We start from the raw sequence: 57,671 nt of genomic DNA on the forward strand, positions 1-57,671 counted from the left end.
GAGACAAACTTCTGAGGAACTTGCACTCGTCAAGAGGCTGGTTGAGCTTCCGTATCTTTTAGGTGCTCTGGAGGTAGATAAGCATAAAATATACGCTTCAAACTTTAAGATGAAATCGGTGTATATTGATTACCTGGACGGTACTCAAAAGAAAATTGCTTTAGAGATGTACAAGTCAAAACAAAGTTTAAAGGAACATCATATAAAAATCATTGAAGAGGAGAGATCCGAGCTGAGTTTAACAGTAAATTATTCGGTAAGAGGTTACCTTCACAAAATGACTCTATTGTGGAGCAAAGTGAAAGTGGATGTGACCTTAATGCTTACTGAACATATGAGCGTTGATATTACTGATATGCCAAGATAAACATAGAGTTAGAGCAGAATACGGTATATAACGGCATAGGGTGGATATAATACAGCTATAACCATTGTTTTCTTCTCCCGATTTTGGGTAAACCGACCTTTGAAATTGAAGGGTCGGTATTTTTTGTCTTAAATTTTGTGATTGGCATATTAGCCATATAAAATGAGAGAACTCACGATTCAGTTACATACAGATAGACATATTTATCCATATTGTTCCGACCCGAAACAAGAATTTATCCTTCAGAGGAATGGTCTGGATAGCACGGCATGGTTCCGTTATCTTGACAGCCAGGAGTATTATAATACAACGTTGAATAAGAGTAGTACATTGGTGACTCACCGTTGAACAACGGAGGATTTTAATGGGTGGAGGGGAGGAAAGTTATGGACTACAATTCACGGAAGGTAGCAGTGTTTGAGACAGAAGGGTTCCGTAACTGTACTGTAGCGGCAGGTCGCCGTCATACCGTCGCTCTTAAATCTGACGGAACAGTCATAGCCGTGGGTGATAATAAATACGGTCAATGTGATGTAAGCGATTGGTCCCATATCGTCGCCGTTGATGCCGGTAATGTTCATATGGCTACGAACACAGGTAATGCTCATACCGTTGGTCTTAAATCTGATGGTACGGTAACAGCTATAGGTTGGAATAAGCATGATCAATGCAATGTAAGCGAATGGCGCGATATCGTAACCATTTCAGCAGGTTGGTGCCGTACTGTTGGGGTTAAATCAGATGGCACCGTGGTTGCGGTGGGGCGAAATAATGAAGGGGAATGCAACGTGAGCAGCTGGCATGATATTATATCGGTCACGACGGGGGACTGGCATACAGTTGGTCTAAAAATAGACGGTACGGTAACAGCAGTTGGTAACAATAAATATAACCAATGTAGCGTAAACGACTGGGGCGACATGTTGGCTGTTTCGGCAGGGTATCTTCATACGGTTGGGCTTAGATCGGATGGCAAGGTAGTGGCTACGGGTAGAAATCATGAAGGGGAATGCGACGTAAGCGGTTGGCTCGATATTGTCGCAGTTGCAGCGGGAAGTTATCATACCGTTGGTCTTAAGTCTGACGGTACAATGGTTGCTGTGGGTTCTAATAAACATCAACAATGCGACGTAAGGGGCTGGCATGACATTAGAGCTATTTCAGCGGGCTGTGCCCACACAATTGGATTGAAATCGGATGGTACGATGGTTGCTGTGGGTGATAATGATTATGCACAATGTGATGTAAGCGGATGGAGTAACATCCAACAATATCATTTCAACAAGGAAACGAATTGAACAACTCTCAGGACCCATGCTGTCTTTTAAGATAACATGGGTTTTCTATTTATACTGCAAAAGAGGATTGCCATCTTAGTAGGAGACAAACCAAAGTCCCGTTGAATCCAAAGCTGTATGCTCCTTAAGTAGAGGGGGAGGGTAGATTAAAGTCGAAGAGGGACTGCATTTTGCATTCCCTCTTCTTAGTGATTTTACAATTAGGAAGATATAATCTTCTAGTTTTTAGCCTAGTTTTCGCGAACCATTGAACCACACGGATTGGATTGACAATGTATCTGAAATATTAGTGATCGGATCACCGTTTATGAGAATAAGATCAGCACGTGCACCTTCGGTAATCCGGCCACGATCATGTAGACCAAAGCAACGGGCCGGTTTGGAAGTAGCAGACTGAAGAGCTTCGATCTGAGTGAACCCAGCCTTCACCAGCAGCTGCATTTCGTGGTGAACACTGGCCCCATGAGCAAGGCCACCAAGGTTCGGAACGGGAACCGGTGCGACATCCGTCCCTACAAGAATATCAACTCCGGCACGGTGAAGATCCATCACATTTTTAAAGCTGTTCTCCATATTGCCATGTGGGAACGTATTGAAGCTTGAGTTCAAGATATCGATCCAATCTGGACTTAATTTGGAATGAACTCGTGGATCATTAGCCAATTCCGATGCCGGATTACCTATAATCGATGAATTCAACACCAAGCACGGTGTAACAAAAGCTCCAGAATCAGCTATGGATTTGACCAATTCGGACGTGTACTCGGGTCTGTCGATAAACAAGTGCCCCAAACCGTCGACTCCAAAATCGATGGCTGCTTTCGATGAAAGAGCCGTCAAAACGTGGGCAATAACCAACTTATCGAATTTGTGGGCTTCAGTAACGGCTGTTTTTAGGATCTCATCACTTAGAACAGGCAGGCCAGGTGCACCCATAACCGTTCCCTCTTCAATCATGATCTTAATGTAGTCGGATCCATTCTCCACTTGGGTATGCACATGTTTGATCGCTTCTTCAACCGTCGTCACTTGAGGTATTTCGTCGTGATCGTGAGCGTAGGCGGCCAACATGGCTTCCCGGTCTTCCTCCGATAACTTCTCCAGTTCCTTTAATACGAATTCAGGTATTTCATCTCCATCAGGCAGTAATTCATCTGGGTGCCCACCAGGAGCGGTAATCGCCGTACCAGCAGATCGGACGTCTGCGATGTCATCGACATTTTTTAGCTGAATTTCGCGCCCTCTTTTAGTAAAGTCGCCGTTCATTTCGAGTTCTGTTGTAACGCCGAATTTTAAGGCATCCCGTAATCCGCCAATTGAGGTATGGACATGTGCATCAATCAGGCCGGGTATTAATGTCGCATTTTCTCCATCGATAATTGTTGCGTTGCTTGGAATGTCTCCGCCCACTGAAATAATGGACACCCCTTTAATGACAATATGTCTGGGAGCAATGATTTGATATCCATCAAAGATCCGTACATTCGTAATCGCAGTAATTTTTTCTAACCCAGCATTCTGATTTAATTTCTCCATCATAAATCCTCCTAATGTGTTTGTGACTGAACACTTCGCAGTATAACTGTTAGATAACTAACAGTCAACAGTCTAACAATCGTTTGACAAGCCTACTGGGATCACTGTATATTTTAGCTACTTACAATTAGATTCCTAACAATTAGAGAGGGGACGATGGACGGTCATGCATTCCCGAGAAGATACGCCTTATATGGAGTTGTTTCAAATTATCGGTCTTAAGTTAAAGAAAAGAGCGGATGAAAGTATAAAAGAGTTAGGATTAAGTTCTCAACAAGGAAAAGTAATCGATTATATTTATGAGAATCAAGATAATCATATTATTCAAAAGGATCTTGCAGATCGGTTTCATCTGCGTGGGGCAAGTGTTACAAGCATGCTTCAAGGTCTAGAGCAAAAAGGTTTCATCGAACGGAAAATCCCGGCCAATAATGAACGGCAAAAAAATATTTATGTATTACCAAAAGGGGTTGACTTGATTGAAGACTTTAATAACTCATTTCAAAAAGTAGAGGATGAAATCGTTCAAGCCCTAAATGACGAGGAGAAGCAAATCTTAAAGAAATTATTGATCAGAATTAATGAACGCATATAACAGATGAGCCTGCATAGGTAACTGAGGGCCATAGAACACTGATTTAATATAATCTTTAGAAAAAATTGGATAGGGACAAGAACATTAGTTCAGTAAAAGTCACTATCTATGATCATTACCCTGTCAAAGTAGACAAAAAGGGGAAATTTAAGCTACGACCGTTACTCGGTATTCCACCGGGGGATGGTCGTTTGGATTATGAGACATACAAAAACTGCAATATTTAAAACAAAAGTGAGAGGAGCATAATTCATGTTTAATGAAATTGCTTTCTCACCAGGAATTATTCTTACAATGGAATGGAAATCTTGGATCAAAAAGATATTTTTCAAATCAGGTATAATTATAGAATGAATATTATTGATGTTTAGACTCGAATAATTTACATAACTTAGTCCAAGAGTGCTATAAATATGTAAAGGAAATAATAGGATGAAGATAGCTCGCACTGAATAGAGTAAATACTTCATCATTTGAAAATCTTTCTATTTAAGGCGGTATATTGATGAAAAAACTTGAAATTAAAGTAACTAACTATAATCCCAAGTATGCTGAACATACCGTGAAAATGTGGAGAGATAGCAAGGAACGGGCAATTGGCCAGGATGAAACCCATAGCTTCGAAAACCATCTATATTTTTTAAATCATATCCTATCTAAACAGTATCAAGTAGATTTAGCGTTAATTGATGGAAAAGTTGTTGGAATGATTGCCTATAGTGAAACTGAGATAAGCCAACTTTATATTCATATTGATTATCAAGGGAATGGAATAGGGCGAACCTTGCTTAATAAAGCAAAAGCACAAGCAAATGGAAACTTAACTTTATATACATTTGAAATTAATAAAAATGCCCAAAGATTTTATGAGAATAATGGTTTTGAAATCACTGGTAGAGGACAAGAAAATGAAGAGAATTTACCTGATATACGATATGAATTGAAGTTGTAAAAATCGAATATCAATTTACAGTCCAAAAAGAAACAGTCTGCAGGTTAGCTGGATGCTTGACCACCCACCCATATTCACTGGAACTGTAATCCCATGTATTTATTATCTTGACAGTAATTGAGTCTGACTCGTAATATTTGAAGTGGAGATGTAGGAAAGGGGACTCGCTGGACAATGTGGACTTCCTTGTAATGATTATCTAAACTGGATCGCTCGACTTGGTGTTTTGGTTATAACCACACGCCTCGTTTGTGATGCCGATCTGCAATCATTCAAGGGACGCGAGGAACCGTTTGATCAAACCCGGGCGCGGATACTTGATGTATCCGTTTTTTGTTTTACCCAGGATAATTCCATCTCCAACGAAAAATGGATTTCTCCCTCCCCTATTAAACGGAGGAAATAAAATGAGCAAACTATATGGAAAAACGGCTATCGTGACAGGCACAAGCCGCCCTGGTGGGATCGGAACCGCCGTCTGCCGCACGTTGGCGCAAGAAGGCGCTAATGTGTTCTATACCCATCTGTACGATTACGATAAGACAGAGAATCCGGGAGATGCCGACAAGAACTGGCCGGATCTCTTCGCTGAAGAACTTCGCTCGTATGGCATTAAGGCAGCGCATATGGAGGTCGATCTTACCGATCCCGCTTCTCCGGCGCGAGTGCTTGATGCGTGCCGGTCGGCTGTCGGGCTGCCGACCATTCTCGTCAACAACGCTACGTACAGCGTATCAGCTGATTTCCGTCAATTGAATGCATCACTGATCGATGCGCACTGCGCTATGAACATTCGAGGCACGTTCATGCTATCGGCCGAATTTGCGCGTATGCTGGAGGCTGAACTGGCCGGCCGGCAGGTCCTTTGCGGTGGCCGGATCATCAACCTTACATCCGGTCAGGGTAAGGGGCCGATGCCTGGCAATCTCGCTTATGCCGCAACAAAAGGCGCTGTCTCCACCTTTACCGAATGTCTGTCTGCTGAGCTGGCTCCGTTTCACATTACTGTGAATGCGGTTGATCCCGGTCCTACTGATACGGGTTGGATGTCAGAAGAAGTGAAAAAAGCCTTGCTACCGGGATTTCCGATGGGCAGGATCGGTCTTCCTGAAGATGTATCCCGCCTGATTGCTTTTCTGGCAAGCGATGACTCCCAATGGATCACCGGACAAATCATCCATTCTCGAGGTGGGTTTAATTAGGCAGACGGTTCATTAACTCAAAGGAAACAATAGTTCCATAAAATCAAAGAAGGCCGCCGATCAACAGGATCAGCGGCTTTATTCAATTACTGAGCAGTAAAGTTTAGTTATAATCAATTTTTATCACCAGAAAATAAAGTCTGCTTGGTAGAATTGTGGAGTAAAAATCACATTAACTGGAGTGGATACTATGCTTTCTGAGGAAGATTATGCGAAGGTAGCGAAAGAAGCTTTACATCGATACCAATCATTTGGGAAAAACTTGTGTATCTCGGAAAGAATGATAATGTTACATTTCAAGTTCAGACCAACGATGATAATCAAAAGTATCTTATCAAAATCCATATCTCAACGATTTCCATTCATCCAAAAGGGAATGTGGCATCAGAGCTTATTTGGCTTGAAGCTTTGGTTAAAGATACAAATCTCGTCGTACCTGCCCCTGTCAGAAATTTTCAAGGTGATCTGGTAACAGAAATATCAACTGATCTTAGCGAAAATACAATCATGGTGACTATTCATCATTGGATTCATGGAAGCGTGCTTAGAAGAGAGCCAACAAGTAATGAAACTGAAAATTTGGCTCTCTTAATGGCGGCTCTCCATAAACATTCTATGCAGTGGAATCCACCTGAAGGCTTTAATAGACCAATATACAATTCTGATCATTTATATTCATCACTTAATCAATTAAAACAGTTAGTAAATTTGGAGCTTATCTCAAGTGAGGTATTTGTTTATGTGGAGGAGTCAGCCCATAAAATAGCAAATGTGATACAAAATCATAAACGTTTGCCAAGTAACTGGGGAATTATTCATTCTGACCTTCATGAGAGTAACTATGTTTTTTATGAGGATACTCCTCGACCCATAGATTTTTCCAATTGTGGCTATGGTTTTTATTTATTTGATATGGCTGAAACATTTATGCATCTTTCATCTGAGAATAGGAAAGTATTTATTTCAACGTATAGCAAAGTAAATCAACTACAAGAGAATTATTTCGAGTTATTAGAAGCATTTTTTATATGGTCAATAATTAGGACTTTTGCATTCCACTCTCTAAATTCAAATGAACAACCATCCTTAGCGGAAAATTTCCCATCAGTTATTCAGAACTATTTTAAGAAATATCTTAAAGGTGAAAATTTTTTATTGAACTGACGGCGAAATTATAGTTTAACAAAAAACTAAGAAGCAGCCGACCAAATTAATCGGCTGCCCTCACGACCAATTTACTCAAACCGATCCGGATGACTTCTTCATTAATACGCTAGCAAACGTGAGGGGGGCATAATTATGTTTGATGACATAGATTTTTCACCAGGAATTATTGCTTACAAACGGAATTCTTGGATCAAGAAGATATTTTTCAAGTCAGCTATAACGATGGAAGGATTATTATTGATGTTGGCCCGAATCGGTAATCATTCTAAGATTATCGGTTCGGACCTTTTTGATGAAAGTCGCTGATGTCGCAGCATCTCTGATCAGGATTATCCAATATACAACAGGTTTACGTCTCCGCCTGTTAACGTCTTCGGAACGCTCCACCACGGGCCAGAGCATAGAAAATCAAGAGAGCAATGATTGAGCCAACGATCGCGGGTATGATATGAAATCCACCCACCACCGGCCCCCTCGGTCCCAACAGTTCATACCCTAACCATGATCCAACAAAACCAGCAATGATATTCCCGAGTACGCCTCCCGGCACGTCCCGTCCAATCAGATTTCCACTTAACCAGCCAATTAGCCCACCGACAATAAGTATCCAGATTAGATACACGCATTGGTCTCCCTTCCATTGAATTATTACAAGTTATGTTTCATTAGGGGGAATGTTGCGGATGATCCGAGAATCGATCATGAAAGCATTTCCATTTTAATCCAATGATAGTAAAATCGGTTGTACCACCACTAGGTATGAATGCTGGTGCAGATAGGGATTGAAGATGACCAGTACAGAAAGGAGGCAGTTAGGTGTTCTTATTTCGAAGTCCTTTTATTATAGCCTTGTTGATGATGTGTCTGATGTCGGGCTTGGCTGCTTGTTCCAAGTCAGAGCATGCGGAAGATAGGGGTGTTACGACAAATGCTGACTTCACAGAGCAGAGCCAGCATTTTAATCTGAATGTGCAAGAACCGTCATGGAAGCTGGATACCACCCCCGTCAATCTAACGTGGTTCGTTGGAGCCGTATGGTACGGGCACACTTGGGGTGAGAGTCTGACTTCCAAATATGTCACCCAAAAAACAGGGGTCAATATCGAATTTGAAGTATTAACTGGTGAACCAAGCGAGAGGTTATCACGGATGTTGACGACCGATCGTCTGCCGGATTTGATAACCATCGGCTCCTGGGAGAGTGCGGTTATCAAACTTCGGGAGAGTCATCTCATCTATGCCCTGGATGAGCTGGCCAACCAGTATGATCCTTACTTTTTCAAGGTAGCAGATGATGGTGCTCTACAATGGTATCGGCAGGAGGACGGTCATACCTATGTCATTCCAAATGATGCGTACAGTCCCGAACAGATGCGTTCAACCGGCTTGACGGGAGCAAACCAAACCTTTCTCGTACGTAAAGATCTGTATGAGTCGATGGGCAAACCGGACCTTAGCACGCCGACAGGTTTTCTTAATGCATTGCGATTGTTGAAGAATCAATATTCGGTTTATAAAGGCCAACTAATCAGTCCGTTTTGGGCACAGGGAAATGCATCCTATGGAATGACCGAATACTTGCAAAATTTGCTTGCGATCCCCCATGAACAGAACGGAAAGGTATACGACCGAATGACAGATCCCGATTATATCGAGTGGCTGAAAACATTTCGTACTGCATACGAGCAGGGCTTGATTAATGTTGATTTTCTGGTCGACTCCAGTGCACAGGTGCAGGAAAAAACCAGCCATGCCCAATATTTTATGATGATTCGGGAATGGACAGACATATCGGACCTCAATTCGAAATTGGAAGTCCTTACGAATCAAAATTCAACCTATATTGCTGTAGATGGACCCCGGAACAGCAGGGGAGAATCCGCCAAACTGTTCCCTGGCAGCATGGATGGCTGGATGGTTACGATGATTAGCAAATCCACGAAAAACCCTGAACGAGCCATCCGTTTTTTGACCTATCTGGCCAGCGAAGAAGGCCAAAGAGATTTATTTTTGGGCAAAGAAGGTGAAACTTGGACGATGGAGAACGGCAAACCGCAGCTGACGGCGGCAATGGTCCAGTTGTATGACACGGATCGGGAGCGGCTGGAAAAGGAATATGGCATTATGGATACCTACTGGATGCTGCGAAACCCTGCTTTCGTCAACCCGTGGAGACCCGAGCATACTCCGTCCATTAAGCAAATGGAGGCGTTCGCTAACCAACACGCCGATCTGGACAGCGGCATCTATAAGGGACTCGATCCTGTAGGGGATTCCGATATAGCATTAGCCTGGTCACGTATTTCTCAGAATTGGGAAGAGGTGCTGCCAGAACTGATTACAGCGAAGGATGAAGCTGCCTTTGACAAAATTTTCGAAAATTTTCTGATACGTCGTGTGAACTACGGCTTTAACCAGGTAATGGAATATCGCCAAGCTGAACTGGAACTGCGAAAATCCAAGATAGCCAGATAACCATTCCCTAATACATTGTTACCGACATAATAACTAGTAATATACGGTATAACAAAGGTGGTGAATACATCCGAATGAAATACCTACTGACGAGATTGAGGAAGCTTTATCGCAATGCCCGTATATCCCAAAAGCTGTTTCTCGCATTTAGCCTGATGATTGCCATACCTGTTATTTTGATATCCTTTGTGTATATCCGCATGCAAGAAACCCAGCTATATAAGGACGCTATGGCGACAGGCAACAGCCACGTTACATGGCTGAATGAACAATTGCGCAGAAGAATGGACATGATTGAGAACGCTTCCAATACAGCCCTCACTCAAAAGTCCTTTGTGGATTTTATTCATTCCAATATGCTTGTGGATGGACTGCGCCTGGTGAAGTTTAAGCAAAACCAGTTTGAGCAAATGCTCAATATCATTCAAAGTAATGCGATGATCAGTGAACTTAGTTTTTACGTCGATAACCCAAACTTGTATGAAATCTGGCCTGAAATCTATCATTACAAGAAATTTTCACCGCAGGATTATTGGGTAAAGCTTCGGGATGAAGGCGGTGCGGCATACCGCTTATTTTCTTTTAGGGATGGTGAGCACACCTTATCCTACTATCGTCTGGTTCGCCTTCAAGGGCAGGAACAAAAACGCCCTAGCATTATGGAAGTGCGCGTTCCCCACAGCATGTTTTTCAGCGACCTGCTACAAGAGAACAAGGGGGACTTCTTTTCGGTGTTGATGAACGCAAGCGATTCTCCCCAGTATGTTTACAATCCCCAGCATGAGTTTTCGGAGAAGTACGGGCTGGGGCTGGAGGAAATCCTCGGCAGTATCCATCGTCAGCTCGATATATCGCCGCAGGAAAGCCCGCTTCAGGTCAGGGTGGGAGATCAGAGTTACTATGTATTGTATCGATACATCGCTCCGTTGAACACTTATGTGGTCGATATCGCTTCTCATCAGGCATTGATGAAGGGACCACGCAGTTGGTATGCATATGTGGTGACGATTACATTATGTGTATTACTGCTGATTATGCTACTTGTATCCCAAACGATGCGGCGTATTTTCCGGCGGTTGGACAGCGTACTCATTTCAATGCGTCAGGTACGGAAAGGGGAGCTGGATGCAATGATTGATACAGGCCTTGATGAGAACGAAAGAGGAGATGAAATCGATGAGGTGGCGGTGAATTATAATAAAATGTTACATGAAGTCAAACGCCTGATGACACAGGTCGTGGATAAGCAGTTAATTGCCAAAAACGCACAGTTACACTCTCTGCATTCGCAGATCAATTCCCATTTTTTATATAATGCGCTGGAATCCATTCGAATGGTGGCAGAGGTACAGCGGCAACCTGCTATAGCCAATTCATTGGTGTCGCTCGGCTCCCAGCTACGTTACAGCATGCAGTGGCGCAGCGATACTGTTGCTTTTCGTGACGAGCTTGCCAACATCCAAAGTTATATTGAATTTATCAACTTCATGGAAGGTGGCAATATCATTATGACGGCAGATCTTCCGCAGGAGATCCTTCGCTACGCCATTCCCAAGATGTGTATGCAGCCCATCGTTGAAAATGCGGTTCATCACGGAGCACCTTCAGGCGGTAGCATATCTATAGAAATTACGTTTTCTGTGGAGAATGACTGTCTGCTATTCATTAACATAAAAGATGACGGAGAAGGGTTAGAGCCTGCGATGTTACAACGTCTTCAGGCAGTACTGCGAAGCGAATCGGATACGCCGATGGTTACCCGCAGGAGCGGACTTGGTTTGGAAAACGTGAATAAGCGGTTGCAGCTTCATTATGGCAAGAATTGCGGTCTTTGGATTGATAGTGTGCAAGGCGAATATACCTGTGTAACGATACGCTTGCCTTGGGAAAATGAAAATCTTGGAGGGTGGTAGAGCATGATTAATATCCTGATTGTGGACGATCAAAAACACATTCGTGATGGCCTGCAGGCCATGCTGCATCAATTTCCTCTGAAGCTGAACAACATTTACTGTGCCGCGAGCGGGATGGAGGCGCTGTGCCTATTGCGGCAGCATTGCATTCACATCGTTATTACCGATATTAGGATGCCGGATATGGATGGGTTGGCACTCATGGCTCAAAGCAAAGGGGAATACATGGATGTGGAATACCTCATTATCAGCGGTTATAGTGAATTTACATATGCTCAAAAAGCGATCGGACTTGGGGCAAAGGGCTACTTGCTAAAACCTTTGAAACGAGAGGATCTGCACAATTCCCTTGAGCATATATGGCAAGAGATCCAGACACGGCAGGCACTTACGCATAATATGCAGCATGTATCCCGTCTCGCCCAAGAGACCGAGAGTAAAGAATTAAGAATGTTTATGCAAGGTGCGTTAAGTGATGATACATGGATTCTTCAGATTGAGGAACAAAATGATGTATTATGGCGTAATTATCGCCTAGCCCTGCTGAGGGAAGAAGTTGGCATTAAGCAGCCCGGAGCCAGCAGCGTCCATAGCATGGAAGCCATTGCTTATCGTGTGTTCGGCAGACAAGGTTGTATTTGCCTGCAACATCGCCCATACCTGATCCTTGCGGTGGATGCGTCCATAGATCCAAGTGTTTTTTCTGCAGCACTCAAGGAAGGAAAGATCGATGCCATAACAGCCATGACTAACCCGATTCAGGGGTTAAAAGAACTACCACACAGCTATACCCAAGTGCTTGAGCTCTATCGCCACAGTTACCTGTTTCCTGATCAGTATAGTATCTTCCCAGCACATATTAAGCATATGGAGCAGCAGTGGCAACTTCCCTATGAAGACTTATATGAACTCTTCCAGTCAATCGGAACAGATAACAGTGGAATAATGACTCAGGGTATTTCTGCACTATTTCACAAAAAGGTATTGCAACGCTATCCTATTCGCTATACCCAGCAGCTCTGCGCAGCCACCATTCAAATGATGGAGGAATACGAACGAGTTATCCGCCCTTATATGGGGGAAGAAGCGCTGGACCTTGAATCATTGCGTAATCTCTTTGATTATCCAGGGATGCGTGATTATATACAAGCACTACAACAGCAGCTGCTTCGGCTGAATCAGTTCTATTATGACTATAAATGCAGCTATCGCCATTCGAACGATCTTAATGAAGCCATTCGTTTTATACACGAGAGTTACCATAAACCGCTGGATCTTGCGATGGTATCCAATCATGTATCGCTTAATTATGCTTATTTTTCAAATCTGTTTAAGAAGAATATGGGTAAAGGTTTTGCTGAATACCTACGGGATGTACGTCTGGATAAAGCGCGGCGGCTTCTCGCCGAAACTGATCATAAAATTGTTGAGGTGGCTGCTATGGTTGGATATGAAAGCTATAAAAGCTTTACACGTGCGTTCCGACATGTGATGCAGATCCAACCCACTGAGTACCGACAGATGATGCGGCAGAAGGCAGATTGAATCAAAAGCCAAAAAAATGGGATACCACAAAAACAATTGTACCTTTTCAGCAAATTAACCTATTCGATAGAATAAAGATATCCCTTATGTAAGCGATTACCTTAATACGTATGGATTGGGAGAAGCTATTATTCTATTAAAGGAGGGCAATTATGAATCCATCTCACTTTAGGGAGAAACGGTTTATGAAAAAGGTACTCGGTATGTTGCTTGTGGTTGTGATGCTGGCTAGTATTGGCATACTTCCAGCTTCAAAGGTTCAGGCAGCGGGAACTACCGTAACCTCAATGGAGTACTTCTCACCCGCAGACGGACCTGTCATTTCAAAATCAGGGGTTGGCAAGGCCAGCTACGGATTTGTTATGCCTAAGTTCAATGGAGGCTCCGCGACATGGAATGATGTTTACAGTGATGTAGGCGTTAATGTGAAAGTGGGCAACAACTGGGTTGATATCGACCAGGCAGGCGGATATATCTATAACCAAAACTGGGGGCACTGGAGCGATGGCGGATTCAATGGCTATTGGTTCACCCTCTCCGCAACAACCGAGATTCAACTGTACTCCAAAGCAAATGGTGTGAAGCTGGAGTATCAACTTGTATTTCAAAACATCAACAAAACAACCATCACAGCGATGAATGCAACACAAGGTCCACAGATCACAGCAGGCTTCACCGGCGGTGCAGGTTTTACATATCCAACGTTCAACAATAATCCTGCGGTCACTTATGAAGCTATTGCGGATGATTTGAAGGTATATGTCAAACCTGTAAACAGCAGCACGTGGATTGATATTGACAATAACGCAGCCAGCGGCTGGATCTACGATCAAAATTTTGGCCAATTCACGGATGGCGGCGGTGGGTACTGGTTTAACGTAACGGAGTCGATCAATGTCAAATTGGAATCAAAGACTTCTTCGGCTAACCTTGTTTATACCATTACGTTTAATGAACCTACAAGAAATTCATATGTCATTACGCCATACGAAAAAACAACCTTCACAGCAGATGCGAATGGTTCCATTGGGGTTCCGCTTCCGAAAATTGATGGGGGGGCGCCAATCGCCAAGGAACTGGGCAATTTTGTATACCAAATTAACATCAATGGACAATGGGTTGATTTGAGTAACGCCAGCCAGAGCAAATTTGCATACTCCGGTAATGGGTACAACAATATGTCCGATGCCAACCAGTGGGGATACTGGGCCGATTACGTTTATGGCCTGTGGTTCCAGCCGATCCAGGAAAATATGCAGATTCGTATCGGCTATCCACTGAACGGTCAGGCGGGCGGAAGTATTGGCAACAACTTCGTCAACTATACCTTTATCGGCAATCCCAATGCTCCGCGTCCGGATATATCTGACCAAGAGGATATCTCTATCGGAACGCCAACCAATCCGGCTATCGCGGGCATGAACCTCATCTGGCAGGATGAGTTTAACGGAACTACGCTGGATACAAGTAAATGGAACTATGAAACAGGATATTATCTCAACAACGATCCCGGGACATGGGGGTGGGGTAATGCAGAGCTGCAGCACTACACGAACAGCACCCAAAATGTATATGTACAGGACGGAAAGCTGAATATCAAAGCTATGAACGACAGTAAATCTTTCCCGCAGGACCCTAATCGGTATGCACAGTATTCTTCTGGAAAGATTAACACCAAGGATAAACTGTCCTTGAAGTACGGCAGAGTCGATTTTCGTGCCAAACTTCCTACCGGTGATGGCATATGGCCAGCACTGTGGATGCTTCCACAAGACTCGGTATACGGCACTTGGGCTGCATCAGGTGAAATTGATGTGATGGAAGCGAGAGGCCGTCTGCCTGGATCCGTAAGCGGTACCATTCACTTTGGTGGACAATGGCCTGGAAACCAGTATTCGGGCGGCGATTATCACTTCCCGGCAGGGCAAACTTTTGCCAATGATTATCATGTATACTCGGTAGTCTGGGAAGAGGACAACATTAAATGGTATGTAGACGGCAAGTTTTACTATAAAGTCACTAACGAGCAGTGGTATTCCGCAGCTGCACCGAACAATCCGAATGCACCTTTCGATGAGCCGTTCTACCTCATTATGAACCTTGCAATCGGCGGAAACTTTGACGGTGGCCGCACTCCGAACGCATCTGATATCCCGGCGACGATGCAAGTGGATTATGTACGCGTGTATAAAGAACAGTAATAAAACAGCAATTTCCATAATTAATAAGCCGTTGATCTAATTCAGATGATCAACGGTTTTTTGTTTCATTTGAATTTTCTATATCAACTATGGTTGAACAATTTTGGGGTTAGTTGATCTTGTATCTGAATAGGGAAATGACGAGTTTGTATAAAGCCGATCTTGTAGAATGTATATTGAGCATGCAATCCGATATGGGGTAAAATCTACTCAAGCAAAATGATAATGATTATCATTATGAATGCATTATTTTTGCTACAATACATAAAACTTACGGGAGTGAAGGCAGACATGGCAAGATCAGTATTTATGAAAATTAGGTGGATTTCGCTTATAACAGCAGCCATAATTTCAGTGACAGGTTGCGCATCGGCAAGCAAACAGGGTGCGGCTACGGTGTCTACCGATCAGGCCGGACAGGCAACCGCAGCCACCAGCGAAGCTCCATCTCAGACGGAAACACGCGTTGTAACCGATGGCTTCGGAGAGGTAGAGATTCCGACCAATCCGAAGCGAGTCTCGGCTCTTTACCGTGAAGATTATTTGGTTGCGCTTGGGGTAACGCCTATTGTGCAATACTATAACCCGATGTGGGGCAAGCAGGATTATTTGAAGCTGGACGTGCCGTTGTTCGATGTGACCGGAAATATCGAGGCTTTGCTCGTGGCCGAGCCAGACTTAATCATTGGCGCCGGAGAGGTCGATGCAGAACAATACGAGCTTTATTCCAAGGTTGCACCGACGTTTCGCTTGCCGGACGACGTACTTTCGGATTCGCGCAAAACATTGACCTTAATTGCTGATTTGCTTGGTCTCAGCGAGAAGGCAGAACAGGTTATTGCCGATTATGATGCTCACATTGCCGATGTAAAAGCAAAGTTGAACTCAGCGATCGGCGATGAGAAGATTGTTGTTCTGCGGATGAACGTCGCGGACAAATCGATCAATATTTTCGGCATCCATAACACGTTTGTCGGAGAAATCTTGTATAAGGAACTTGGGCTGAAGGCTCCCGCATTTGCCGAGGCAATGACGGAGGGCAACATCGTCTTGTCGAATGAGGTTATTCCGGAACTTGACGCGGACCATATTATTTTGCTGCCGTCCAACGGAACATGGGAGGAAGAGAGTAACGCAAAAGCGCTTGAAGAAATGAAGGCCAATTCGTTATGGCAGACGGTTCCTGCATTTAAGAACGGCCATGTATATCCCGTTGAGAGATCGTATTGGCAGACGGGAGCCATTACAGCCAACGGGCTGAAGATGGATGATTTGCTTCGATTGCTTGCCCCATAACGGAGCAGGGAAGAGCCACTTTTCAACGAAGGTTGAAGGGTGACTCTTTTTAATTTACACTATATACATTGAGAATGAATATCAATTGAAAGGCGATGGATAGTAAGAATGGATATTGAAGAGGGCAAACAAGCGTGGACGGCTCCTTCAGTTCAATATGTGCTACGATCGATCCGCTTTTTTGTAGTGGGCGAACAAGTAGAGACGAGTGACTGGGACGGCGAAGACGAGGATCGAAACCGAAACGACAAAGAAGGTTTTGAACTCTTCTTTCTCATGAATGGAACCGGTCAGGGAAAATGCTATTTACAGGATGCTGACACAGCTTTCTCTATTGATCAACAGGTCATAAACTGCAGCTATTACCGAGTGTGCTTCACAATGATCGGCAATGATGAAGCTTCAAGTTTGCTGCCGGACAAGCAAGAGCTTGCCTGCACACCCTTCGCGAAAGCGATGGAGCTGCTTGATGAGTTATATGGACTTAGCGGAGCGACAGGCGAGCTGGAGCTGTTCCAACGATATGTTAAATTCCAAGAGCTGTTGCTCTTTCTATTCCGCCAAAATGCACCTGCAACTGAAGATAAAGGAACGGATATCGAGCGTCACGGGGTAGAGCGCAGTATACGGCACATCCATGAATATTACAGTGAGCTTCTGACCGTCGAGGAGCTGGCTTCCATTGCAGGCATTGATCGCTGGAAGTATACTCGCCTGTTCAAAGAGGTTACGGGTCAAGTACCGCTTCAGTACTTGAATGAAGTACGGATTAGTCAAGCCAAAAAGTGGCTGGCATGCGCCGATGACAGACTGCTCGATATTGCGCTCAATGCAGGATTCAACAATGAATATTATTTCAGTCGTCGTTTCAAGCAGACGGTAGGCATCTCGCCCGGACAATACCGCCGAAGCCGCAAGGGAGAGCTTAGAGTAGTGGCACCGTATCTGGAGGATTTTCTCGTTGCGCTGGGTATGCAACCGATCGTCCAATATCGACATGAGAAATGGGGAAAACAAGAGTATCTAGGTTTAAACCACATTCCGACGTTCGACGAGAATAGCGGCAACTTTGACGAGCTTACCTATTATAAGCCGGATCTGATAATGCTTGCGGATCGTTACGAGCAACAACAATATTCTCAGTACCGACGTATATCCAACACGTGCATCCTGCGAGAGCAGACCACGAATTGGCGTACGCTGCTGCGTACCGTCGCCGATTATTTTGGCCGGATGGAGTTGGCCGACGATGCGATTGCAAATTATGCTTTCAAAGCACGGAACGCGAGCCATATGCTGAATCAGCTTATGAAAGGTGAAACAGTCGCTTTTTTGCGTATCTCGGCGGACCAGATCATCCAATATACAGAAGAAGGACAAGGTTTTGTTTCAACGGTGCTCTATGGTGATGTTGGCTTACGCGCCCATTCCGCAGTAGGTATAGCCTCAAAATCGAATAAGCCGGGTATGTTCACTCTCTCTGTAGAGGAACTGAGTACGTTAACCGCGGACCATCTGTTCATTACTTTTGATAAGTGGCATAGCCAAGAAGAAGGGATGGAAAGGGTCCTGCTGGAACAGCCAGAGTGGCGCGATCTTCCCGCTGTAAGAAACAACTGCGTATATGAGGTAGATTTTCTAACTTGGATGAATAACGGTATTATTTCTAACGGCAAAAAAATAGATGATATCCTGCGATCGTTAGCATAAGTTTGTTTTCCTCGCGGCCAAAGGCTCAGCACTCTTTGTTTTGTATAAAGCAACCGTCGGTTTTGTCCATTGTTATTGTCACACTGTCGAAGCTAAAATAGTATTGATAATGATTATCATATGTGCGGACATGTACATACGCCCTCAGGAGGAGGACTTCAATTGAACGAGCAGCTTGAATTATACGATGTGACAATTATCGGCGGTGGTCCTGCGGGAATGTATACTGCTTTTTACAGTGGAATGCGTGATTTGAAGACGAAGTTAATAGAAGCGAAAGACGAGCTGGGAGGGCGGATGCTCATTTATCCCGAGAAAATGATCTGGGATGTTGGAGGATTTACCCCAATCCTATGCGAGAAGTTAATCACCCAATTATCGGAGCAGGCAAAAACGTTCGACCCAACGATTGTATTCGGCCAGCACATTGTCGGATTGGAGAAACAAGCGGATTCGACTTACATTCTGGAGGCGGCAACAGGGGAGAAACACTGGACACGCACAGTCATTCTGGCGATTGGTCGCGGCATTCTGCGAATGGCTAAGCTGGAACTGGAAGGGGCTGAGCGCTACGAGGTGTCCAATCTGCATTATACGGTGCAGGAACTGGAGCCTTTTAGAGGAAAACGAGTACTTATTTCGGGAGGGGGAAATTCCGCTGTCGATTGGGCGAACGAGCTGGTGTCCATCGCTGCTCAGGTGACGGTCGTACATCGACGGGACCACTTTGGCGGACACGAAAAAAACGTTGTTCGAATGAAGGAGTCCTCCGCCGATGTGCTTACGCCATATGAAGTTACGCAATTATATAGCGGCAATGGAAAGGCAATTGAACGGGTGACGATTGCCCACATCGAATCAGGGGACTCGCACGAGCTAGAAGTTGACGAGGTCATTGTCAACCACGGACTGAAATCCGATTTTACAGGGATTAAGGATTGGGGACTGGATATGGATGACTGGAACATATTTGTTAGCCCAAAACTTGAGACCAACTTGCCGGGCATTTTCGGGGCAGGCGACTTTGCCAATTACGACAGCAAGCTCAACCTGATTGCAGGGGCATTCACCGATGCAGCTCTAGCCCTTAACAGCGCCAAACAATATTTAGATCCCGAAGCGCCGAGAATGGCTTATGTATCGTCACATAACGAGAGGTTTAAAGAGCGGAACAAAGCGCTTGGGGTAGCCACTGAATAGAATAGCGGGGCCTGCAAACCATATACGAATAAAAAATGGGTAGAATCGCAACTGGCTCACATACACTCGTGTTCGAGCTAGACTAAAATCCTTAATATGTACGTAAGACTAAACAAAGTCGCTATTTTAGCGGCTTTGTTTATTTTATTTTATTGTTACAAGTTCTTGTCCCAAGATGGCTAAATGCGTTCTTCTCATTGCTGATACATTTCCTTCTTTTTACCTTGAAGTCCACGCTCATATAACACATACTTAAATTTATTTACTCAATCATCACGGATTAACAGAAAAACTTCTCGGTATTACAGGGGGTGGGAGGTTGTGAGTTCAAAAATTACCAGATGGACCCTGCGATCCAAATTTATCTTGATCTTGCTGCTCTTTGGTGTGCTTCCCATGATTGTTATCGGCTGGGCTGGTTATAATGCCTCCAAACGTACAATCATTCACCAGGCTATGGAAATCCAGTCTCGTTTACTCGAACAGACAGTTGCCTCTCTAAACAGTGAGCTGTCCATGTACCAGATGCTTGCTGGATCGTTCGGGCAGGAGGAAAGCGTCCGCCAGATGCTTGATCCAGAATCTTCACCAGACGATCTAAAGCGGTACATCAAGGAATGGGATATGTTCAATCAATTGATGAGCAAACTAGTCTTTTCCAAATTCGAAAAAACGCCCTCCATCCTAATTTACGGCTATAACCGTAAAGTGTTCACAAGTTGGGGGGCGGACGGCAGCAGGCTAGTCGACTATCTCGACAGCAAGGCGGAGTTCAAAAAAGTTTTGCAAGCCGGAAGCAGCGAACGGTTCGTGTGGGTAACTCCGCATCTGGCGTTCGATCCGTCAAGCGCGACTGAGCCTATGCTCACTTATGAGGCCGGATATACGGATATAGAGACCGGCACAGAGTGGGGGAAGATAATGATTTCGAGTTCTGTGGCGGCCTTGGTAGACGATCTTGCTTCAAATAACCAGTTTATCATCGCGAAAACGGATGGGTCGCTGGTATATTCTCCCCCAAAAGCAACCGCGCCTGTTGCAATCCTCCAAGAAGCGGTCTCAGCGGATTACGGTAAAGTCACCACCGTACTGAATCAGGGTAAGAACATGGATAATTCTCTCTATATATCCGCCAAGCTTCTGAATGATTGGGTCGTCGTCAAGGAGATTCCCTATCAGAATTTCCTGTCCGAACTTGGACAAATCCGCAACATTCTGTTAGTGGTCATCGGACTCTGCGCATTACTTTCCATCCTACTCGGACACTTGTTCACCGGCCGAATTCTGCGGCCGATTAAGCAGATGGTCCGTGTCATGAGAAGGATCGGGTCAGGAGAATGGACGCATGTTCCGCTGATTCGCACCGATCCTGAGCTTGATATGCTCCAGCGTTCATTCCTAAGCATGACCTCCGATTTGAAGGAATTGCATGAGCGTATGGAGATGGAGCAGCGACAGAAGCTAGAGCTAGAGTTGCAAACACTGCAATCGCAAATTCAGCCCCATATGATTAAGAATACACTGGCGGTGATCAGTGGGCTGGCGTTACACGGACAGATGGAGCAGATCCGTGAGGTCGTCCATGCTCTGGGATACTTTCTATCATCAAAAATATATCCGGAGAACCCGCTCGTGACTGTTGAAGAGGAACTGGATGCACTGCAGCATTACCTGACCATTATGCGGATTCGCTACCCGGACCGCATTCATGTCCTGATTGATGTACCAGACGCACTGCTTGGGCAGCACATTCCCCGCTTTACTTTGCAGCCGCTGGTGGAGAACAGTATCTATCACGGTATGTACGGCGAGGCGGCCATTCATATCTGGATACAGGCTTATGATATATCCGACACCTTCACCATCACCGTATCCGACAACGGAGCCGGTACAGCCAGTCGTCCACTCGAAGCGACCGTAGAAGTGAAGAACATAGAGAAGATGCAAACATATTCCGGTATTGGGTTGTCCAATATTCAGCAACGCATTGCCCTGTATTTCGGTGGAGCAGGAACCTTGCAATTCGAAAGCTCTCCAGGATCCGGCGCTCAGGTGGAGATATCGCTGCCGAAGCGACAATAATCTAGAAAAAGTTGTGTTCATAAGGAGGCGAAAACATTTCCATTCGAACGATGCTGGTAGAAGATGAGTGGCTAATTAGAGAGGCGCTGCTAAGAACAGTACCCTGGGAGCATTACGGATTTGAGATTGCGGGCCAGGCAAGTAATGGAAGAGACGCACTCGAAATGTTCATCCAGCTACAGCCGGATGTTGTGATTACGGATATTCGCATGCCGGGAATGGACGGGCTGGAACTGATCGGCTGTATCCGCGAGATATCACCGACAGTGCTGATTTGTATACTTAGCAGTCATACCGACTTTGGACTCGCTAGGCAAGGCATACGCTACGGTGTGTTTGAGTATTTGGACAAACTTAATCTATCATCTGGAGAGGTTGAACACTGCCTAGAGCGGCTATATGATACCTTTCACAAGAAGCTTTCCGAGCAACGCGGGGGGGCCAGTTTACTGGTAGCATCACGGCCTGAAGTCCGGATCCTTGAGCTTCAGTCTCCATCCGCCTGGCTGAAACAGTTCAGGTTAAGTGCGCGGGAGTGCGCAGGCTGGAGATGGATTATTATGCTGATAGATCGGGAAATATGGGGGCAGACGGATATTCACGCTTGGCTGGAGTGGTTTCCCTATCCGGCCGTCATTGCGGAGAGGCGATTGTTCGTTGACACCGAGCAGCGACTGCATCTGATTCTCGAGGACGAGATTGAAGCGCCGCACTTGCTGCTAGAGCGCTATGAAGATACGGGCATACTGATCAGTTCCAGAGTAGCCGGACCGAACGAGTGGGAGAAGGCATACCGTGAAGCTGAGGAATTGCAGGCGGACTTATTCTATACGGGCTGGAACCATATGGTCGAGTATGAGCACAAGCGTATATATCAAATGTCCGTCACGGTACTTCAGGCTGAACAGGAGGAAAATCTGATTGCTTTGCTGGCGGGCGGCAATGCGAATGCCATCATGGATTATTTAGATCAGTTGATGCAGGACGCCGAGTGGCGTAGCGTTCATCCTAAGCGGCTGGTTCAGGCGCTAACGATGCTGCTCACGCGGAATATTCCCGGCAGATATTTTCATCGTGAGCATATTGCAGCTTGGGGGGAAACCATCAGCCTTGCCCATTCCTGTACAACCGCCAGACAATTCATGGAGCGTATGTCAGCTGCCTTAAGGACCGTTATGCAGGATAATGAACGTTCGGTGACCATAGATGTAGAATCGGCGATCCGCTATGTGCAGCAACATTATCCAGAGAAGATAACGCTTGGGCGCTTGGCCGGTGCTGTTCATTTGAATCCAAATTATTTCTCCACGCTGTTTAAGGAACAGACTGGAGAGACGCCTATGTCCTTCGTAGCTGGCTTTCGGGTGGAAAAGGCAAAAGAGCTGCTCAGGCGCAGGGAAGGAAGCATACAGGAGATTGCAGAGCAGGTAGGTCTGCATAATCTCAGTCATTTCTCACGGGTATTCAAAAAAATGACAGGAAAAACGCCCTCAGAATACCGCGGGGATCTGTAAAACAGAACACAAAACTGAATAATTGACTAACCAAGGGGAACCCCCCCTTTTTTTTCTTTTCAAATGTTATATATAAGATATATTTACTTACACTAAGTTAACGGAAAGCGCTATCAAAAATATGAATAACTCAACAATTGTGCTGAGATTTGTGCAAAGACAAAAGTTTAGAACTCTATTATAGTTACGTCAAGTAAGAAATACTCACACATTCGAACTTGGAGGGGACTACATGAGAAATTGGTTTAAACCTTTGATTGGAATTATGACCAGTGCAGTAATACTGGCCGGATGCGGATCGAGCACAATGGATAATACGACAGTGAATTCATCAACTTCGAAGCAAGCAGTAGCCATCAAGTTCATGCTATGGAACGACAGCGCCTCAGAGCGGATGTATGATGAACTGGCTCAAGCGTTCGAAGCGAAGAACCCGGGCATCACCATTGATTTTACCAAAAGTGATGCAAACACCTACAGCGAACGTCTAACCGTAACGCTGACAGGCGGTGGCGAGGTTGATGCTTTTGCTTTTAAGAGTCTGGATGAATATTACAAGAATATTACAAGCTGGCCTCGTCGGGGCGCACGCTGGCAATCGATGATCTTGCGACTGCTGACAACACAGAGCTTTCCGGTGTTCAATCCTTTTTTAACGATCTGAAAATTAACGATAGACTTTACGGCTTGCCATTCCGTTCGGACGGCTGGGCGCTCTACTACAATAAAGATCTTTTTGATCAAGCGGGAGTTGCATATCCCGGCGATGACCTGACTTGGGAGCAATATGTTGAACTAGCCAAGAAGATGACAAGCGGAAGCGGGACAGATAAAATTTACGGTTCCTTTATGCCGGACTGGCCGCAGACCTGGTACTCCTATGGACAGCAACTGGGAAGCTCGCTCTACAGTGACAACTTGACCCCTTATGTGGAAGGACTCAAGCTCCGCAAGGAGCTGTCAGAAAGCGGTGCGCAGCCTTCCGTAGCCGAGAATAAAGCAACCAATGCACATTACAGAACGGCTTTCCTCACTGGGAAATATGCCATGGTTGTTACTGGAACCTGGTTCCCAGGCATGCTGGAACAGGATCAGAAGGACAATAAGCTCAACTTTAACTGGGGGATGACGTATGTTCCTCATCCGCCGGGAGTGCAGAAGGGCACAACAATGACTGCAGTCGTTGTTCATGCCGTGAACTCGGAGTCCAAGCATCCCGAAGAAGCCAAGAAGTGGATCAGCTTCATTTCCAGTGAAGAAGGACAGCAGATCGTGGCAAAATATCAGACACCGGCTTCCTCAGCAGATCGTGTCAAGGATCAGTACAAAGCAACCTTTACCAATGATGCGGTGAACATGGATGCCATATTCAATATTATATCTGTTCCGGAACGGGAACTGCGCAAGGGGATTACCCAGATGAACACGATCGCCACAGAAGAAGGAGAATTAGCATTGCTGGGCGAGCTGACACCTGAGGAAGCAATCGAAAACATCAAGAAGAGAAGAGAGCAAGAGATTCAATAGATCAAGAAGTGGGAAGTGATGAAATGTCTTCTTTGAATAAAAGCACACTAGGGACACAGGGAACCAGCCTGTTGGAAAAAAGCAAAAAAACGTCATTGTGGCAAAGGATGATGCATCCGCAAGCGAGAACAGCCTATCTCTTTCTGCTCCCAAATCTGCTAGGGTTCTTGCTATTTATTGCTATTCCGAGTGTGATGGCGTTCGGACTTGGCTTCACAGAATGGGACGGGTATAATCCGGTGAAATGGAACGGGCTGGATAATTATTTCCGGCTTGTGCGGGACGAGAACTTTCGAATTGCTTTACAGAATACGTTGCTCTACACCTTTGGCTCCTGCCTGCTCGTTATCATTGCATCTCTATCATTGGCCTTGCTTGTTAACCAGAAAATGAAAGGGATGTCGCTCTACAGAGCCGCATTCTTCTTCCCACATATTGCATCGTTTATCGCAGTAGCGGTGGTATGGCAGGCCATTTTCAATCCAACGCTCGGACCACTGAACATGTTCCTCAGCAAATTTATGGAGCAGCCCCCCGGATGGCTGGTCAGCTCGAATTGGGCTTTGCTCAGCATTATACTTGTCTCGGCCTGGAAGATGGCTGGCTACTATATGCTGCTGTTCCTGGCCGGCTTGCAGGGAATTTCCAAAGAGCTGTACGAGGCAGCCAACATTGACGGTGCCAATATCCTGCAGCGCTTCCGCAATATAACACTGCCTATGTTATCTCCAGTGACGTTTTTTGTCATCATTACCTGCATTATTAATCTGTTCAAGTCATTTGATCTCGTGTATGTCATGACCGGTGGTGGTCCGGGCCGCTCCACGAAGCTGCTCGTCTATGATATCTTCGTTCAATCATTTCGCAATTCCGCATTTGGTTACGCCTCGGCTGAGGCCATCGTGCTGTTCCTGATCGTTCTGGCGATTACTTATGTTCAATTTAAGGGGGAGAAACGATGGGTCAACTACTAGGTCGAGCAGTGCCTAAATCTCTGGCGCATCTGTTCATGATCTTAATATCTCTGGTTATGATCGTACCCTTTCTGTGGATGCTGTCCACCTCCTTCAAGTTGCAGGAGGAAGTGTTCCAGTATCCGATACAGTGGATTCCGCAGGTATTTCACTTCGAGAATTACGTCGAGGTATGGACCAGTATTCCATTTCCATTATACTATTTCAACTCTCTGAAGGTCTCTATCCTGGTTACTTTGGGGCAGCTGATTACCTGTTCTCTGGCTGGTTACGCTTTTGCCAGATTGGATTTCCCCGGGAAGAACCGATTGTTCATCATGTATTTTGCAGCCTTTATGATCCCTTATCAGGTCATTATGATTCCGCAGTATTTCGTTATTAAGAAGCTAGGCCTTGTCGACAGCCATTGGGCACTGATCTTGCTGGAAATCTTTAGTCCCTATGGCGTGTTCCTAATGCGCCAGTTCTTGTCGGGAATCTCGAAGGAACTCTCTGAGGCGGCGCGGATTGACGGCTGCAACGAATTCGGCATCTTTGCGAGAATCATCATGCCGCTGGCCAAGCCGGCGTTAGCAACGCTTGGAATCTTCGCTTTCTCCTGGGTGTGGAATGATTTTCAGGCTCCACTTATTTATCTTACCAGCGATAGCCTTAAGACACTGCCGCTCGGCTTGGCCAGTCTAAACGGCGAGTTCACATCGCAGACCCAATTAATTATGGCAGGTACAGTACTGTCACTTATTCCGGTAGTCACTGTATTCCTATTCTTCCAACGATACTTTATCTCGGGCATTACTGCCGGTTCTGTGAAAGGATGAGAACTGTGAAGAAAACTCTAGTAACGAACGTAAAATGGCATGAGGCCATCGAATATGCAGTCCTCAAAACAAAACAAAATTTGTCCCGGTACAACCAGAAGTTCCCCCATATCTCCAATGACAAGTGTTATGAATGGGGTGATAACGAGGACTGGATCGAAGGCTTCTGGACCGGCATAGTCTGGCTATGTTACGAGTACAGCGGTGACGAATATCTGCGTTTGCAGGCTAATAGCCAGATTGCCAGCTTTCATCGCCGGCTTCAGGCCCAACATGCACTTGAACATCATGACATTGGCTTCCTATATGGATTATCCGCACTCGCGGGCTGGATCGTTGAAGAGGATGAACGGCACAAACTGCTTGCACTGCAAGCCGCTGATCATCTACTGGGACGTTGGCGAGAGACATCTGGGCTCATTCAGGCTTGGGGGCCGGAAGATGATTCGGAGAATGGGGGGCGTATCATCATCGACTGTTTAATGAATCTCCCGCTGCTGTACTGGGCTTCCAGTGCAACCGGCAATCCCCGCTATGCGGAGGTTGCCGTCCGACAGGCCGAGTTGTCAAGGAAATTTCTTGTGCGGGGAGACGACTCGTCCTATCACACCTTTTATTTTGACCGAAGCGGAAATTCGCTGAGAGGGGGAACACATCAAGGCTACAGTGACGGGTCTACATGGACACGTGGACAGGCTTGGGGCATCTATGGATTTGCTCTGTCTTATCGCCAAACGGGAAACATCAATTTTCTGGAAACCTCGAAACGCCTGGCTGCTTATTTCATAGAACGAATACCGGCTGACGGCATCGTTTATTGGGACTTTGATGTTCCCGTGACCGGCTCTACCAGTCGGGACAGCTCCGCTTCCGCTATTGCAGCTTGTGGCATGCTGGAACTACTGGAACATTTAGCACCTGACGATCCGCAGAGGCAGCGATTAGAAGATGCGGTCTTGGTGACTATGACGGCACTAGCCGAGTCCTCAATGAGCATGGCGCAGGAAAAGGAAGGCCTTATCGATCATGGATCATATCATGTCAGGGGCAGCTACGGGCTGGATGGTTATATGATCTGGGGGGATTATTTTTATCTTGAAGCGCTAATGCGTCTGGAAAAGCAGATTCCCGGGTATTGGTATGAGCGGGGGAAAAGCCTGATTCCGTTCAAGGATATAAATCGATAAATGTTCATTCTTCCTGATGTTTTGAAGCGGCTAGAATTTCGTTTGCTGCATTTATAGGCTTTTGACGCAAAATCAGAAATTTGGAGGGGTTGGTATGCAAGTGTATAATCAGCCATTCATTAAATCGTTCTTCTTCCGTTTGATCATCATGCTGCTGGTTCTGTCGCTTATCATTCCCCCTACAGCCTTGCCATCGGCGTTCGCCGCTGGCACCGTATACGTAAATGTTAACTATGATGAAAGCGGAAATGCCAAGAATACAAAGCTCTATAACGGCTCCACATACAGCGGCTCGGTCGGCGGAAGTTGGGGCATCTATAATTCTTTGGCAGAAACAGATTATGTGACTATAGAAAATGCTCCCCAGCGCGAGGATTACAGTCTCAAAATCGTTTCCAATACCAAAAACGTGAGTACCGGAAGAAATAATCTGGGCGGAACGGAAGCTGGCAATTCCGGCATCGCCGGAAAGCTGGTTTTTGAAGCGTCGGTTTATATGAACAGTACTACACATCGCCGGGAGATTCAGTTCAGAAGCCTGAATGCGCCTTCCCCCGCTACAAGCACTACCAATATTTCAGCCCTTACCTTCAATGCTGCGGGAGAAATAAGGGATGTCAGCAACCAGTTCCTAACACATTACGAGAAGAATTCATGGTACAAAATAAAAATGTTCATAGACAATTCAGCACGCTCCATAACTTATTTCCTGAATGATCAGTATTTAGGAGAAGCCTTGCTGCCTTCCGTCTGGATGAATATTAGACATATATACCTGAATCAGTATTTTCAAAGTGGGATGCAGGCAGAGTGGATGGTCGATGACCTGAAACTCGCGGAATACGTTCCAATTACGGGAATCAGTACTTCAGTGGCACAGCTTGAGCTGCCAGTGAGTGCCAGCACCAATATAGTGGTTACGGCCTTTCCGCAAAATGCTTCCGACCAGCGTTTACTTTGGAGTACGAATGACCCTGATGTGGCCACGGTGACTAATGGCACGGTCCATGCGCTCAAAGAAGGTAGCACTACAGTGAATGTAAGCACTTATGAGGGCAATTATTCGCTTGCGGTTCCAGTGTCAGTGACCAAACCGGTGCTGCCGCTCGGCATCATACTGCCGGATGAAATTAATCTGGCGGTAACAAGCAAGCAAACTCTGCAGCCTGTATTTAATCCCCAGAATACAACGAATCAGGCATTGAGCTGGAGTTCCAACAATCCAGCTGTTGCCACCGTAAATGCCGTTGGTGAAATCACCGGAATATCGGTCGGATCGACGGCGATTACAGCAGTATCACAAACCGATCCGACGATCTCTGCAGAGGTTACCGTTATTATTACTCCCTATATTCCTGTCGCCTCTGTTGCCATAACCTCTCCACCCTCACAAATTTCCAAATACGACAGCCTGCAACTCATCGCAAATGTTGAGCCGGCGAATGCAACGGAATCACAGCTAAGCTGGGTATCGGATCACCCGGAAATTGTAAGTGTGGCTGCAGATGGAAAAATACAGGCACTTGGCGTCGGTACAGCTACGGTGTCCGCAAACACAGTTAACGGAGTGGGAGATTCAGTTACACTTGAGGTGGTTGCTCCCCAGCCAGAAAATCCCGAAGAATATGATGAAATCAGGCAGCGTTGGAAGGAGACTCTGATCGGCAAAAATTCTCTGGATGTTAATGAAACAGCAGTGCAAACCATTATTCAGGCCAATGCATCTGCAGCTCAACAATACTGGGATAGCATGCAACTCGCATCGGGAGGCACAACGCTCTGGAATGACCTGCCTGCTTCTGCCAGTGATTCTACTTTTATCAACAACCACTATACCCGATTGAAGACAATGGCATTAGCCTATCAGACAAGAGGAACATCTCTATACCATAATTCCGGGCTAAAGGACGATCTGCTTCAAGCCATGGACTGGATGCTGGATAAGTTGTACACGGACACGGGCACCGAATTCGGGAACTGGTGGAACTGGGATATCGGCGTTCCCAATCGTTTGGTCGATATTCTGATCCTGATGTATGACGAGTTGACACCGGAACAAATTCTGAGGAATACGGCAAGCATCGATCATTATATCGGGGACATCACTTCCGCTTCTTTTACACAGACAGGTGCCAACCGCTCCGATATCATGCTGATTCAAGTCCGTATGGGGCTTGTCGAACATAACTACGACCGGCTAATTCAAGCCAGGAACGGGATGAGTGAGCTATTTCAGTACACAGCTGCAGGCGATGGCTTCTATGAAGACGGCTCGTATGTGCAGCACAGCACGATAGCCTATACGGGAAGTTATGGGGAGGTTCTGATACAGGGGATCGGGAACCTGATGTTTCTGCTGAACGGAAGCACCTGGGAGCCGATTGTTCCCGAAATGAGTAATGTCTATCGGTGGATCGACGAAGGATTTGCTCCTGTATTATATAAAGGGCAGGCTATTGATATGACAAGAGGACGCGCAATCGTCAGGCCGGCAGCAGATGCCTATTACTCCGGCAGAAACATTCTGGCAGGTATCTCCCGAATTGCAGTGACATCTCCTGCCGAGCTATCGCTTCAATTAAAGAGCTTGGTGAAATATCATGTAGAGTATCAGCTGAGTAGGGGGGGATCATACTATCAGTTTCCACTGGATTTGGCAGATACGATCAGGGATTGGGTGGAGGATCCTGCGATTGTTCCTGCCACCGATGTTCAGGCACACTATGAGTTGAGTGGCATGGCTCGTAGTGTACATCGGGGCGAAGACTTCCTGTTCGGGGTCAGTAAAAGTTCAAAGCGTATTGCTACCTATGAGCTTACCAACGGAGAGAATCCTAAAGGCTGGTATACTGGTGACGGGATGACGTATCTCTACAACCAGGATCTGTCCCAGTATACAGGCAGCTTCTGGGCAACGGTGAACTGGAGCCGACTTCCAGGCACAACGGTTGTCTCGCGGACAAGAAATTCTAGCAATTATCAATATGGGGATGGCGAGACCGTCCCGCTTAATTCCTGGGCGGGCGGCACAACGTTGGATACTTTCGGCGTTACAGGCATGGAACTGCTTCAGAACGGCACACAAATGCAGGCGCGGAAATCCTGGTTCGCTTTTGACAATGAAATTGTTGCGCTAGGTGCTGGCATTACAAGCACAGATAACCTTCCTGTAGAAACCGTCATTGAGCAGCGGAAGTTGAGAGAAGACAATTCAAACAGTTTCTACGTGGATGGTGAAGTTCTGAATGGGACCATAGTAAATGAAGAGATAGAGAATCCATCATGGGCTTATCTGGAGGGAAATGTGATAGGTTCGAACATTGGTTATATCTTCCCGAATCATTCACCGATCAGATTGACCAGACAAATTCAAGAGGGAAGATGGTCCGACATTAATCTCAGCAATCCTCCTTCTGCAACATTACCTACCGAACTGCTACAGAATTATTTCCTGACCATGTGGATTGATCATGGGAATAATCCTGCTGACAGTCAGTATGAATATATGATTTTGCCAAATGCAAGCAAACAGGAAACAAAAGAATACGCCGATTCGCCGGATGTCACCGTTCTCGCCAATTCTAAGACGGTTCAGGCGGTCCGAGAGAATACGCTTAACGTTGCCGGGTATAATTTCTGGACGGATACTCTGACTTCGGTAAATGGCGTTACTTCGAATAAGCAAGCCTCTGTCATGATTAGAAAAAATCCGGAGGCGAATACGATTGAGCTTTCAGTGTCTGATCCTACACTAGAGAATCAGGGGTATATTGAACTGGAACTGGATACAGATGCAGCAGGAATACTAGGTAAAGACGATCAGATCGAGGTACTACAGCTATCACCCACGGTGAAGCTAAAGATTAATATGCGAGATACCCTCGGGCAGACATTGCGGACTAAATTGCAAACCCAATGAAACCATGACGAGGCAGATTAATTTGTTTGGCTATCCCTGAGTTGGTCCAAGGCTAGGTCGCTGCTTCACCCTGACAGACGTAGAGAGTTCGAAATCATACAGTCGCCGTCTGGGGAGTTTGCCTGGAGGTAAATAGTACAGATATTATTACATCTAAATTTGGTCGATACAGTGACGGGACTACCACCCCCACGGTTCCGATTCTGTCATGTAAGTAATGTGAAATACAGAAGGCTAACGGATGTAGTTTATACTTAACATTACGCAGGAATGGATACAATGGATATTCGTGTAGATGATTTGAGTGGGGTACAGGTGATTGGATTAATTGCAGAACATTTGCAAGGAATGGCAGAGGACTTCCCACCAGAAAGCGTTCATGCCCTTAATCTGGACGGGTTGAAGAAGCCCGGAATTAATTTCTGGTGTGCATGGGAAGATGAAAGCTGCTTGGCTGTGGGGCTATCAAGGAATTGGACAAAGAGCATGCAGAACTCAAATCGATGCGAACAGCTAAGAATCATATGCGCAAAGGTGTAGCTAGAAATGTTCTTGCTCACATTATTGAAGCAGCCATAAGCCGTGGATACAAACGGATCAGCTCGCAAGCTGTATGAAGGTTTTGGTTTCACGTATTGTGAGCCGTTTGCAGATTATATCCTAGATGGGATTAGTACATTTATGACGATGGAACTGTAGTACACGTTTTGTAAATATAAAGAACGTTCAGAATATTTAGAGAACGTTACTTGAAGAACAGCATTCTGTAGATGCAGAGGGTGCTGTTCTTTGGCGTATATATGTTTCCTTCTACTGAAAAGGTGCAAATATGCTGTGTATTCAGGAGATCTTCGAGAAATCGGTTACTGGAGCACATGATTTATTTAGTCGTCTTCTATCAGTATCAGTACAGCATTGGGACACAACCAAAATACCTGGCTGATTCTATTTCCGATTAGATGATTGTAGGAAAAGGTCTCGGTGGGAAAGTTGCTCTCATAACATCCGGCAGATTCTCTGGTGGTTCGCATGGATTTATAGTCGGCCATGTATCACCTGAAGCACAAGTATGCGGGTAAAAGTAAAATCCGGTGTACTCGGCAAATATGCCAAATTAGTTTCCTCTGCTTCAAAAGGTGCAGTAACAGATTTGATGGAATAAACAAGCAAATATTGATGCTGCATATAAAATAGGACGTTAGAAGCTGCTACAACGAATGCATAGAGCGTGTGAAACAAAAAAATGCAAGCTTTAAAGATTAAGAATGTCGCGCCATAAGATTCTACAACAGTTGTATGTAAAAAGATTGAATTTTAAAAACCCGTTAATCAGAAAAGATTAGCGGATTTTTGTTGACCAGGGTGGAAATCCAGGTTCGGAATGGGCAGGTTAAAAAGATAAGATATTCCTTTTAAGGCAGGTCTCTGTCCGGACTTTAGCGTGATGTTGCAAGGTCAGAAAATTTATTTGATAATCATTATCATTCATGTTATATTGTTCACTAGTAAACAAAATAAAATTAATTATCCTTAAACACCATACTATTTAAGAAATATTTTTGTTTACAAGTAAATAAGGAGCGATCACAAGATGACTTCAAAAGATCGAACAAAACAATTGCTTCATGACCAATTTATCCGTTTTTTACATGTATATGAGAACCACAAGAATACAGAAATTGAGCATTTCCTAAGTGTCGCCCAGCGAGAAAGCATCGAGAACATTCCTCAGCATTTGACCGCCGTTCATATGATAGATTGCATAGGAAAGCATGAGCCTATTAACAACACAGGTATTGCCGAGGCGATGAATTTATCCAAAGCAAGTATCACCAAAATTGGCAACAAACTGCTGGAAGAAGGATTCGTCAAACGCACAAAAATGAATGACAACAAGAAGGAGAGTTATTTCCGGTTGTCACCGCAAGGCAAAAAGATCTTTGAATTGCATGAACGTCTGCATGTACATGAGGCTGAACGCTTCTATCGTACGCTCGACAAATATTCGGAAACAGAGCTAAAAGTCATTCATCAATTTCTTCAAGACAGTAGCATCAATATTGAATCCAGATCAAACGAAGGAGAGTGAAGCATTTGAGTCTGGCGGAATTGATCAGGGAGCGCAGAAGCATTCGTAAATGTAACTCTACGCCGGTGGACCAGGAGTTAGTTGTTGAATTACTACGTAAGGCTAATCGGCTTCAACCATTTGGTGAGGCTGGCTCGTGGCGTGTGGTATATGCCGGAACTCCAGAAGCGCGCAAACGGTTGGTGGACTGCATGCTCGAACAGATGTCGCAGAGCAAACTCGGCAAACTGATTCCCTTAAAACTTCTGGATGTGTTCAAAAAGAGAGTTACCGATATTCCTGCACACGTCATTGTTATGTCGACTGTAGGGCCGGATCGTTTGACCAATGACCGCAATTATGCGGCTGCCTGCGGGATGATGCAGAGTTTTCAACTGATGGGTTGGGAACATGGGTTAGGAATGTTATGGGATACAGAGTCCATGATTCAGCATGAAGGATTTTTCAGAGGAATTGGCCTGCGTGAGGATGAAAGATTCGTTGGCATTCTTCATATAGGGTATTTCGACAAAGTGCCGAGAAGTCGGAAAAGAACACCAGCCGAGCAAAAGTGGACCGTATTACGAGGGCAGTCTACATAGAAGAGGAGGTTGTAAAAATGAAATTGTCAGATCTGGAAGGAGACATGGGCGGTCCGAGTGAATTTTTGGATCAACCAGTATCGCAGGATCTAATCCTTGAGTTGCTCAATCACGCCGTATGGGCGCCAAATGATGGACTCCGAGAACCGTGGCGATTTATCTTTGTTGATAACCCGTATGGGGACATCCTGCAGGGATTACAGGAGCAAGCACCTGCGTATCTTCTGGTCTTGGTGAATGCAGAGTCAGATCAACATAAGCAGGAAGAGGACTTTGCAGCTGTCTGCTGCCTAATTCAAAATTTCCGCTTGCTGGCATATGAGCAGAGTCTGGGTGTGCGCTGTACATTGCATGACTGGATGTACGAATCGAGCCGTACTGAAGTGTTTGGTGTACTGAGTAACGAGCGTATTGCTGCGGTTCTAGAATTGGGATACGGTGCAAATCAGTCGAAAGGAACTACTGATTTGCCTGAGACTCAACTTCATTTTGAACTTCTCTAGAGTGTTTTTCATTAAAGTCGCTTTTTGAGCGGCTTTTTTTATTTTATCGACCACGTTTTGATCGTGTTGATCTTTTTGAAAGCTTGACAAAGTCAAAATGTTTATATATAACTAAATTAGTTATAACCATTATGGTTATATTTAAAAAATCAAAATTGGAGGTTCATATGAAAATCATAAATCATTTTATACCCGTTTTTACCGAGCAATTGGAGGTAACCGTTGCATATTATGAATCTCTTGCGAATCGATCTATGGATCGTACGTGGAATATTCCCGAGGCAGGCTTATCTTTAGCCACAGTATATCCTTACGTCATTGTGTCTGGAAGTCCTGAGGCGCTGGAACCTGCTAGATCACTCCGAGCAGTGGTGTATGTCGATTCCATGGACGAATTAAAGGCAGAATTAACCAAACAAAATACCCTTATCGTAAGAGATCAGCATGGTCCTATTGGTCCAAGCGTTTTTGTTCAACATCCAGATGGCAGTTTTATTGAATATGTTGAGCCTGAGGCAGCTTCTGTCTGAATTGGTGCAACATCAAAACATACAAAATAAGCTACTCCATTAGAGGAGCAGCTTTATTTTGTATTTGCCTTTATCCGTAGTTGCTCCACAATTTGAGCAAGGGTAACAGAAGCGAGTTCATCCTCCATAGCCTTCTGGGCATTAGAGAATTGGGGTAATAGAATGGATTCAATGTTCATTCCTACAGAACAATTGGGGTCAGTATCCTTGTGGATTTTGAAAAGCTGGTCTCCGTCCACCGATTCGACTGCTTGGAAGATATCCAGTAGCGTTAACTTTTCAGGAGATATCAGAAGAGAGGCCCCTGCAACTCCTGGTTTTGTATCGATATAACCCGCTTTCTTGAGCTGGGCCATGATCCTTCTAATGACTACAGGGTTACTATTGATGCTACGCGCAATTCGATCGCCTGTACTGTAAAGCGGGTCCAGCGCGATCATGGATAGAATATGGACGGCCATCGAAAAGCGACTACTTATTTGTTTCAATCTACTCACCTTCTTTGCTGAATAGTATAGTTTCTTTCATAGAACAGGTCAATCGACGGCTTCGTCACCAGGCAAACAGAGTGGATGTGAGGAATTGTCAAAAACCACCCGCTATGAACTGCACCTCCAATCGTTAGATAGCCTCCAACAATTTAAGATACAGCTCACCGAGCGCGTGGTTACGATTTTCCTTATCCTAATGGAAGGTAATGAATTGGTGCTTATGTTTCTATGGAAGAGCAGTAATCATAATATCATCCACGAAAGCTGTGTTGTCCCCGGTTCCCGAAGTTGCCACAAACCGGATTTGATGTTTTCCCGGCTTGATGAGCTGAAAGGAGTTCGTGGTGAACTCGGCATAAGCACCGCTTGTCGGTATAAATGAACCGAGCAACTGATCATCCATGTAGACATCAAACGACTGTTGCCCCCCAAAACTGCTCCGCTTCGCAGACTGAAATTGAATGGCGTAGTGGCCTGCTGGGAAAATCAGGGATTGGCTGAACTCGCCCTGCTTGCCATTCAGGGTCTGCAAATACGCAGCTTGCGTGCCTTCCGGTGCGTCGGAAGCACCGAACACACTGCCATTGCGAATGCGGCCTGCATTGTTTTTGAAGCTCCAACCGTCACCACTTGCCACAGCTACTCCGTTCTGGGACGTGACGGTTGGACTTTCGAATCCGCCATGTTGCAGAGCGACATAGTCAGGAACGGCAACCTTTTCTATGGAAACCTGATCAATAAAGGTTGCACCTGTGCCTGTACCCGTTGCGGAAAATAGGATCGTATGCGAGCCAGGTTCAACGGTAAACCAATCCGTTGTAAAGGATGCATAGGTGCTGCCGGACGGCGTAATCGTTGCGACCGTTTGCCCATCCACTTCAATCTGCACTGGTTGAGCTGGCCCTGCATTCTGAGCAGCAGCTTTCAGATTAATGACGTAGCTGCCTGCAGGAAACGTCAGCGACTGTTGAAATGAACCATGAGCGCCATCTTGTATTCGAACAAATGCAGCCTGAACCCCGGCAGTTGCTGGAGTAGAAGTCATGCTGCTGCCACTTCGCAATATCCCCGCCTGATCATTAAAGCTCCATCCAGCAGTTATGCCGCTCACCGTGCCCGACGGATTAGTAACCACAGGTGACTCAAAGCTCGAATTGGTGATATAAGGGTCTTCCGGAGTCTGTGGTAACGTAATCCGTACATCATCGATAAAAGCCGTATTGTCACCTTCCGTCGTTGTGGCTAAAAACTTGATCGTGTGTTTGCCCCCAGCGCTCTCGAAGGGCTCTGTTCGGAAAGTTTGGAAATTACCGGATTCAGGCCGAAACGAGCCAATGACCTGATCATCGAAGTAGATGTCAAAGGACTGCGTACCGCCAAAGCTGGTGCGTTTGGCCGCCTTGAACGACATTTGGTATGTTCCCGGCTTGAAATGGATCGACTGCCTTATCGTGCCGGAGACGCCACCATCCGTTTTCAGATAACCTGTCTGTACACCTTGAGGTGCAGCACTAGCCTGGAATGGACCGTTGTTATGCTGCACGCCGGAACGGCTGTCGAACACCCATCCGTTGGTCATGGGTCCCGGTCTGGCCGATGTGGTAGCCGGTTTTTCAAATCCAGCGTTGAAGAACGTGACCACAGGAAGCTCATCCGGTATCTCGGGGTTAACAAAGCATCGCTTGTCTACGCCCGGAATCGGATCGCCCAGAATGGCACTTGTACAGGCAACGCCGTTTTCCTGAATGGAATAATTAAATAATCCGTCTGCACCGTAAGCAACGACCGCTTTACCCTGAAAATAACACTCTCCGCCGTTTTCAATCATGCACAGCTTATACCCGTCCGGGGCGCTGCTGATTTGTCCGATCTGATACAGGGAGGACACCGTGCCGGATGGTTGCAAACCATCTTTAAATGCTTTGGCTTTGTAGAGCGCAAGCGAACCTTCGTTCAGAACAATGGGCCTCACATACAGGGAGGACTGGGCTGTAGGCTCGCTGCCGTCTGTCGTGTACCGAATTTGCGCTCCGCTGGTCGTTGTCTCCAAATAGAGCATCTCGGAGCTAGGGAATATGTGCCAATCCAGGCTGAATGTTGGCACTTCAACTTTACCCGCCTGTGACGAAGGCAGAACGCGTACGAGGGCGACGCCATATGCCGATGGATCGGCCGTACTGGTCGCACGAACCGCAATCAGCGTTTCATCCGTCACCTGAGGTGCCTGATATACGCCGCTGCTGCTGTTAATGGTGCCGTTGTTCTGTCCGACCACGCTCCAGGTCACACTTCCGGTATTATCGATTACTTCTGCCCCAAGCGTGATGGAGTCACCTGAGCGAACCGTAGGATTAACTTCATCCAGCTTGATCTGGGTCTCGGCAGGCCGGGTTGTGTAAATGATTACATTGTAATCTCCATCCACGTTGCTGTCCGTCAATGAAGTCCCTCCTGGAAAAGTTGCTGCAACCGGAGGAAGAACCGCGTTGGCTTCTTGAACAATATCGTTCTTGTATACAAATTTGCGGAACGTTTGATTCACCGCAGTATCGCCAAAATCAAGCTTGATTTCTTTTTCCGTGCCGGCTTTGGTCTCCACAAGCACGGTATAATTGCCGTCGTCATCTCTGAACGCCGCAGCGCGTACATCGTTCGAACCGCCCGTGTCCACAGCCAGAACCTCGCTATGCTCGGGAATATAACGGTTCAGCATGCCTGCGATATAAAATGTTTTGCGAGGGATCAGCCCCAGAACAAGCGCATCCCACATCGTATATGTGCCGTTCGTTCCGCCGGTAGGATCATTGGTCCAAACCCCGTTTAACTGCCACATGAGGGCTGATTTCACACCCATATTGGCGGTTTGGATGACCGAGTTCGCATATCCCGCATCCCAATTGCTCGCCTGATCATCTGCCCAGCCGAATTCGGTCAGGTGTAGCGGCTTGTCGCCAACATACCCTTTCCGCAGCGCAAAGGCGCTGCCGAGCCCTTCATACGATTCTCCATATACATGGAAGCTGTATCCATCGATGGCGTCATCCGCATATTGCTTCATGTACTCAATCCAGGCCGGAGCGCCCGTCTCTTCAGGACCCCAGATTTCGATCAGATCGCGCAGACCATCCACAGTCAGCCTGGCACTCGTTTTATTCACCATTTCGGCATAATAGGCTTTCTGGTCACCGGGAGCCTCAAAGTCCCAACTGCCGTTCGGTTCGTTATAAAACGTCAGATATTTCACGTTGTCGTAACCGCGGTTCAGTATCAATTCCTCCAGCAGGGCAGAGGCAGAAGCGGCATAAGCATCCAAATCAGCTGGCGCACTCGTCCATGGATCAATGCCCGGTATTGTGAACCAGTCATGCACAGTCGATCCGACTTTCCAACCAAAGTTTAGCTCAATTTCGGTTCCGGCAGCCTTGAAGGCGTCGAGATATTTGTAGAAAGCTTTCATTTTTGCACTGTCCCATGTATAGGTTCCTTTCGCGGGTTCCATCCAGTCGATCTGAAACCACACTCTGGCCACCTTGGGCTGAATGGTCTGAATTCGCTTGTTGTCTACCTCCCAGTGGGCTTCCGAATAACCGTATTGAGTTTGCCCGGGCATGAGGGCCGTAGGAATGGTGTTGACGCCGACGCCGAGAAAATCATCCTGAATCACATCACTCGTATCCATCGTAATTGTGTGGCTGGTACGGTTCAGATTCTGGCTCTCGTTCTGATCCGCATAAATGAGGGAAGGAGCGGGAACAAACGAAGCGAGCATGGTGGATATAAGGAACGGAATTGCCCATCGTGAAGCTAAACGACCGGATCTACTTTTCATTTCAGCTCTCCTTTTTTATGGTTTACCGCAAGGGCTACTCCATGAGGTGGTTTAAGACAGTCGACTTGCGGCACTTAAAATGATAGCGTTTACAATATAAGTCAGATTTGAATTATCCATGGATACAGTTGAAAAAATAACGGCTGAGGTTGAACAAAACGAAGCCGGGTTGAACGATTCTGCTTGGTAAAGGCCCTTTACGAATACAAATGTGCATTTTATGCTTTTATTAGAGAGTGTTTCGTCAGAAACATGAAAATGATCGTCATAGCAATGCCCATGGAACTGTAAAAATAGGGAGGGTCCAATAACATGTCAACTAATCCATACTCTACCATCACTGCGCTTCAGGTTTCCGACACCGGTCGCTATCTGGAAACGTCGGAAGGAGTCCCTTTTTTCTGGCTTGGTGACACGGCTTGGGAACTTCTGCATCGTTTGAACCGGGAAGACACTGAACTGTACCTTCGTACAAGGGCCAACCAGCGTTTCACGGTCATTCAAACAGTGCTGCTGGCCGAGTTCAGCGGTACCACAACGGGCAATGCTCAAGGCAGACTGCCTTTTCATATGGACGAGAACGGTCAACCTGAACCAATCCGTCCGGATACCGATGGACCTTATTCCTATTGGGATCATGTAGACGCTATGCTTCAACTTGCAGGCAATCTGGGTCTGTATGTTGCACTGCTCCCGACTTGGGGTGACAAGTTCAACAGGAAGTGGGGGAAAGGCCCAGAAGTATTTTCACCGGAAACGGCCTTTGATTACGGAAAATGGCTGGGAGAGCGATACGCTGAATATCCTCAGATTATCTGGGTACTGGGGGGAGACCGTCCTCTGGAGACAAAGCGTCATTTCGCAATTGTCACGTCCATGGCACAGGGGCTGAAACAAGGCGGTGCCCGGCAACTAATGACGTTCCATCCACCGGGATGCGAGTCATCTTCTCGCCAACTGCATGATGAGCCGTGGCTTGATTTCAACATGATTCAATCCGGACACGGGGAGCGGGAGATTACCAATGATAGACGTGTGCAGCAAGATTATGAACGTAAGCCGGCGAAACCCACGCTGGATGCCGAGCCATGTTACGAGGATATTCCTGTCGGATTTCGGGGGGAACAAGGTTATTTCGATGCAGCGGATGTGAGGAAAGCTGCGTATTACGCTTTATTTGCCGGTGCGCTGGGTCATACGTATGGACACCATTCCATATGGTCAATGTACCAAGGTCCGCATGATCTCATTGAATCGAACAGCCAAGGGGATTATTTCATTATGTCCTGGCGGGAAGCACTGCATCGTCCTGGTGCGGAGCAGATGCGCCATGCGCGTGCATTACTCGAAGGGGAGCTGGGCCCGGATTGGAGACCCAATTCGAATCTGATTCATCAGAACCGTGCAGGCGCAAATCATGCCGTAGCTGCGCAGAGTAAATATAACGCTTACATTTATCTACCCAATGGCTTGTACGTCGATGTCGTCATGGGGTATATTGAGGGCAAGAAAACAAATGCCATGTGGTTTTGCCCCAGAACAGGAGATACAACCAAGGTTTCTTCAGATTCAGATTCTACAATACCGAATCAAGGCATTAAACGTTTTGCAGCCCCAACCAGCGGAAGAGGGAATGACTGGATTTTGATTTTGAAGGGGGTCTAATGCATGTATAAGGTGATGATCGTAGAGGATGAAATGCTCGTTCGCATCGGACTGAAAAATTCCGTCGAATGGAGTAAATTCGGCTTGGAGGTTACGGCCGATTTCCCGGATGGCCTGGCCGCATGGGATTATTATGAGCGCGAGAAACCCGACGTGGTCATTACCGATATCAGTATGCCCAGAATGGATGGAATGGAGCTGATCTCCAACATCCGCAAGCAAGACAAACATACACGCGTCATTGTGCTGTCATGTCTGGAAGAATTTGAATTGGCTCGCAAAGCACTGACACTGGATGTGTCCAGTTATATTCTTAAACTAACCATGACCGAAGAAGAGATTGAGCACGTACTAACAGGGGTCAGGGAAGAGCTGGATCAGCAGCATATCCCACCCCAATCGCAAAAGACAGGGACGGCGTCTCCGGATATGGAGCTTGTGAAGGAAAAGATGTTTAAAGATTTTATGTTCTATCGCATCTTCTCAACGCAGGAATTCGCCAGATTCGTCTCGGAGAGCGGTCTACGCCTTTCGCCCGTTCGTCTCGTCGTGTGCGTAATGGAAGTGGATCGATATGCCTCGCTCAAGGAACGTTTTCGGGATGAACACGGCCACTTGGTCAAGATGTCGCTGTTAAACATTTTAAGCGAGATTACGTCCGGTTATAAACGGGGAGAGGCGGTTCAGATCAACGATCGGCATTACGCGCTTGTATTGCATTATGCCGATATACTGTCCGAACAATCCATCGTGCAGGAACTTCGGCAGTTGCTCGAACATGTTCAGGATACGATCCGTCATTATTTCAACAGTACTGTTTCGTTCGGGATCAGCAGCATCAACGGGGGATATGACTCGCTGCCGAGACAATATGCCGAGGCACAACGCGCGTTACAGCGTAAATTCATCACCGGCCCCGGACAACATCATCAAGGAATAGGGCGTGCAAACCATTCGGGCGTGCTTGAACGACTTGAACGGCTTCGAAGCCATACACCTCTTCGGGAATTGCTTCCTTCGCTCAAACAGAAAGAATACGACGAATTCCTGGATGAGATTGAACGCGGCATGAACGAAGAGCGAAAATCAATGGAGATCACGATCTACCAGTTTGTGCAATGGATTAATACGAATGTATATGATCATAACAATGAAAAAACGCTGCTGCTTAGCATGACCGAACAGTTGGAAATCTGTGACACGATGCCGGATATGCTTGACCAGGTCGTTATCTATATTGACACGTTGGTTGATTTAATTCGCAAGCGCTTACAAATGAGTGATGAGATTACCCGCGCCATTGAGTATATCAAACGTCATTATACCGAAAACATCAGCCTCCAGATGGTTGCAGACCATGTAGGTCTAAGCATGGGGTATCTCAGCAACCTGTTCCGGAGAGAGCTGCAGATCACTTATATTGATTATGTGAACCGTTATCGGATTGAACGCGCCAAGGACCTGCTTGCCCAAAATCAACTGCGCTCTTCCGATGTGCCGGCTCTGGTCGGCTTTTCGCCCGAGTATACGTATTTTAGCAAGGTATTCAAAAGAATCACGGGTCTTAATCCGAACGAATACCGGCGCCAAACGACGCTCAAAGACAGAGGGTGACATGAATGAGAACATCCGTCAAATCCCTGTTTGTCTCCAGACAGCTCCGAACACAGCTTATTCTGTATATTATGGTCATCAGCCTCGCCGTACTGGCGGGGGCTTCTTATTTTATTTATTCCTTTATGCAGAACATGATCAAAATCCAGAACGAACGGTTGCTCTACCAGCAATTCCAACAGCTTGACCATAACATAGGCGGCCTGGTGAAAGAGATCGATCGCCTATCCATGCTTTTTCTGCGGGATGATCACATTCAGCAGTTTTTGTACAAAATTTCAGAGAAAACGGAAGAGGAATTTCTCGAATCGAAAAACGACGTGCAGCGGGTCATTGCCGATTTCATCGACAACTACAACTATATTGACTCGATTTATATTACGGCGGATAATCTCGGGGCAGTAGGAGGCAGTCAGAAGCGTACGCTCGTTTACGATCGGGACGCATGGCAGCAGAGTTTCTTTACTTCCGAGCCCTTCCGTCAAACGCTCGAACAGTATCCTCATCTGGTTATGCATTCCGGGATCAAAAAATCATTCTACAATCCGTATCTGACCGGAGAGGACGATGGTTACCTGATCAGCCTGATGCGTGGCACGCGTGCCATCTATGATCCAACCACAAGCGCCACCCTGATTTTTAATATCGATGAACGGTATCTATCATCCATCTACGCTACGGCGCTCAATAGTGAAGAAGGCGATATGTATATCGCCAGCGCTGACGGAACAATCATTTCGGCAAGTGAGGCGGATCGGGTAGGGACGCAGAGCCACTTCATACCGGGAGCGGAATTGACGGACGGGGCCTACGGAAGCCTGGATGACGAAAAAGCCGGACGCAGCATGCAGGTTGTATATTACAAACTCCATGACGGCGGGTGGTACCTGCTGAAGGAAATTCCGCTCAGTCAATACGCAGACCAGATTCTGGGCGTTCAACGAATGCTTGTACTCGTGTTCACGATTAGTGTGCTTGCGATATTCATAGCCTCCTATTTCTGGCTTCGCAAAATCATTAAACCCCTCAACCAATTGTCTAGCAAAATGAAAGACATGAGCCGCGGTGAACTCGGGGTTACCGTCGATCACGTTCCGAATAATGAGCTGGGCACGGTCATTCGCCGCTTTAATGAGATGTCGCTCAGCATGGTAGAACTGGTGGACAAAAACAATGAGATTCAGGAGAAAAAGAGGGAGCTGGAACTGGAGGCATTGCAGTATCAGATTAATCCGCATTTTCTGTATAACACCTTGAACATGATCCGCTGGATGGCTGTCATTGTGAAGGCGGACAACATCGTAAATACGATTGTAGCACTGGGCAATATATTGCGCCCCGTATTCTCCAGCAAAGACTCCATGTGTTCTCTGCGGGACGAACTGTCGTATCTGGACAATTATCTGAAGATCATTAATATGCGATTCAACAATAATATTACATTTACAATGGACGTGGATGAAGAGTGGATGGATTGTCAGGTGCCACGTTTTATCCTGCAACCGCTGCTGGAAAATTCCATTGCTTCCGGCAGACAGAGTGAAGATTTTGCCATTCAGATTGGAATTACGGCCTCAGTCAACCAGGAACGTCTGATGCTGAGGGTCACCGATTCCGGCGTCGGAATGGATGCAGAGAGCATCTTAAAGTTAAACGAAAAGCTGGCTAAGGGAGAATCGCCCAAATCCACTGTTGGGGGGAGCGGAATCGGACTGAATAACGTCAATAAACGGATTCGTTTGTATTATGGACCGGACTTCGGCATTCATTTCGTTCCGGCCGATCAGGGCGCAGAGGCCATCGTTACCTTGCCTGTACATCGATTATAGAAGAGGAGCTGCGGCTTCGAATGATCCATGCTCTCGTGAGCTTCGCCGAAAGGCAGCACATGAGGGCGTTTTTTGCATATTGGAGCACTGCTTATTCGTTCAAGCGGAGTCTCAAAATTGTTCAAGTCGGCTCGGAAGGCAGCTTTGTTTTTTTCAAGCAAATCAGGGGATCTTTCATTCAAGGGCCATCAAGAAAGCGTTATCATATGAATAAGCCAATACGAAAGCACACGTACAAAGGAGAAATTCATATGCAACGTACCAAGACCCTGAACAGAGCCGTAACCCAAAGGACCGGCAAGCTGAATCGCAAGGACGGCATACACCTCCTGCTTCTGGCCACACCATTTGTACTGTTTACGCTGGCCTTCAGCTACGTACCTTTATTCGGATGGATCTACGCATTCTTTGATTACAAACCAGGCATCCCACTTCAACAAACCCCTTTTCTGGGGCTGGAAAATTTCCGCAACATGCTGGATGATCCACGGATGGGACCCGTGCTGGCGAACACGCTGGCACTAAGCTTGTTGTCCATTGCAACCGCTCCCGTACCGATGCTGCTTGCCATACTGATCTCGGAAGTCCGCTCCGGCTGGTTCAAAAGGCTGGTGCAGACCGTCTCTACACTACCGAATTATATTAGCTGGATCATCGTATTTTCCCTCGCATTCAGCATGTTCAGCACGGAGGGAGCCGTCAATTCCATCATGATGAAAACGGGGATCGGCAGTCCACCCGTGGATATTCTTGGTAACTATGACCGGGTATGGACGGTGCAAACCTTGCTGTTGCTGTGGAAGTCCGCAGGATGGAGCGCCATCATCTATCTAGCTGCCATCGTTGGCATCGACAGCGAACAGTATGATGCAGCCAAGGTGGATGGCGCCGGGCGCATGCGTACGATCTGGCACATTACGCTACCGAGCATCATGCCGACCTTCATTGTGCTTTTGCTGCTCTCTGTCAGCAACCTGCTGTCCGCAGGGTTTGAGCAATATCTCGTATTCAGCAACGTCATGATTGCAGACCGGATCGAAGTGCTTGACCTCTACGTGTACCGGCTCGGATTGGTGACAGGTGACTACTCGTACTCGACGGCTGTGGGCATTTTCAAAACGGTAATTAGCGTTCTGCTGCTCTTCAGCGTCAACATTCTATCCAAGAAAGTTCGCGGTCAAGGCATCGTCTGACCCCAGGGAAAGGAGCAAAACAAACATGCGCACACAACCCGCAGGACAGACGCTTCGTCCCGTCCGCCATACCGATTGGAAAGACCTTACGTTCACCCTTTTTAATTACATCGTGCTGTCCTTGCTTGTCATCATCACCATCTATCCGTTCTATTATATCTTCATCTATTCAATCAGCGATCCCATCGAGGTTCAGAAAGGGGTATATTTCTGGCCAGCCGGCTTCTCCCTTGAAGCATACCAAGCGACGGTGAAATTGCCGGGCATCATGGACGCTGCCATTGTCAGTGTCTCCCGGACCGTGCTCGGAACGTTAATTACGGTGTTCAGCTGTTCCTTCTTTGCTTATCTCATTACCAAAGAAGAGATGCCATTCCGCAAAATCATTTACCGTTTTGTACTGATCACCATGTACTTCAATGCAGGCTTTATCCCATGGTATCTGACGATGAAAACGTATGGATTGCAGAATAATTTCCTGCTGTACATCATTCCAAGCGCGATGTCGGGCTTTAACATCATCTTGATCAAAACGTTCATCGAACAGCTACCCGCATCCCTGGAGGAATCGGCCAAGATCGATGGGGCCGGGTACTTCCGGATCTATCGAAGCATTATTTTCCCGCTGTCGATGCCGATTATCGCCACCATTGCCGTATTCTCCGCCGTAGGTCAGTGGAATACCTGGTTCGACAACTTTTTCCTGGTGGAAAATCCGAAGCTGCAAACGTTGCAACTGGTACTCTACAACTTCCTGAACCAGTCCAGTAACCTGTCCAACATGACGACAGATGAGTTGACCCGCGGCGATGTTGTCCGGACGCTCACACCACAGTCCATTCGCATGACCATTACGATGCTTGTCACGCTGCCGATTGTCCTGGTGTATCCGATGCTGCAGCGGTATTTTGTCAAAGGCATCATGATGGGAGCCGTCAAGGGTTAAGGTTGTATATGGTGCAATCACACCGGATTATCCGGCAATCGCCGATAATTATAGAAGAAGAAACAGGAGGGTTATGACATGAGAACTAAAAAGTCGTTCCGCCAAGTAATTGCACTGCTCATGATGACGTCCTTGCTGCTGGCAGCTTGTACGGGCAGCGGCTCGGGAGGCCAGACCAGCACGGGGGAAACCGGTTCGTCAGATACCGGCTCGGACAAAGACCTCGTGACGCTGCGAGTGCTCATCATGGAAACCGGCTCCAAGTGGAATACGCAGCAGAACAACGAAGTGGCCAAGGCTATTGCCGAGAAGATCGGTGTCAAAATTGAATACGTTGAAGCAGACGAAAACAAATTCAATGTATTGCTTGCTGGCGGCGATCTGCCCGACCTGGTACGTACAGACGTGAACAAATATCAAAAACAGTTAATTGAAGGGGATCTAATCGTTCCGCTCGACGATCTGCTCGCTACATCCGGCAAAGACATTACGGCGAACATCGGTACTGTGGTCGAATACAGCAAAAAGAACTGGAGCAACGGCACCGGAAACCTGTATTTCCTGCCTCCCCAAGTGCAATCCAAACCGGGCACTTCCATTGCGCCAATTACCATAGGCCCGACGATTCGTTGGGACTGGTATAAGGAGATCGGCACCCCGGAAATGGCCACAATGGATGACTTGCTGGACGTTGTAGGAAAAATTGTGGAAAAGCACCCGCAGACCGAAGACGGCAAAAAAGTGTACGGCGTGTCCATGTGGCAAGATTGGGGATTATGGCCTTATACGATTCCGCCAATTATCTTTACCGAGAATGTAGGCACGACAAGCGACCTGACTGCAGCCAAAGTTGGCGGTAGCGATTTCATCAGCAACTTGACCGACGAATCCTCCAACTTCTGGACTGCACTTAACTTTTATAACAAGGCTCAACGCAGAGGATTGCTCGATCCGGATTCCCTGACGATGAAGAACAATGACTACATGGCTAAGGCAACTGCAGGACAGATCGTTGTTGGCCCCGCCACCTGGGCGATGGGGGATTTCAATGCACAGCATGCCAAGGATGGCAAAGGTTATCTCGTTGTACCTGCCGGCAAACTGGCCTGGACGGGTGCAGTCAATCCGCTCGGATGGCAGGATAAAGCCTACAGCATATCCAAAACATCCAAACATCCTGAAAAAGCGATGGAATTCCTCAATTATATATACTCCTATGAAGGTGCACGCACCATGTATAACGGCGTAGAAGGAACGCACTGGAAGATGGTAGACGGCAAACCGACACTTACGGACGAAACACTCGCATTGAAAGCAGCAGGCGGAGCTCCATACGAAGCAACTGGACTTTCACTGGATCGCAACATCATCGGTCTGGGCGGTGACATGGTCAATCCCGATGACAAGATGCCAGTCGACCTCTTTACCTCGGAGGAGGCGCTGTCCAAAGCGGCCACCCCGCTTGAGAAAGATTTTGCAGAACACTATGGCGCTTCTTACTCGGGAGAAGTATTCAAAAATTGGATCGATCAAGGCAAACTCAATACGTTCACCACCTGGATGGACGGCATGACGGACGAGGAAATCGTACAGCGGAACACCGTTCCAGGCGTAACCTTGGACGACAAATTGAAGAAACAGGAAGCAGAACTTAAAGAACTGGCAGCGCGCGAAGCGGCCAAAGTGATTCTTTCCAAGGATGAACAGGCATTCGAATCAAATAAACAGGCTGCACTTGCGGCATTCAAAAAAGCAGGAGCAGATGAGTTTACCGCCTGGTATAACGCCGAAGTGCAGCGGCTTCGTCAAGCTCACGGGCTGTAATACGACTTCGCTCGTAACGACAAGCGTCACGAAGAGGAGCTAAAGCTGTGAAGTTTTAGCTCCTTTTCTTTTAAAACATTCAGTCAAACGGGAGTTGATACAGCCGTGGAGCATATTTTATCGACTGGCGGAAGGGATCTGCCGACGGAACGGAAAGAGAACGCTGTTCAGACGGAAGCATTCACGTGGCATGCCTCATGGATCTGGGGAGAAGGCGAGGACTGGCCGCGCAACGAATGGCGTTGTTTTCGCCGGGAATTCGAATGGCATCATGGGGACCATGGAAGCGCTGAGGTAACCATCACAGCAGATGCCCGATATGTGTTATATGTCAACGGAGTGCTATGCGGAAGAGGACCCAATCGCTCTTGGCCTTTTGAACTTAACTATCACGTGCATGAAGTGGGCCATCTGCTGCATTCCGGTCGTAATACGCTGGCTGTACTTGTTATCAGCTATGGTGTAGCTACGTTTGCGTATTTGCCGGGAAGGGGCGGGCTTCTCGCTCAACTGGAGTCCGTTCACTATGAGGCTGATGGGAGTTACCTGAGAAAAGAACTTATCGTGGGTACGGATGCATCCTGGCAGACCGCTCTGCATGACGGATATGAACGAAGGTCGGCGCGCATGTCTTGTCAGCTTGGCTTTGCCGAACAGATGGATGTGAGCTGCTGGAATGATCGTTGGCAAGGAGTTGACACCTTGCCGCTCGAAGAGCAAGGTATCTGGACTCCTGCCCGCATCATTGGCACGCCTGGCGATGCGCCATGGGAATGCTTGGTCGCAAGTGATATTCCGGAACTGACGGAGAAAGAAGTATGGCCTGTCCGAGTGGAATCATTGAAAGAAGCATCTCTCGTGTCCTGGACGCATGTGCTTGATGTACGTGAAGCGATGGAGCCGACAAGTCGGATGCACGCCAATCCGGTATCCTTTGCCGGTTATGTCGCAGCGGTCATTCGGGCAAGTAGCGAAGTCGAAGCGGTTGTCGGATTTTTCAGCGCGTTCCATGCTCTTCGCGGCATCACGCTTAACGGCTCATATTACCCTGCATCAGATATGGAGGGAGAACGGCCGCGCAGGCTTCAGCGGGTTAGGTTGCGGCAGGGAGAGAATCTGCTGCTGATCGAGCTGGCAGGGCAGGATCATGGCGGAGGGTTGCACTTTGGAATCGACTGCGATGTTCCGTTTACGGTTGTATCGCCATTCGATGATGCACCAACGGGCAACACACCGTTTGTCCTGATTGGTCCGTTTGCCACCCTCGTGCATATCGACCACCAACCGGATCGTGATCCTATCCGTGCATATCAGGGCTTTGGCGGTAGTCAGCCTCTGGACGAGAAAGCATTTCCGGATGCCGATGTATATCTGCGATGCCGCAGCTTGGCTTCCGCCCCTGAGCTTGTTCCAATCCGCGGCTGGATGAAGCCATTCCCCGAGAGGCTTAGCTCGGAAGCTTCAATCTTTGCGTCCAGCATCTGGAAGATGCAGCAGCAGACGCGTCCCGTTCCTGCGGACTTGCAGCAGGTATGCGTCGCCAATCGGAAGCCGGCAATCGTGCCGACAGGCTCTGGCGGAAGGAGCATAGAGCTGATTCTGGACTTTGGCCGCGAATGGTCGGGCTATCTGCGATTCGAGGTCGATGCGGGGGAAGGCACCGTCATCGACGCGTATGGCTTCGAGTATATGGACGGCGACTGGCGACAGGATACCTTTGGCGTGGATAATACGCTTCGCTACGTATGCCGTGAAGGCAGACAACGCTACGAATCGCCAATTCGGCGCGGACTTCGTTATCTCATGCTTACCATACATGGGAATGCGAGACCCGTGCGACTGTTCGGCATTAGCCTTGTGCAAAGCAACTATCCGGTGGCAGAGATCGGCCGATTCCATAGTTCGGACGCGATGCTGAATGACATTTGGGAGATCAGCAAGCATACCACCTTACTGTGCATGGAAGATACATTTGTGGATTGTCCCACGTATGAACAGGTATTTTGGGTTGGCGACAGCCGTAATGAAGCGCTCGTGAACTACTATCTATTCGGTGCAACGGATATTGTAAAACATGGTCTGCAGCTTGTTCCGGGATCAAGCCGGCAATCGCCGCTCTATGTGAATCAGGTGCCCAGCGGCTGGAGCAGCGTGATTCCGAACTGGACTTTTTTCTGGGTCACTGCTTGCCTTGAATATGTCCGTCATACAGGAAGCAGGGACTTTGCAGCGAAAATCTGGCCAAAGGTAAAGTTCACGCTTGATCACTATATCTCACATATCGATGTCAGAGGACTATTGTTCATTGAAGCCTGGAATCTACTGGACTGGGCACCATTGGAACAGCCGAACGACGGAACGGTCACCCATCAAAATGCGATATTTGCACGCACGCTGGCAGATGCGGCCCAACTGGCCAAATTGGCAGGTTGCACAGAAGACAGCCCTTACTACTGTTCCGCATCGGAAAGAGTAACCCGCGCCATAAACAATCATCTATGGAGTGAGGATCGGCAGGCTTATATGGACTGCATTCATGCCGATGGCTCTCTTTCCAGCACCTATAGTATGCAGACGCAGGTCATGGCGCTGGTTACCGGCATTGCAGTTGATGAGCGAAAGGAGAAGCTCAACGCGTATTTAACTTCGCCACCTGAGGATTTTGTAGCCATAGGCAGTCCGTTCATGACGTTTTTCTATTATGAAGCGCTGGTGATGCACGGCAAGACGGATCTAATGCTCCGGGACATGAGAGAGAAGTTTGGGGAAATGGTGAAACATGAGGCGACCACTTGCTGGGAGATGTATCCGGGATTTGCCGAGAATCGGCCCCATCCGAAATACCTGACACGCAGTCATTGCCACGCCTGGTCGGCAGCACCAGGTTACTTTTTGGGAACATCCGTGCTCGGGGTTCGCCCGATTGCAGACGGTTGGACACAAGTTAAGGTTGCCCCCCAGCCTTGCAATCTGCAATGGGCAAAAGGAGCTGTACCTCTGCCTGGCAACGGAAGGATCGACGTGAAATGGGAGATTCGGGAAGAGGAAGGTAGCGAGCCCACGTTTCATTTGGAGGTATGTGCTCCGAAAGAAATTGCAATTGTAATGGAAGCACCTGAAGGATACCGACCAGTACTGGTACACAGGACATTATGAGTGCACATGCAAAGCGAAACTGATCAAGAATGGAGAATTAGCGCGATGACACACATCTCATATTACCGTTCAGATGAAGGTAAACGCTTTCTGGACGAAGTTCAGGACGAGGCCTACGTCCGTTCCTCGCTGCATGGGGATGCATGGGTGGAGAAGGACAGCCACATTCCAATCCGCTGTACGACAGACAGAGTACACATTACAAAAGCATCCCGCCATGCCGATGCAGAGCCATCAGCTGATTTCACATATACCAATCACCACAACGCTCGCAATTCTGCCTTCAAAGAAACATTACTTTTGTCCGGAATCTGGCGTATGAAGGGAGGCGAGGCAGCTGATCATGGAGATCCCGCGCCTGCGACGGGCTGGTATGGACGAAAAGCTCGGGCGAGTGAAGGCATGCGGGAACGCTGGTACGAACCGGCTCACGATCGAAGCGATTGGCTGGAAGTCAGCGTACCCACAACGGTGCAAAAAGCGCTGGTTGATCAGGAACTGCTCGATGATCCCCACTGGAATACCAACACGATCGATGAACTGGAGAATCACGGTATGCCTGAAGAGACCCCCGTCTGGTTCCGCAGGACACGTGTGGAATGCGAGGAATGGTGGTTTGCTACATCATTTGAACTGCCTGAAGAATCGGTGGGAGGCCGACTCTCCTTGCAATTCGACGGGATCGACTACTCGGGCACCGTATTTTTTAATGGCGCATCACTGGGACATCATCAGGGCATGTTTGGCGGCCCAATTCATGATATTACAGACTTGGTTCGACATGATAAATCCAATGTGGTTGTTGTTCGACTGGACCCTGCACCTCAAAGTTGGAACGGCCTGATGAAGCCCAGTCCGGGCTTTGGCTGGCATTATGGACACCTGATTTCACTCGGCATCTGGAAGGATGTACGGGTGGTGGCCGAACCGGACATCGCTTTGCTTGATCCGTATGTTGTAACCCTGTCCCACACCTCGGATGAAGCTGTGCTTCACTTGGAGTTTACGACGGAGAGCAGTCTCATTGAGCAAGTGAAATTAACCATCAAAGGCTGTATCCGGTCGAAGAAATCGAAAACGGTTGTGGGTTCATTTGACCCCGATAACCAGACATTTTGCCAAAGGGATACCCATTTTACGTATTCCATTGAAGTGCCCTATGGTCGCAGCAAATTCAGTACCGCAATCAGACTGACTGATCCCGAGGTTTGGTGGCCGACGGGTTACGGGGAACAGCCTCTCTATGAGCTTGTGTTATCTGGATCCAATTCTGGGCCCATTAACGTTGGAGAAGCTCACACGACTTTTGGCATCCGTACGATTGAAATGCGTCCTCTGAACGATGCAGTACCGGAAACGGAATATCGCTGGCAGTTTGTCATCAATGGCGAGCCAATGTTCATCAAAGGCGCGAACTGGTGTTGGCCTGATGCCATGCTTGACCATCAGAATGGGCAGTATGAACGGCTGCTGGAGCTCGCCCGCAGGGGAAATGTGCAGATGCTCCGGGCCTGGGGAGGCGGCTTGGTGGAAAGTGAAGAATTTTATAATCTGTGTGATGAAAAAGGCATTATGGTCTATCAGGAATTCCCGCTCTGCTGGGGTCCACCCGATTCACCACTGACGGACCTTGGCGTTATTGACCGCCAGACCACAATTTCAGTAAAACGGCTCAGAAACCACCCTTCCTTGATCATGTGGGGGGGAGGCAATGAGAACGGCAATCATGGCGGTGCAGATGAAGGATTATTTTTGGTCGGAAAAAGATGCCGTGGATACGATCCATCCCGTCCGTTCCATCGAACCGATCCATGGGGCGGAAGTGTGCATAACTGGAACGTATATCACGGGGGTGAATCCCTGGATGAGGCAACGTTAGCGATGCCATCGGTGTTTTATGGCGAATTCGGCATTCCAAGTCAGACCAATGTTTCAAGCTGTCTGCGCTATATGCCGGAAGAAGCGTTGGCGTCATTTCCTCCAACGGAAGATAGCAGGGGTTGGAAAGCGCATTTTCACCAGTTCGGTCTGAAGGATATCATTAAAGTCATGCGCTACGCGGCGTACGGACCGATCCGCAACTGGCAGGACTACATCACGTATTCTCAAACCGCTCAAGGTGATGCGATTCGACTGACCGCTGATGTACAGAGGGCGGGAACAGGAAGAGATAAGAGCGGCTTCTGGTACTACAAATTCACGGATTGTTTTCCCGGACATTCGTGGGCGGTGGTCGATTATTACGGAACAGCCAAGCTTTCCTATTATCGTGCCAAACAGGCTTCACGTCCGCAAAATGCCTTCATCACCTGCACCAAACTGGATGCGTGGCAGCCAGATGAGATATTCCGCGCAGCACTGCATGTCGTGAACGATTCGCGTAACGCCCTTATCAATGCAGCTATCCAAGTCTCGATGTACGACAGTCAATTAAGCGAGGTGATGAAGTGGAATTATCCGGCGCTAACCGTGAAGACCGGGCTGGCGAGCTGCATCGATCAACTGGAAATCACGTTGCCGGAAGAATCAGCAATTCGGCCGTTCTTGATTGTCATCACGCTTCATGAAAGCAATGGAGATCTTGTGTCCGATCAGTGGTATTGGTTCAATGCCCAGCCGAAGAGCCCAGAGCTGATCACGTTTGAGAGGGAGCACCGCCATCAAGCAAACGAATACCCTGGCGATGAGGCCAAGCAGGCATTTGCATTGTACGCCGAACTCTCCGATGCACCGCTGCATGAACTCCCGCGAACTACGCTTGAATGGTCTGTCGAGACCCAAGACCAGAGCGGTTTCATTGTCATTCGAAACATGGGAAACGTGCCTGCGATTCGAGTGATGATTCACCATTTTCCAGACGAGTGGAGTTGTTATCTGGATGACAATGATTTTGGATTGCTTGCGGGAGAAGAGAGACGTATCCCGTTTGAAATCGGGCCTGACGTGATCCTGGACGGCATCACGGTAAGTGCCTGGAATGCGTTTGAGATATCCCGAAGTGGCGTGCCCATCACAAGTAAATCGTGCTGACTGACAGGAAGGAGCGACAACATGACATCCATGAAGAACATGGCGGAAACGAAGGAGAAATCAGTATCTGACGAATGGTGTGCCAAGTGGATTACACGCCCGGTAGTCCAGCCTCATGACTGGATTTCATATCAGGCGGAAGTCATTCTCAGCGTGGAAGAAGGCGGTGCAGCATTTCTGTTCGGTTATCGTGACGAAGGCAATCACTGTGGTATTGAACTGCTTGAGCCTGAAGAAGATGCACAGCAGACACACGTGTGCATATACCGCGTTGAAGAAGACGTACGCCAGGTTCTGGGGAAGATGGTTTTACCTGCACTGCACAAACTTCCTCAACGTTTATCACTCAAGATAAGTACGGAAGCCGGGGAATGGCAAGTATCCATCGATGAACATTACACGCATCGCTGCATGGCAGCAGCTTATGAAGGAACGATTGCATTCCGGACGACTGACGGGCAAAAGGCAACCTTCCGTGATCTAAGGCTCAGCGGGAGTGATGGCCGCGTGCTGTACTCCAACCGCTTTTATGATCCGAAGACGACTCATTTTACCACAGATACGATTAGCCCTTCGGGGAATGGGCTTGTGCTTGAGGAAAATATGCTGTCGATCTGTGAGGCACCCATTCCAGTTGACAGCCCTCTGTTTCGCAAACCATTTGAATTGCCATCGTCCGCAGTTGAAGCCAGATTGCGCATCTATTCGGTAGGTTGGTATGAGCTCTGCATCAACGGGAACCCGGCGGACAACCGAGTTCTGGCTCCAGCCAATTCGCCGTATTCCCGCAGAATGCTCTATGACACCTATGACGTGACCCATCTGCTTCAAGACAAAGATAACGTACTCGGCGTGTGGCTCGGGAATGGTTACCATTTCAATTATTCACGGTGGGGATGGAAATGGAATCAGGATAAAACCTTTATCCTGCAATTGGACCTCCAGTTTGAGGATGGCAGCAAGCGTACCATCATAACGGATGAATCTTGGTCATTCGCGTCAAGCCCGATACGTTCCAATGATATCTATGACGGAGAGTCCTATGATGCACGACAGGAGTACATCGGTTGGGATCAACCGGGATTTCTTGAAAACGGAAATTGGTCGAGAGCTGTAACTGCCGAACCACCTGTCGGCAAGCTTGAAGCGAACATCCAACCTCCTGTTGTACCTCACAACCCTGTCGAGCCCATCGCTGTCTTCAGGCCACGTCCGGGCGTGGGCGTATACGATTTTGGTCAGAACATGGCAGGGTGGGTTCGCATTCAGGTAACAGGAGCGGAAGGCAGTCAAGTGCGGCTGAGATACAGCGAGCTAGTCGATGAACAAGGCAACATTGATCCCTGGACGAATCGAAATGCCAAAGCAACCGACACATACATTCTCCGTGGAGAGGCGGAAGAACGTTATGAACCTCGCTTTACGTATCACGGCTTCCGTTATGTGGAAGTCAGCGGTGAAACAGATCATCTCTCCATTCAGGCCATTCCCATTCATGCAGACGTAGAGCCGGCAGGCAGCTTTGAATGTTCAGATGAAGGGCTCAATCAGCTCTACAGTAATATTCGCTGGTCATACCTCAACAATCTGGTCAGCATACCCACGGACTGCTGTCAGCGAGATGAACGTACGCCTTGTCTCATGGATTCCGCTGTTGTGGAGGAAGCTGGCATGCACCATTTCAATATGCAGAATTACTATCGCAAATGGCTCGGAGATATTGAAGAAAGCATGACCAACCCGGACTGGAGCGGAGACAAAGTCTTTCTTCCTTGGCGTCTCTATCAGCATTATAACGATCTGGATATCTTGCGCCAGAGTTATCCGTCCATGAAAGCATATATTGACCATCTGCATCAGGAGTGGCCAGACCATCAGGTGAAGGAGGGCTTTGGGGACTGGTGTCCTCCCAATGATGATGGTTGGGAAAATTACTTTCACGAAGTCGAACTGGTGAATACAAGTATTTACTACAAAATCACGTCCATTGTTGCCGAAACGGCGTTGATCCTAGGCTTGAGCGCAGATCATGAACATTATTCGACGCTGGCTCGGGATATCAACCAGGCCTTTCATCGAAAATGGGACGTGGGGAACGGCGTTTACAGCAGCGGTTCCCAGACCGCTCAGCTTCTGCCGCTCGCTTTTGGCATGGTGCCGGTCAAAGAGCGGGCCTCAGCCGCAAAACGGCTTGTGGAAGCTATTGGGGAACACGACGGTCATCTTCATACAGGCATCTATGGCACCAGATATCTGATTGACGTACTGGCGGACTACGGATACATCGATGTTGCCTATGATCTTCTGAGCAAAAAGGAATATCCCGGGTTCGGATACCAGATTGAACGCGGAGCTACGACGCTCTGGGAGCAATGGAGCGAGAAAGGCGGCATGCATTCCCATGACCACGCCATGTTCGGGGGCATCAGCGTTTCTTTTTACACGCGACTGGCTGGTATTAGGCCCGACTCGCCCGGTTATGAACAAATATGGATCGAGCCGATGATTCCCTCCAAGTTGGAAAGGGTTAGCGCTTCGCTCAGGACGGCACATGGACTCATTGCAGTAGCTTGGAAAAAAGACGAGGCAGGTCTGCACATGGACGTGACGATTCCTGAAGGAACCACAGCCACGTTTGTCGTGCCTGCTGATATGGTAAATGCCGTGAATCTACGCCGTTCTCACACATTGAACCCGGGACAACACATCTTCTCCATCCCAATCCATACGATCCAATAAAATATGCAGAAAAGGGGAAATACAGATGACGGATATGAAGCATCGTTATGAGAGTGGATTTCCAAAGATCGGCATTCGCCCAATCGTGGATCGCCGTAAACTTGTAAAGGCTTCACTGGCTAAAAGCACGATGGAACTGGCGCACGAAGCTGCTGCTGCGATTACCTCCATTCT

41 protein-coding genes and 2 pseudogenes (3 of these 43 cut by a window edge) are annotated in these 57,671 nt (G+C 47.2%); 39 read left to right on the plus strand and 4 right to left on the minus strand.

The annotated features are described in order from the left end of the window. Positions 1–15, plus strand: the 3' end of a protein-coding gene (locus MKY85_RS15760; RefSeq protein WP_339255430.1) for a YolD-like family protein. The gene continues 354 nt to the left of window position 1, outside the view; only the last 15 of its 369 coding nucleotides appear in the window; its start codon lies beyond the left edge, outside the window; the stop codon is at positions 13–15. Further along, positions 1–367: the 3' portion of a hypothetical protein gene (locus tag MKY85_RS15765; protein WP_339233825.1), read on the plus strand. Its footprint begins 2 nt before the window's first position; 367 of the gene's 369 nt are visible here — the last part of the coding sequence; its start codon straddles the left edge of the window (only 1 of its three bases is visible, at position 1); the stop codon is at positions 365–367. The genes MKY85_RS15760 and MKY85_RS15765 overlap by 17 nt, the downstream gene beginning before the upstream one ends. Positions 368–753: 386 nt before the next feature. Then, positions 754–1,665, plus strand: coding sequence for a chromosome condensation regulator (locus tag MKY85_RS15770; protein WP_342570008.1), 912 nt, complete (start codon positions 754–756; stop codon positions 1,663–1,665). 225 nt (positions 1,666–1,890) lie between these two features. Here the strand turns inward: MKY85_RS15770 and MKY85_RS15775 are convergent, their stop codons facing one another. Next, positions 1,891–3,201 (minus strand): amidohydrolase family protein, encoded by a 1,311-nt coding sequence (locus MKY85_RS15775; protein WP_342573399.1) that lies wholly within the window; start codon positions 3,199–3,201, stop codon positions 1,891–1,893. 166 nt (positions 3,202–3,367) lie between these two features. Here MKY85_RS15775 and MKY85_RS15780 point away from each other — a divergent pair, with 166 nt between their 5' ends. From MKY85_RS15780 to MKY85_RS15800, 5 genes are all read left to right on the plus strand, one after another. Further along, complete coding sequence (locus tag MKY85_RS15780) at positions 3,368–3,796, plus strand: MarR family transcriptional regulator (protein WP_342570009.1); 429 nt, start codon at positions 3,368–3,370, stop codon at positions 3,794–3,796. Between the two features lie 505 nt (positions 3,797–4,301). After that, positions 4,302–4,748, plus strand: coding sequence for a GNAT family N-acetyltransferase (locus tag MKY85_RS15785; protein WP_342570010.1), 447 nt, complete (start codon positions 4,302–4,304; stop codon positions 4,746–4,748). A 407-nt stretch (positions 4,749–5,155) separates the two neighbouring features. After that, positions 5,156–5,950 (plus strand): SDR family oxidoreductase, encoded by a 795-nt coding sequence (locus MKY85_RS15790; RefSeq protein ID WP_342570011.1) that lies wholly within the window; start codon positions 5,156–5,158, stop codon positions 5,948–5,950. 264 nt (positions 5,951–6,214) lie between these two features. Beyond that, entirely contained in the window at positions 6,215–7,114 is a 900-nt protein-coding gene (locus MKY85_RS15795; RefSeq protein ID WP_342570012.1) for a phosphotransferase, read from the plus strand. A gap of 135 nt (positions 7,115–7,249) precedes the next feature. Beyond that, a complete protein-coding gene (locus MKY85_RS15800; protein ID WP_342570013.1) occupies positions 7,250–7,423 on the plus strand; it encodes a hypothetical protein in 174 nt (57 codons plus the stop codon). A gap of 58 nt (positions 7,424–7,481) precedes the next feature. On the opposite strand, the gene MKY85_RS15805 is transcribed toward MKY85_RS15800, so the two are convergent. Further along, positions 7,482–7,739: a GlsB/YeaQ/YmgE family stress response membrane protein gene (locus MKY85_RS15805; RefSeq protein WP_074095306.1), complete on the minus strand. Its 258-nt coding sequence runs from the start codon at positions 7,737–7,739 to the stop codon at positions 7,482–7,484. Between the two features lie 194 nt (positions 7,740–7,933). Here MKY85_RS15805 and MKY85_RS15810 point away from each other — a divergent pair, with 194 nt between their 5' ends. From MKY85_RS15810 to MKY85_RS15910, 21 genes and pseudogenes are all read left to right on the plus strand, one after another. Beyond that, a complete protein-coding gene (locus tag MKY85_RS15810) occupies positions 7,934–9,592 on the plus strand; it encodes an extracellular solute-binding protein (RefSeq protein ID WP_342570015.1) in 1,659 nt (552 codons plus the stop codon). Positions 9,593–9,666: 74 nt separating this feature from the next. Then, positions 9,667–11,505 carry a histidine kinase gene (locus MKY85_RS15815; protein ID WP_342570016.1) on the plus strand — a complete coding sequence of 613 codons (1,839 nt, stop codon included), beginning with the start codon at positions 9,667–9,669 and terminating at the stop codon, positions 11,503–11,505. Between the two features lie 3 nt (positions 11,506–11,508). Then, on the plus strand, positions 11,509–13,050 hold the full coding sequence (locus MKY85_RS15820) for a response regulator (RefSeq protein WP_342570017.1): 1,542 nt from the start codon (positions 11,509–11,511) through the stop codon (positions 13,048–13,050). A 152-nt stretch (positions 13,051–13,202) separates the two neighbouring features. Further along, positions 13,203–15,251, plus strand: coding sequence for a glycoside hydrolase family 16 protein (locus MKY85_RS15825; protein ID WP_342570018.1), 2,049 nt, complete (start codon positions 13,203–13,205; stop codon positions 15,249–15,251). Between the two features lie 291 nt (positions 15,252–15,542). Then, positions 15,543–16,547 (plus strand): ABC transporter substrate-binding protein, encoded by a 1,005-nt coding sequence (locus MKY85_RS15830; RefSeq protein ID WP_342570019.1) that lies wholly within the window; start codon positions 15,543–15,545, stop codon positions 16,545–16,547. A 108-nt stretch (positions 16,548–16,655) separates the two neighbouring features. Beyond that, positions 16,656–18,257 (plus strand): AraC family transcriptional regulator, encoded by a 1,602-nt coding sequence (locus MKY85_RS15835; RefSeq protein ID WP_342570020.1) that lies wholly within the window; start codon positions 16,656–16,658, stop codon positions 18,255–18,257. A gap of 162 nt (positions 18,258–18,419) precedes the next feature. After that, on the plus strand, positions 18,420–19,457 hold the full coding sequence (locus MKY85_RS15840; RefSeq protein ID WP_342570022.1) for an NAD(P)/FAD-dependent oxidoreductase: 1,038 nt from the start codon (positions 18,420–18,422) through the stop codon (positions 19,455–19,457). A 321-nt stretch (positions 19,458–19,778) separates the two neighbouring features. After that, positions 19,779–21,539: a histidine kinase gene (locus tag MKY85_RS15845; protein ID WP_342570023.1), complete on the plus strand. Its 1,761-nt coding sequence runs from the start codon at positions 19,779–19,781 to the stop codon at positions 21,537–21,539. Between the two features lie 50 nt (positions 21,540–21,589). After that, positions 21,590–23,053 carry a helix-turn-helix domain-containing protein gene (locus MKY85_RS15850; protein ID WP_342570025.1) on the plus strand — a complete coding sequence of 488 codons (1,464 nt, stop codon included), beginning with the start codon at positions 21,590–21,592 and terminating at the stop codon, positions 23,051–23,053. Between the two features lie 232 nt (positions 23,054–23,285). Then, positions 23,286–23,717 (plus strand): hypothetical protein, encoded by a 432-nt coding sequence (locus MKY85_RS15855; RefSeq protein ID WP_342570027.1) that lies wholly within the window; start codon positions 23,286–23,288, stop codon positions 23,715–23,717. Then, the gene (locus MKY85_RS15860) at positions 23,651–24,580 is read left to right on the plus strand and encodes an extracellular solute-binding protein (protein ID WP_342573400.1); all 930 of its coding nucleotides are present in this window, start codon (positions 23,651–23,653) and stop codon (positions 24,578–24,580) included. The genes MKY85_RS15855 and MKY85_RS15860 overlap by 67 nt, the downstream gene beginning before the upstream one ends. A gap of 23 nt (positions 24,581–24,603) precedes the next feature. Beyond that, positions 24,604–25,554: a sugar ABC transporter permease gene (locus tag MKY85_RS15865; RefSeq protein ID WP_339233861.1), complete on the plus strand. Its 951-nt coding sequence runs from the start codon at positions 24,604–24,606 to the stop codon at positions 25,552–25,554. Next, positions 25,539–26,372 carry a carbohydrate ABC transporter permease gene (locus MKY85_RS15870; RefSeq protein ID WP_145402123.1) on the plus strand — a complete coding sequence of 278 codons (834 nt, stop codon included), beginning with the start codon at positions 25,539–25,541 and terminating at the stop codon, positions 26,370–26,372. The genes MKY85_RS15865 and MKY85_RS15870 overlap by 16 nt, the downstream gene beginning before the upstream one ends. 5 nt (positions 26,373–26,377) lie before the next feature. Then, a complete protein-coding gene (locus tag MKY85_RS15875; RefSeq protein ID WP_342570028.1) occupies positions 26,378–27,559 on the plus strand; it encodes a glycoside hydrolase family 88 protein in 1,182 nt (393 codons plus the stop codon). A 94-nt stretch (positions 27,560–27,653) separates the two neighbouring features. Further along, positions 27,654–31,478 carry a polysaccharide lyase family 8 super-sandwich domain-containing protein gene (locus MKY85_RS15880; protein ID WP_339233870.1) on the plus strand — a complete coding sequence of 1,275 codons (3,825 nt, stop codon included), beginning with the start codon at positions 27,654–27,656 and terminating at the stop codon, positions 31,476–31,478. A 279-nt stretch (positions 31,479–31,757) separates the two neighbouring features. Then, positions 31,758–32,177: pseudogene (locus MKY85_RS15885) on the plus strand (GNAT family N-acetyltransferase). A 260-nt stretch (positions 32,178–32,437) separates the two neighbouring features. After that, positions 32,438–32,640, plus strand: a pseudogene (locus MKY85_RS15890) (dihydroxy-acid dehydratase); the annotation flags it as partial. A gap of 429 nt (positions 32,641–33,069) precedes the next feature. Next, positions 33,070–33,567 (plus strand): MarR family transcriptional regulator, encoded by a 498-nt coding sequence (locus MKY85_RS15895; RefSeq protein ID WP_339255448.1) that lies wholly within the window; start codon positions 33,070–33,072, stop codon positions 33,565–33,567. Next, the gene (locus tag MKY85_RS15900) at positions 33,564–34,148 is read left to right on the plus strand and encodes a nitroreductase (RefSeq protein ID WP_342570030.1); all 585 of its coding nucleotides are present in this window, start codon (positions 33,564–33,566) and stop codon (positions 34,146–34,148) included. Before MKY85_RS15895 ends, MKY85_RS15900 begins: the two co-directional genes overlap by 4 nt. A gap of 17 nt (positions 34,149–34,165) precedes the next feature. Then, entirely contained in the window at positions 34,166–34,651 is a 486-nt protein-coding gene (locus MKY85_RS15905) for a nitroreductase family protein (RefSeq protein ID WP_342570031.1), read from the plus strand. A 167-nt stretch (positions 34,652–34,818) separates the two neighbouring features. Further along, a complete protein-coding gene (locus MKY85_RS15910; RefSeq protein WP_339233879.1) occupies positions 34,819–35,181 on the plus strand; it encodes a VOC family protein in 363 nt (120 codons plus the stop codon). Positions 35,182–35,234: 53 nt separating this feature from the next. On the opposite strand, the gene MKY85_RS15915 is transcribed toward MKY85_RS15910, so the two are convergent. Together MKY85_RS15915 and MKY85_RS15920 are read right to left on the minus strand one after the other, a co-directional pair. Continuing rightward, positions 35,235–35,678: an Rrf2 family transcriptional regulator gene (locus tag MKY85_RS15915; protein WP_339233881.1), complete on the minus strand. Its 444-nt coding sequence runs from the start codon at positions 35,676–35,678 to the stop codon at positions 35,235–35,237. A gap of 220 nt (positions 35,679–35,898) precedes the next feature. Continuing rightward, positions 35,899–39,501, minus strand: a complete 3,603-nt coding sequence (locus MKY85_RS15920; RefSeq protein WP_342570032.1) for an FN3 associated domain-containing protein — start codon at positions 39,499–39,501, stop codon at positions 35,899–35,901. A 312-nt stretch (positions 39,502–39,813) separates the two neighbouring features. Between MKY85_RS15920 and MKY85_RS15925 the strand changes: the two genes are divergently transcribed. The 10 genes from MKY85_RS15925 to MKY85_RS15970 all read left to right on the plus strand — a co-directional run. Beyond that, positions 39,814–41,166 (plus strand): glycoside hydrolase family 140 protein, encoded by a 1,353-nt coding sequence (locus MKY85_RS15925; RefSeq protein ID WP_342570034.1) that lies wholly within the window; start codon positions 39,814–39,816, stop codon positions 41,164–41,166. Positions 41,167–41,169: 3 nt separating this feature from the next. After that, positions 41,170–42,780, plus strand: coding sequence for a response regulator (locus tag MKY85_RS15930; protein ID WP_342570035.1), 1,611 nt, complete (start codon positions 41,170–41,172; stop codon positions 42,778–42,780). 5 nt (positions 42,781–42,785) lie between these two features. Beyond that, complete coding sequence (locus MKY85_RS15935; RefSeq protein WP_342570037.1) at positions 42,786–44,609, plus strand: sensor histidine kinase; 1,824 nt, start codon at positions 42,786–42,788, stop codon at positions 44,607–44,609. Positions 44,610–44,860: 251 nt separating this feature from the next. Continuing rightward, positions 44,861–45,802: an ABC transporter permease subunit gene (locus tag MKY85_RS15940; protein WP_253436441.1), complete on the plus strand. Its 942-nt coding sequence runs from the start codon at positions 44,861–44,863 to the stop codon at positions 45,800–45,802. A gap of 25 nt (positions 45,803–45,827) precedes the next feature. Next, a complete protein-coding gene (locus MKY85_RS15945) occupies positions 45,828–46,748 on the plus strand; it encodes a carbohydrate ABC transporter permease (protein ID WP_253436444.1) in 921 nt (306 codons plus the stop codon). 78 nt (positions 46,749–46,826) lie between these two features. Further along, entirely contained in the window at positions 46,827–48,572 is a 1,746-nt protein-coding gene (locus MKY85_RS15950) for an extracellular solute-binding protein (protein ID WP_342570040.1), read from the plus strand. 105 nt (positions 48,573–48,677) lie between these two features. Continuing rightward, positions 48,678–51,728, plus strand: coding sequence for a family 78 glycoside hydrolase catalytic domain (locus MKY85_RS15955; protein WP_342570042.1), 3,051 nt, complete (start codon positions 48,678–48,680; stop codon positions 51,726–51,728). Between the two features lie 45 nt (positions 51,729–51,773). Further along, positions 51,774–54,758, plus strand: coding sequence for a sugar-binding domain-containing protein (locus tag MKY85_RS15960; RefSeq protein ID WP_342570043.1), 2,985 nt, complete (start codon positions 51,774–51,776; stop codon positions 54,756–54,758). Positions 54,759–54,779: 21 nt separating this feature from the next. Continuing rightward, positions 54,780–57,497 carry a family 78 glycoside hydrolase catalytic domain gene (locus MKY85_RS15965; RefSeq protein ID WP_342570044.1) on the plus strand — a complete coding sequence of 906 codons (2,718 nt, stop codon included), beginning with the start codon at positions 54,780–54,782 and terminating at the stop codon, positions 57,495–57,497. A 25-nt stretch (positions 57,498–57,522) separates the two neighbouring features. Beyond that, positions 57,523–57,671 carry the start of an L-fucose isomerase gene (locus tag MKY85_RS15970; protein ID WP_342570047.1) on the plus strand. 1,642 nt of this gene lie beyond the right edge of the window, so the window shows 149 of its 1,791 coding nt (coding positions 1–149); its start codon is at positions 57,523–57,525; the stop codon falls past the right edge of the window.

The sequence above is a fragment of the Paenibacillus sp. FSL R5-0749 genome (assembly GCF_038595085.1).
Lineage (GTDB): Bacteria > Bacillota > Bacilli > Paenibacillales > Paenibacillaceae > Paenibacillus.

Coding starts and splice junctions, on each gene's coding strand:
- MKY85_RS15770 (WP_342570008.1), top strand. CDS start 754: ATGGACTACAATTCACGGAAGGTAGCAGTGTTTGAGACAGAAGGGTTC.
- MKY85_RS15775 (WP_342573399.1), bottom strand. CDS start 3,201: ATGGAGAAATTAAATCAGAATGCTGGGTTAGAAAAAATTACTGCGATT.
- MKY85_RS15780 (WP_342570009.1), top strand. CDS start 3,368: ATGCATTCCCGAGAAGATACGCCTTATATGGAGTTGTTTCAAATTATC.
- MKY85_RS15785 (WP_342570010.1), top strand. CDS start 4,302: ATGAAAAAACTTGAAATTAAAGTAACTAACTATAATCCCAAGTATGCT.
- MKY85_RS15790 (WP_342570011.1), top strand. CDS start 5,156: ATGAGCAAACTATATGGAAAAACGGCTATCGTGACAGGCACAAGCCGC.
- MKY85_RS15800 (WP_342570013.1), top strand. CDS start 7,250: ATGTTTGATGACATAGATTTTTCACCAGGAATTATTGCTTACAAACGG.
- MKY85_RS15815 (WP_342570016.1), top strand. CDS start 9,667: ATGAAATACCTACTGACGAGATTGAGGAAGCTTTATCGCAATGCCCGT.
- MKY85_RS15820 (WP_342570017.1), top strand. CDS start 11,509: ATGATTAATATCCTGATTGTGGACGATCAAAAACACATTCGTGATGGC.
- MKY85_RS15825 (WP_342570018.1), top strand. CDS start 13,203: ATGAATCCATCTCACTTTAGGGAGAAACGGTTTATGAAAAAGGTACTC.
- MKY85_RS15830 (WP_342570019.1), top strand. CDS start 15,543: ATGGCAAGATCAGTATTTATGAAAATTAGGTGGATTTCGCTTATAACA.
- MKY85_RS15835 (WP_342570020.1), top strand. CDS start 16,656: ATGGATATTGAAGAGGGCAAACAAGCGTGGACGGCTCCTTCAGTTCAA.
- MKY85_RS15850 (WP_342570025.1), top strand. CDS start 21,590: ATGCTGGTAGAAGATGAGTGGCTAATTAGAGAGGCGCTGCTAAGAACA.
- MKY85_RS15855 (WP_342570027.1), top strand. CDS start 23,286: ATGAGAAATTGGTTTAAACCTTTGATTGGAATTATGACCAGTGCAGTA.
- MKY85_RS15865 (WP_339233861.1), top strand. CDS start 24,604: ATGTCTTCTTTGAATAAAAGCACACTAGGGACACAGGGAACCAGCCTG.
- MKY85_RS15870 (WP_145402123.1), top strand. CDS start 25,539: ATGGGTCAACTACTAGGTCGAGCAGTGCCTAAATCTCTGGCGCATCTG.
- MKY85_RS15880 (WP_339233870.1), top strand. CDS start 27,654: ATGCAAGTGTATAATCAGCCATTCATTAAATCGTTCTTCTTCCGTTTG.
- MKY85_RS15895 (WP_339255448.1), top strand. CDS start 33,070: ATGACTTCAAAAGATCGAACAAAACAATTGCTTCATGACCAATTTATC.
- MKY85_RS15905 (WP_342570031.1), top strand. CDS start 34,166: ATGAAATTGTCAGATCTGGAAGGAGACATGGGCGGTCCGAGTGAATTT.
- MKY85_RS15910 (WP_339233879.1), top strand. CDS start 34,819: ATGAAAATCATAAATCATTTTATACCCGTTTTTACCGAGCAATTGGAG.
- MKY85_RS15920 (WP_342570032.1), bottom strand. CDS start 39,501: ATGAAAAGTAGATCCGGTCGTTTAGCTTCACGATGGGCAATTCCGTTC.
- MKY85_RS15925 (WP_342570034.1), top strand. CDS start 39,814: ATGTCAACTAATCCATACTCTACCATCACTGCGCTTCAGGTTTCCGAC.
- MKY85_RS15930 (WP_342570035.1), top strand. CDS start 41,170: ATGTATAAGGTGATGATCGTAGAGGATGAAATGCTCGTTCGCATCGGA.
- MKY85_RS15935 (WP_342570037.1), top strand. CDS start 42,786: ATGAGAACATCCGTCAAATCCCTGTTTGTCTCCAGACAGCTCCGAACA.
- MKY85_RS15940 (WP_253436441.1), top strand. CDS start 44,861: ATGCAACGTACCAAGACCCTGAACAGAGCCGTAACCCAAAGGACCGGC.
- MKY85_RS15945 (WP_253436444.1), top strand. CDS start 45,828: ATGCGCACACAACCCGCAGGACAGACGCTTCGTCCCGTCCGCCATACC.
- MKY85_RS15950 (WP_342570040.1), top strand. CDS start 46,827: ATGAGAACTAAAAAGTCGTTCCGCCAAGTAATTGCACTGCTCATGATG.
- MKY85_RS15960 (WP_342570043.1), top strand. CDS start 51,774: ATGACACACATCTCATATTACCGTTCAGATGAAGGTAAACGCTTTCTG.
- MKY85_RS15965 (WP_342570044.1), top strand. CDS start 54,780: ATGACATCCATGAAGAACATGGCGGAAACGAAGGAGAAATCAGTATCT.